Origin of the sequence: Paenibacillus sp. JDR-2 (assembly GCF_000023585.1) — a bacterium.
Classification (GTDB): Bacteria; Bacillota; Bacilli; order Paenibacillales; family Paenibacillaceae; genus Pristimantibacillus.
In genome coordinates this window covers 2,415,686-2,473,356 of record NC_012914.1, presented here as the reverse complement: position 1 = coordinate 2,473,356, position 57,671 = coordinate 2,415,686, and the positions used below count along the sequence as shown (strand labels likewise).

The following is a 57,671-nucleotide window of genomic DNA, read 5'->3' as shown; positions in this document are numbered from 1 at the left end:
TTTCGCGGTGTTATCGATAAGAAAATCATGACCCGCATAAATATTGCCCATCCCGTAAGCAGCACCGTTAATAATGACATCGTTCTCCGAACCAAAGGCGTAATTCAGGAAATCCGGATAAGCGCCAATCGTAATCTGCTGGGTAAGCCGTCTTGTTACGCCGTGAACCACCGCTTCTGCCGTCAGGTTGAGCTTATAGCTGGTCTGATCGCCAACGCTTACCTGCTCCGTTGTTACATCCGTAATTTTTCCGTTGGCTCCCGGCAGGTCGGTACTTGTCTCGAGCCGTTGCAGCTCATCAATACCGGACTGCATCAGCTGAGAGAGTTCTTCCGGCGCGATGTCTTCCCTGCCGTTATATTTCGTGACAAGATAAGAAGCAGCTTCATTTAACGTTTTCTCTGCCAGATGAAGGCTTTGCACATCATTTTCACGTGTCTCTGCCCGTGTTGCCCCGCCTAGTGTCGAACTGACGACAGCCGTTCCCAGTATGGTCAGCAGCAGGATCATAAACAGAACCAATACCAGAGCGTAACCTCGCTCTTTCTCGCTTCCCATACACCCTTCCCCCTAAAACCCGAATTTACTTTCCAGAGTCAGCTGCTGATTACGCCCGTTATGATTCTGCTCAAGCACCAGCCGGATTTCAATGAGACCGCTGCTGCATTCCGTTACATTCGTCTTGCATTTAAGCTCAATGGATGAGGCATCAGATGAAGATGGATCCGTCTGACTCGGCATATCCACATCCGATCCGGTATCCACCGTTCTGCTGCCGATATGAAGCTGTTTATCCCGGATAAAAATCTGCTGTTCTTCCCTGGTTCCTACATCGCGTACCAGCGTAATGCCGTCTGCATTCGTCGAAATCAGATCCGGCCCGTAAGCATACAGCTCCGTAATAATAGAGGACATCAGGAGATCCGCATCATCCCGCAAAGCATTCTCCGTTTCGATCCGGTTATAGGTATTCATGCCAAAGGTAACGACGGAAAAAATAATTCCCGCGGCGATCGACAGCAACGTCATGGCCGCTATCAGCTCCACTAGCGTCAGTCCGCGCTCTTCGCTCCGCCACTTCTTAACGAACTCTCTCACTGGCGATATATCCCTCCACTTCCGCCGCATTACGTGCGCTAGCTGATCCGTTAGCCTTCTCTACCCGCACCAGAACGGGCAGCAGCTCCTCTGCCATGTTTTTCTTGTCCACATCGTGAAGCATCCCGTTATGCATATCTCTCTGATAGATTACGGAAATGGTATACTGCACACCGTTAATATTGGGATTCAGAATCTGCTGCAAGACAGCCGAATCTTCGGACAGCTGGCTCACTGGGGCATCGCATCCGGTTAATGGACAGTTGATAGCCGTGTTTGAGGTATTCGAGAAGTAAGTCTGGATGGGTTCAAAGCGCTGCTTCTCCATATAAAACAACGTATTGCGGGCCAGATTGACCATAACCGTCTTGCTCTGATTGCCTTTCGCATAGGTAAGTGCATTCGTGAAGAAGGAAGTCAGCACCAGGCTTACAACGGATAAAATAACTAGGGCAGCCAGTACTTCAACCAAGGTTAAACCGGATTCCTTATTGCCGTTCCGAATCCATTTCATATCATCAGCACCTACGATCTACCTACTTTTTTCTGAGGATAAAACTATTTCCATTTTACTATAATCTAGCTTTTTTTACCATGAAGAGTGATACTAATTTCATAGATCCAAGGTAAATGAATTAAGCCTAAAGAACTATACGTAAACGAAACAAAAAAGAGCAACGATGCCGCGCAGCATCATTGCTCTTCTATATCGCTGTCTTTATTTTACGATCGCAATCGCAAGACCGTCATACCCCGGGAGAACGGTGCTCATAAGGCGTTCGTCGCTTGCAATTTGCTGATTAAAGCTGCGGACGGCTTTTACGGACGGACCTTCCTTGGCCGAATCCGTCGTGCGGCCCCGCAGCAGAATGTTATCGCCGATTATGACCGCACCCGGATTGGAGAGCGCAATGGCATGCTCCAGATAAACCGGGTAACCTTCCTTGTCGGCATCAATAAAGAAGAAATCGAATGTTCTTCCTTCTTCCTGCAGCTTCACGAGGCTTTCCCGGGCATCCCCGATTATATATTCAACGGCATCGCCAAGACCCGCTTCCGTCATATGCACCTTGGCTGCTTCCGCGTATTCCGCCTTGAGCTCTAATGAAGTAAGCAATCCTCCATCGGCTAGACCCCGGGCAATGCAGATCCCGCTGTATCCGCCAAGCGCTCCAATCTCAAGCGCCTTCTTCGCCCCATTCATCTTGGCGAGCATCGTCAGAAGCCTGCCGTATCCGTCAGCAATCGATATATCGGGCATGCCGCGGTCGGCAATCCCTTTTTTTGTACGGACAAGGTCCTGATCTTCGCCATATAGCCCGTCAACATATTGTTCGTCTGTCAATTTACTCTCAACCTCTCTATTTTTACAATTTGTAAAACCTACCCTCTTTGTCCTATACTTGATTGTATGATTTTGACCGTGTGGATACAACTTATGTTTTCACAGGTAAGGGGAGAATTGTAATCATGACAACGATTAATCTGATCGCTACCGCACCGATGGGACTGGAAGCGGTCGTTGCGCGCGAGCTGAAAAATCTCGGCTACACAGACCTTCAGGTGGAGAACGGCCGTGTCCGTTTCACCGGGCAGCCGATCGATATTTGCCGCACAAACCTGTGGCTCCGCTCCGCGGGACGCATTCTCGTAAATATGGGCGAATTCAAAGCAGCAACCTTCGAAGAGCTTTTCGAAGGAACAAAAGCACTGGATTGGCCGGAATGGATTCCGGAAGACGGGGAGTTTCCCGTTAACGGCCGTTCGCAGAAGTCGCAGCTGACCAGCGTTCCTGCCTGCCAAAGTATCGTCAAGAAAGCCGTAGTCGAGAAAATGAAGGACCGCTACGGCACCGAATGGTTCCACGAGGACGGCGGCCGTTATGTTATTGAAGTGACGCTTATGAACGATATGGCGATGCTGACGCTTGATACAACGGGAGCAGGTCTCCACCAGCGCGGCTACCGCAAAGTATCGACCGAAGCGCCAATCCGCGAAACGATGGCTGCAGCCCTTGTTGACCTCAGCCGCTGGACCCCTGAGCGTCCGCTGTATGATCCGTTCTGCGGCTCCGGCACGATTCTCGTGGAGGCTGCCATGATGGCCTGGAATATCGCCCCCGGCCTTCGCCGTTCGTTTGACGCGGAAGGCTGGCCGCTTGTCCCTCACGAGCTGTGGGATGAAGCGCGTGAAGAAGCTTTTGACGCCGTGAAGGATGATATCCCTCTGCAAATCGCAGGCTCCGACATTGATCCTTATGCCATAGAAATTGCGGAAGCCGCGGTTAAAAAGGCAGGTTTTGGCAAAGAAATTAAGTTAAAGGTTATGCCGGTGGCAAAGATCAAGCCTGAAGGCGATTATGGCGTCATTATTACGAACCCTCCATATGGCGAACGCTTAGGCGACGACAAGGATGCGGAAATGGCATTGATGCAATTCGGACGTTCCGCGCTTTATTTGCCGACATGGTCTTTCTTTGCCATCAGCCCGTCTGCAAGCGTCGAGCATTATTTCGGCAAGCCAGCGGATAAGAAGCGCAAGCTGTTTAACGGCCGCATCCAATGCAATTACTACCAGTTCTTCGGCCCGCTGCCTCCCCGGAAATAAGAGAAAGGATTTTTACGTTTATGTTAAGTTATACCGAAAAACCGAACGCCGTACGCCGCTTGATGCGATTCTCGCTGGAATGGATGAATCGCATTAAAGGCGTCGACGTTATCCTATTTTTTATCGTCATGTTGTTAAAGCAGCTGTGGTTCAACAAGTTAATCCATGTTCCGAATATGGATATGGACGGCTATGATACCGTTGTTGCCATCGGCACGCTGGCTCTAGTCACCTTCTGGACGTTCTGGCTGCCGACCCGCGGCCGTATTATTGCCCTGATTGCGCTGAATTTGCTGTTATCGTTTATCATGTACGCAGACTTAATCTACTACCGTTACTTCCAGGACTTTATCTCTGTACCCGTGCTTCTGCAGGCGAATCAAGTAGATTCGCTTGGCGAGAGCATCGGGACGTTAATGCATGCGAAAGACTTTTTGCTTGGAGTAGATTGGCTGCTGATCATTCCGTTTGGAGTCTATGTGATCTGGAAAGGCCGTTCGGATCTCCGCAGAGATTCCCATGGCTATGGATACGGCTATTCTTCCCAGCGGAAAACGCCGTTTTGGCGTAAAGCCGTTATTCGAATAGCCGTTAGCGCCGCGATTTTCGCAATCGGGATGTCGATGTCGATCGGCAATGTTAACGAAGCGAAAAAAACATGGGCGCTTGGTCTGTTCGACGGCAACTGGTGGAACGTCTCGCTGTATAATGTCACCGGTATCGTTGGTTTCCACGGTTATGATGTCTACCGGTATGCGAAGCTGCATTGGATCGACTCCGAGCAAGCTTCAGCCGAAGAAACGGCGGAGGCGATGGCGTGGACGGAAGCCCGCGGCGATAAGCGCCAATCGCTTGAATCGGATCCTACGTTTGGCGAATACAAAGGCAGCAATGTCATCGTGGTACAGATGGAAGCCTTCCAGAACTTTATGATCGGCAAATCGGTCGGAGGCCAGGAAATTACGCCGAATCTGAATAAGCTGGTGAAGGAAAGCGCGTATTTCAGCCAGTTCTACCACCAGACGGCCCAAGGCCGGACTTCGGACGCCGATTTCTTAAGCAACTGCTCGCTGCAGCCAATGATGAGCGGCTCCGTCTTTATCCAGTATCCGAATCATCAGTACAACTGCATGACAAGTACTCTTAAGGACAACGGTTATGCAACCGCCGCATTCCATGCTTACGAAGGCGGCTTCTGGAACCGGAACACGATGTACGCCAATATGGGCTACGATACGTTCTATAGCAAAAAGAATTACGAAATGGACGAGCCGGTAGGCTGGTCGTTAGGCGACAATTCGTTCTTCCGGCAGTCCGTGGATCTTATGGCGAAGGAGCAGCAGCCGTTCTATTCATTCCTGATTACGTTATCCAGCCATTACCCGTTCACGATGCCGGAATCGGAACGGAAGCTGAATGTCGGCGAACTGGACGGCACGATTATGGGCGACTATTTGCAGGCCGTTCATTACGTGGACGCATCCATTGGCACCTTCATCGACCGGCTCAAGGCTGAAGGGCTTTGGAACAATACGATCGTTGCCTTCTATGGCGACCATGACAATTCGATCCGGGATTGGAGCTTGTTCGAGACCTTCCTTGGACAGCCGCTGAACGACCTGCAGCGGGAAATGATTCTGAAGCAGGTACCGTTTATCGTCCATTTGCCTGACGGCAAATACGCCGGCACGCATGCGAACGTAGGCGGACAGCTTGATGTGACGCCAACGATCCTGCATTTGCTTGGCATCTCGACGGCTGACATGACGCTGCTTGGCCAGCCGCTCCTGACAAGCCAGCCGCAAAGCAAGCTGGTCGTGCAAAGGAACGGCGCCTTCACCGATGGCACCGTCTACTACATGCCTTCCGGCGATGCCGTTGCCGAGAATGGAAAGTGCTGGAACATCGCCGCGAATAAGCTTGGCGATGTGCAGAAATGCCTCGGTGCGGTCGAAGACGCGCGCACCGAGCTGTCCATGTCCGATCAAATCGTGCAGCATGATTTGATCGCATCCTTCCGCGCAGCCGCCGTAGAGGCAAGCGCGGACGGCGGCGCGGCAACCGCCGTGAATACAAGCGGCGCGGGCAAGTAACGCCGCTCACGCAGTAAAAAGGCTGTCCCCTCAGGTCGATCGACCATGAGGGGACAGCCTTTTTTTATCCCTTATTCCTTCGCGTGCGCCTTCAGCCAATCCAGCACCTCGTCGATGGTTTTCACCGGCACGATGTTTAGCGCCGGCGCCGCCTCCTTCGCTTCCTCAAGCGATGCGGCGGGCACGAAGAACACTTCGGCATCGGTGCGGCTGACGGCATAGGCCTTCTGCGGGATGCCGCCAACAAGGCCAATCGAGCCGTCCGGCTCGATGGTGCCGGTGCCGGCTACACGTACGCCATGCGTTACTCCGCCCGGTGTCAGCTGATCAATAAGCGCAAGCGTCAGCATGGCGCCATGCGAAGGTCCGCCGATATGCGCAATGTAATGATGGTAAGCAATCTGGCGCGGGATATCCGCATGCCAGTCATTTTCTGCTCCGATGCCAAATACGGCGCGTCTCGGCAAGTCTCCCGACGCCTCCGCTTCACCCGTCGGAACCTGAACTTTAATCGTCTCTTTGCCCCGCAGGAGCGTTACTTCAACAGGATCGCCCGGTTTAACCTGGTTCGCCATATAATCCGTCAGCTCGGTCATATTGCGGATCGTCTTGCCGTTTAACGCGATAATGACATCGCCCGCCTTAATCAAGGACTTGGACGGAGCGTTATCCGCAACGGCAAGCACGCGGGCGCCGGTGAGCTCAATCCCCTTGCCAATCCCCGCTTTGCCCATTGCGATAGCTCCCGCGACGTCATCTGCACCTTGCTTCATCTGCACAACTTCCGTGTAAGACTCGGTTAACGGCGGTTCATTCTTGCTCCTCTTCTCAAAGCTGTACATCGGCAGAAGCTTGGCATACAGCCAATCCGCAGGCACGGCAATTCGTTCAAAGACAAGCACGCCGCTGATGCTGCCTGCCGGCTTGCCTCCGTCTACATGCGCGTACCGGTTCATGCCCATCGTTAGACCCGGATAGGTGACATTATAAGACGTAGGAAAAGCCAAGCAGGCAAATAGCGCAGCCATCAGGACAAGCCCCATCAGGCTCCGCCAAGGCCATCTAAGCCTATCGCCTCTGCCCGCAAGCCTTCGGTATACGGTATCGCTCCAGATTAGATCAATAAACAGCAGAATCAGACCAATCGCGAGTACGCCAAGGCCGATCAAGAGATCATCCGGTTTTACGAGCAAGAATACAACTCCCACCACACTTACCGCAAGAAGCAGCGTGCGGACGGTAAGCAGGAGCCATCTTCTTTTTCTGCCGCTTAATCTGCCCTGCTCCGTCCATAACCGCCTGATCCCGATCAGTGCCCCGATCCCCCATAACAATGGGATAACGGCAAGGCCATACAGCAGATCGTCAATCATATCGATCCAGAGCATGCCGGAGGAGGTCTGCAGCGGCGCGGGCAGCCAGATCAGCTCTGCGGCGAGGATAAAGAGCATGACCGCAATGATTCCGGCCAAATAATAACGAGCATGACGAGCCATCTGTATGTACCTTCCCCCTCAATTGATAAAAAGACCCAACATCTGATGTTGAGTCTTTTCAAATCCAATCGTATCTATTCCTGCTCTTAGTGGTCGCCGCTGTTGCCTTTGGACGGGTTCGTTACCGCAAAGCCTTCTTCCGGCACGTAGAAGTAATCAACACGTACGCCGTCGAGGAATTCGTTGTCCTTCTCCAGGATAACGTCGATCTCTTTATCCGTCGATACGACAACGTCCTTCTCGTTAGGCTCGTCAATCGCCATGCCGTAATGCGCATGGTCGCCATGAGAATGCGTTACGTATACGCGAAGCTTCTTGCCTTCGTTCTCAGGCTTGTCCAATTCCAATTTCAGTACTTTCGCAGCGTTGCGCGTAATTTTGACATTCATTCTATTCCACTCCTAAAAAGAATTGTGAATTCGTAAGCATATACCAACCCAATGGTTAACATTACCTGATCCTATTATACTTCTTCTCCATTCTCCGGGCAAACCATTCGGCTAGCAGCATCGTCACCGCGATATCGTCAATCGGGACAAAAGGAAGCGCGTCGGGCAGCACCCAATATAGAATAACCGGCACAAGAAATAATAATTTATCGGTAAGGGCCACTTCTCTGGAGATTATCAGCTTATAGATCCGGACAAATGTGCTCTTCCAATGCCGGAGCGAGAACCATTTGCGCATGAGGCACACCACCTTCATCAGCTTTTGCCGATCATTATAGCACAGGTGTGCCCCGGAATCATCTTTATGTCCGTCAGCGGTGCAGCCGCAGAAATTCCGTCAACAAAGGGCCGATCTTCGAGTAAATGCCGTTAAACGCTCCGGGAGGCAGCGGATTCACGCCATTACCCGCTTCAACCGTAAAGCCCGGCCTGCGAAATCGTTGAATGAACCAGTCCTTATACCCGGCATCGCTGCCCGTAAGCTTTACCGGCTTGTAGCCGCTTGCCTCGCCAAGACGGTCCGCAAGGCCTTCAGCGTGCTCCGGCTCGTATTCCCGGTAATTCCAATAGATCTCCTCGCCTTGCGTATGTAAAGCAAGCACGGAGTCGAATTGCAGCGATTGCGTTAGACGGGCAAGTGCCTGAGCCTCGGGCTCGCTTAACGGAAACGGACCCGGAAAATCGCGTGGACCCGGCCCTTCCATTCCTCTGCGAAGCCTTTCCTCTTCCCAGTGGGCAGGAAACTGGTCATTCAGGTCCACGCCGCGTATATTCGCTTTCCATTGATCGAACTGCTCGGAGCCTTTATTCCACAGCAATAACTGCTGCCGGAACGGATTCGCCTCGTCAATGCCTTCGAGCGCAAGCTGAACGCCGTCGGGATTCACCATCGGAACGATCCATACTTCCGACTCCCGGTACAGCTGACAAGCCTGTTCCCCGAACAGTGAACCATTCTGCGCGCATGCCACGGCCCATTCTTCAACGAACCGCATGAGCAGCGGAGTGGTAATCCATTCATTCGCATGGAAGGAACCGTTCATATGGATACGCCGCGTGCCTTCCCCGCATTTGAGCGCCACAATGGGTCTGCCAAGCACGCTATGCCCTATGACGTATCCCCGGACAAAAGGATAAGTACGCATCAATCTGTCGCAATCCGCCACCGTGTCCCGGTACCCGTATTGCCCGTTTACGAGCTCTTCCATGCCGCTACTCCCCCTTGTTATCGAACATTGGCTGTAACCTTTTATCATGCTATTCATGCGAATTGCAGCACATGCCAACGCCGGGGCTTATAATCCGCGCATATCAAATATCGTCATGTCGCTTGCGTACTCCTATATAGAACGGGTATTGCCGCTGCAATAAGGATCATTCCCATAAAAGCAGGAGCGGCGTGGCCAAACATCACATAGATTTGACCTCCAACGATTGGGCCGATCATTCTTGCTAATGCCTGAATGGATTGGCTGCCGCCTTGAATCCTTCCTTGTTCGCTGGAATCGGCTGATTTGGAGAGCATTCCGTTGAAGGAAGGGCCAAAGATCGAATCGCCAAACCCGAATATAAACATGCCGGCGATAAGCAGTGGATAAAAGGAGAACACGGCCGATGCAGCAATAAAACTGTAGCCGATCATCTCCGAGACCATTCCGAGAATGGCGATCTGTTTATCATGGAGCCTTTTCAAAAGCCTGGGCATGATGAAGCCTTGCGACAGGATGTCCTGGATCCCCATTATGGAAAACATGAGTCCGATTACGGCAGGCTTCCAGTTGAAAGCATCCATTGTGAATTGCGAGAAGACGGCTTGCAAGGATCCGCTCGGAATCCAAAGCAAGAACGCGGAGACAAGCAGCCTTTTTAAGGTTTTCATGGAAAGCAGGTTTGCAAGCTGCATGAATGGATTCAGCCTGACGAAGGTAATCTGCTTCAATCGATGATGTTTGTTGAGACTCTCCGGCATAAACAGGTATCCGTACACCACGTTCCACAACGTAATTGCGGCTCCGAAATACAGGGGGGCGGAATAACCAAGCTTGGCAATCAACCCGCCTAGAGCAGGGCCAATAACGGTTCCGACGCCAACAACGGCGCTCACCCATCCGAAATATTTGGTTCTCTGCTCCGGAGGGATGATGTCAGCAAAATAGGCGAAGATCGTGCCGATGCTCCCGCCCGTTATTCCTTCTATGATGCGTCCGGCAAAGAGTATCCACAGGGCTCCTCCCAAGCCAAATACGAAATAACCGATTGCGGAACCGAGCAGACAGATTAAGAGCAGCGGACGGCGTCCGTATTTGTCGCTCAAAGCGCCTAGCGCGGGGGCCGCAAAAAACACGCAGACGGCATAAACGGAAGTTAGAAGCGTAACAAAGATCGCTTGTTCACTCGGATTGCTAGTATAAGGTTGCACTAAAAATGGGACAACAGGCGTTATAATACTAAACCCTAGCCCGCAAAGAAATACAGAGATAAGGCCAAATATCAAGGCGTGCTTGTCAACGGTTGGTTCTGAGTTTGGTTCATGCTGCGATTTCTGTATATTCACTTGAATTCTCCTTGATCATTATTTCTTCCTAGGAAGCAAAAACATCGTAACGCGATTTTGCTTCCTTGTCAACAAAATTGATTGTAATAAAAAAACAGCCCTTGCTCAATAGAGCTGGGCTGCGTGCGTATCGCGTTCCTCATTATTCATTTTCCGACTTCATATCCAAGCCTTGTTTCTTTATCTCCGCATCCAAATGATTGCTATACTTTTCTACGAACCTGAGAACTCCTTCGAATTGTTCTTCGGTGATCTGATCGAATACGGCTTTATCCCGTTCTTGAAACTCTTTATGAAGATCATAGTGGATTTTATCAATGGCTTTCCCTTGCTCCGTAAGCCTGAAATAGATTTCTTTCTTATTTTCCGGCTTCTGATAGCTTTGGATTAAGCCCTTATGAATGAGCTTCTTCGTCATTTTGCTTATAGCGCCGCTTGTCATATAAAAGGATTCCGCAAGTTTTGTGACGTTGGAATCCGCGTTCCTTCCTATATATTCGATGCAATGCACTTCAGAAGACTTATACCCCTTAAGACTGACTTCCATCTTCGTTTTATTTAGCCAAACCAGCTTGTTATATAAGTCCCTGAAACCCGTTATGACCTGGTCTTCCTTGTTCATGGCTTGTCCTCCCATCCCCGCTAGAGTAATTATGTATAAATGAAATTGTTAAAGGCTGCCCTTATCGCTTTCGCCTTGGAACGCGAATCAGGACAGCCGTTATTTGTTATCCGATCTGAGGCACCTGCCATACGACAGGAGTCAGCTCAATTTGCTCCCCAAGCCATTGCTGGGCAATCGACTTAAACATTTGCGGTTCCCCGCTGCAGAAAAATTGATGGACCGGCAAGATTTCTCCGCGAGACAGCATCCCTTGATCCTGCAGGATATCGCTTACTTCTCGCGCAGTCTCGTCGGCCGAGCTGATCAGGTTAATGTCGGGACCAACAACCTCCTGAATAACATCAGCGAGAAACGGATAGTGGGTGCAGCCCAGAATCAAGCTGTCCATCGGGAATTTGCGAAGGTGGCCTATCGAGCTGCGGATGGTTTCATAGGTTTGTAAAGAACGGAAATTTCCCTTCTCTACAAGCGGAACAAAAAGAGGGCAAGCCTCGCTAATGACATGCACATCAGGAGAAATTTCGAGTAGAGCATGCTCGTAAGCGCCGCTTTTTATCGTACCTTCCGTGCCGATTACTCCGATACAGCCCGTAATCGTCCGGCCAAGCGCCGCTCTTGCTCCTGGCTTAATGACGCCAACCACGGGGATATCCACGATTGCGCGTATTTCTTCCAAAGCAAATGCGGTTGCGGTGTTGCAAGCTATAACAATCATTTTAGGACGAAATTGAATTAAATAATCTACGATTTCACGCGTAAAACGAGTCACAATCTTCGGGTCGCGAGGACCGTAAGGAGCTCTGGCGGTATCGCCAAAATAAACGATTTTTTCACGCGGCAGCTGGCGCATGACCTCTCTGGCAACGGTAAGGCCGCCTACGCCTGAGTCTAGTATCGCAATCGGTTGCTGCACAAACACACCGCTTTCTTGAACTTTTGATGTAAAAGAGACCTTGAAGCTTCAATACTATATGAAACGAGGCACAAAAATGTACCTCCATCATCTTATCTCAATTCCATATAAGGTTCAAGGAAATCGCAGGGGATGTCGCGGGTGATTGCAGCAACCGATTCCGGTACGTCCGGGGACTTAATTAGTTGATGGTTTGAAGCTCTTTTGCGTCTTCGAAAATTTCTTCCGCGGCATCTTCAAAACTATCCGTTGCTTCATCCGTTACTTCCTCTACCGATTCTGCCAGCTCGGCGCGGCGTTGTTTCACGCTGGATACAGCGGCTCCCGCTGCCGCTCTTGCCGTATCAGCCAGCTCAGTCGCCTGATTGCCGATTTGCTTCGCGATTCTAACCGTTGTATCGGATACTTGACCTGCCGCCCTAACGGTATTCTCCTGAACTCTTCTTGCGCCTTCCGAGATGTCATGACGCAGCTCCTTGCCCGCTTTAGGCGCGAACAATAATGCCGTCACCGAACCAATGATACCTCCTGCGATTGCGCCAAACAGAAACCCTTTTGTTTGTTTACTTGATGCCATGAAAAATCGCTCCCTTCAAATTAGAGCTATTCGCCCTGCCCGTTGTTGGAGGGTTCATAACGTTTACGGTTAGTCTGCCATTGCTGCCAGAAAGCCATACCAAGCTCCATCCATTCAAGCATGGAACTCGCCTGCCGCTCTGCCGCCGCACTCTCCGCATGTTTGACTGCGGATTGCGAAACAACGCTGGACACGCGATGAATCGCCGTTGTCGTATGTCCGATCGTATCCCCGATCTGTCCGACCGCTTCAAACAGCCGGTTCGCCTGCTGCAGTTGAAGATGCGCGGTGTTGACCGTCTGCTGGGCCGTATCCGCAAAAGCTCCCATTTTACCGGAAGTCTGCCGGATATCCGCCTGCATCGCCTCCGCCTGAAGCTGCAGCTGCGACAGCCTGGTAAGCGCAGTACGAACGCCGATCAAGAGGCCCGCAGCAAGAATTACAAATGTGATGGCAGCAATCAGCGCACTCCATTCCATAACCGTCATGACCATTCCCTCCTTTTGCTTTAAGCGGGCGAATGCCCATTTCGTATTGCCATTATAAGCAGCATGGGCTTGACCTGACACAAAGAAGGACAATAAAAAAAGCTAACGGTCCGTTAAGAACCGTTAGCCAGATGTTTAATTCCGATGGTATAGCTGCATCTTCCCCCGCCTTTGGCAAGGCATTCCGTCCGCTCCACCTTCGTCTGGAGCAAGGACTCGAACAAGGAAAGCTCGCAGCTGCAAGCCTGCTCGTATTTACCCGCGACTTGCGCAATCGGACAGTTATATTCATGGAGAACGTATTGACCGTTATCCTTATCTTCTACCTTAGCCATGTAGCCGCCGGCATTCTGAATCGCTTCCAGCTCCGTTACTTTCTCCGACAGGCTTTTGCCGGTCATCCTTGGTTCGTACCGGTCCAGCAGCTTCTGCTGGCGTCCCTCGAACATGCGGGTAATTAGCCCTGCCGTCTCGGGGTCTTCCGCCAGTTCCTCAAGCAAATCAAGCGCAAGAAGATTATAATTTTTCGGGAAGCGGTCATCGGCAAGCCTCGTCAGCTCGTAAGCGTGTACCGGCCGCCCCATCCCCTGCTTAACGGAGACGATGCCGATGCTGCCCTCACGCTCGAGTGCGTACATATGCCGCCTTACTGCCATTTCGGTTATTCCAAGCTCTCCAGACAACTGTCCCGCACTTAATCGGCCGTTTGTCTTCAGCAAGAACAATATCCGGCCCCGTGTTGTTCCTTCCACGCTGCGGGATTCCGTTTCCATCGCGCGTTGCTTCTCCAGCATCAACCCATCACCACCTTTGCAGGCATTGTTAGGGTCATTGTAACGTATTTCAATCTTTTCGTAAATCGGATTCGCCTTGCAGCTCGCGCTCCAAATACTGCTGTACAGACTCGCCGAACAAACGAAGCTGCTCCGGAATATCCCTCGTCAGGGCATGCAGCTCGGCTCTAGGCCAGCTGTAATAATCCTGAACAAGCGGTTTGCGGAGCTTGACCAGCTCGATAAGCAGAGGCTGCATCGCTTCCGGGAAAGCGCCCGCTTCTCCGGTAATTTCCACAATATCCTCGTAACTGCTGGCATCCCTTAAAATAAAACCGTCAATCAGGTAACTGCCGACATCCGTAACGGTCTCAATCGCGAGGTGTAAAGCCCGCTCCTGTGCCAGACCTTCAAGCAGCGTACCCTGCCAGCTTGCAGCCAATGCTTCAAGCGCCGTTGCGATATCCGGAATAGCCTTTAATCTAACTGCAATTTGTTCTTTATTTACATAATACATGTCTTTATTCGCCCGCTTTCAGCCTTGCTTTCTTCTTTTTTCCTTTTTTCTTTAACCATGCCACCATCACAACGCTGCTGATGAGGATCACGATCAAATAAGTCATAATCTCAAAGACGTCTCCCATGAACGGTTCGCGCTCCCCTGTCCAATTAGCTTACGAAGTCAACGGCAACAGCAGCTTCGCGAACTTCGTTAATATGCTCGATGACCTTTTGATGTACGGGATGAACCTGATACGCTTCAAGCGCTTCCATCGACTCGAATCTCGTGATCAGAGCAATGTCGTAAGAGCGTGCCGAATGGATAACGTCAAGTCCAACTTCGATCGATTTCAGCTCGTCGATTTTGCCTTCCATATCCCGCAATACTTGAGCCGTGCGTTCTACATTTTCACTGCTTCCGTCCTTCAGCTTGAACAATACGATATGCGTAATCATAAATGGTCATGCTCCCTTCAACTTGTCGAATGACAAATATCCTTTTGTCACATAATAACCCAAGCAGTCGCATTACGGCAACATTAGCCTGAGAAAGGATCGGTACGTTATGCGCTATCCCGTTATGTTTGTGGCTACCTTCATAGGTCTTGCCCTATGTGTTTATAATTCAACCGGTTACGACCCGCATAATTTCGTGTTTTTCATGTTTAGCCCTCCGGCATGGATCGTGGACATGTTCGTCGACATCCATAAAGTAAACGTTCTTCTTATGTATGTACTCACCGTCGCAACATGGGCTCTTCTTGGGTTTATTGCCGACAGATTGATTGAACGCGGCAGAAGCCGCGACCGCGATAGAGCATAAATACAAATCGAAAGAGGAGCCCTGAGGCTCCTCTTTCCTTATCATTATGCCGCGTCTACAATAAGCTTTGCTTTCATATCCGCATGACCTGCGCCGCATGGGACGGAGCAATGCATTACGTATTCGCCTGGCTTGTCAAATTCCAGGTTTGTCTCGAGATTATCGCCTTCGAGATCAACGTTCAGATCTTCAATCTTCAAACCATGGATACCGCTTTTATTTTGCAGCTTAAGGATAACTTTGTCGCCAACCTTCACATGGTATTCCTCTTGACCGTAAGTAAAGTCGCTGTTCGCTTCAACTTTAACGAGTACCGTACCTTCAGGAAGTGAAGCAGATTCGTCTACCGGTTTGGCTGGGAGGCCGAATGTCAGCAAGTATACCCCGAGAAGAGATGCCGCTGATAATAGTACGAACATGATCCATTTGTGCATTGCTACGTGCTCCCCTTTGCGATCTTATTGTCTTAGTGTTTAATTCTTATATTACATAAGATCGTCCGAAGTTCTCAACATTAAACTGCAGAATCAGGAAAAGTTTTTTCCCGAATATGACAAAATAATGAACTTTTTGTGACTTTAACTTTTAAAGTATTGCTTAATTGCCTGCTCCGATTCTGCTTTCAAATAGCTCCAAGGCAGATAACAGCGCTCTGTGCTGCCGCGGCATATGTAGATCGTCTCCAGACCATCCTTCAACCTGCGCTCCTCCATCAGCTTGATGCCGGCCTTCCTGAACTGCATGCGCAGCGCGGCCTGCTCCAGCAATACCCGATCCTGTATGCCGCGGAGCAGCGATTCATACAGCCTCGGAAGCTTAATGGCGCCTGTCCCCATTACTCTTATATCATGATCCAATACAAGCATCACGATTCCAAGCAGGATATAGCGCTGCACAAGCGTTGTTTCGTCCTCTGCCGAATAGGCCGGAGCCTCGCGCTCGCGCACCTGTACATCAGCGTACCGGATAGCCATTTGCTATCGCCCCCTATTAATCGAACACCTGTTCTCATTATAGCGAACACCACTTGTACAACGCAACCCTAATGTTACTTCTCTTTATCCTTCAGCACTTCAATTATTTTGCGTATGCGGTCGGGAAGCGGAAGACCAATCCGGCCGTAGTTTTCTATAATAGAAATGATCTCATTCGCTATATAGAAATAGATAGCTGCCCCCATGGTTATATTATCCAGCTCAAGCAAAATATCAATCCGATGCGCAAGAAGAATGACGAGCAGCATCATTCCTTTGCGTGCCAGCCCCCAGGCACCGAAGAAGCTGTTCAAACCTCTCCCTTCCTTAATTGATGCGGTTAAGCCTGACACGTAATCAATGCCCATGGCAACTACCAATAGAGTTAATGATTCCATCCATCCGCCGAATGCAAACGTAATCACAGAGCCGATAATCCCGCTAACCGAGCACACCATGACTAACTGCATCTCTCGTCACCCCTTTCTGCAAGTAATCTATCTATTTTATGCAGAAAAAATAAGGGTTGCTTGTTCGAATGGTGCACATTCTATCAAACGGGCTATTTGGCATTATAGCGGTCAAGCGCCGCCTTCTGTATCGCGATCGCCCGGTCAATATTCAGCGCTTTGAGCTGGGCGACATAATCATCGAACGAATCGAGAGGATCAATTCCCAGAATAATGCGCAAGGACATTTCATCCACGAGTGTCGTGGCATCCTGCATAATGGCGGAGAACTCCGCGCTTTCCCTCTCGGTCTTCTGTACCGGCGGCAGCATATACTCCTCCGCGTCGGTATCCGCCCATATATTCACCGCCTCCTTCTGCTCCGGAAGCATATAATACTGCTCCATGTAAGCTACGTCTTGAACGAACGGGCCAAAATAACTCGCTCTGCTGTACATGGCAATCGCTTGGGACGGAGCAAGCTTGTCCGGGTTATGGAGGATTAGATCCGTATATGTCGGATTACCGCCTTGCATCGTATAGCTGACGCCTTCTAATCCGAAGTTGAAGAGCAAATGCCCCTCATCTCCATAGCCGTAATCAAGCATCCGAACCGCCTCTTCGGCATGGCTGCTTTTCGTAGATATCGCGACACCGCCGCTGCTCATATAAGGATTCACTCTTTGTCCGAACATCGGCCGATCCCCTTGATGAAGGACCGGATACGGCGCGGCTACGAATTCTGCGCCAGGATCCTTCTCCTTCACCAGCGGCAGCCACGTCCCGATCCCGGATCCAGCATTCCATATGCTCGCGCCGCTTCTTCCGTTCAGCATGCTGGAATCGATCGTTCTTGTATCCACGGTTGCAATGTTGCGGTCAATCAGCCCTTCCGCATACCATTCGTGAAACAAGGCCAGGAACTGCTTGTATCCCGGCTCGATCGGACCAAACTTGACCTGCCCGCCATTCAGGTAGAACCCTTTCTTCACGCCAAATGCCCCGACAAAAGCGCCATTTTCCACGCCAAACAGTGGACTAGGCGTACTAAGGAACGTAAGCGGCGCCTGTACGCCTTTTTTCTCCTTGAATGCCATCAGCACCGTATGCCAATCGTCAATCGTCACCGGAACCGACAAGCCCAGCTCCTCCAGCCAGTCCTTGCGGATAATCGGACCCTGGTATGTCCGCAGGCGAGAATCCCCCTGAATGAAGGGGAACACGTAATAGCTGCCGTCTGCCGTCTTGATCTGCTTGTCAATGTCCGGATGCTCGCTTAAGTACCGCTTCAAATTCGGGGCGTATTTATCAATCAGATCATTCAGCCTCAGGATATAGCCGTCTTTTATCGCTTTCTCCGGCCCGCCGGGGAAGGTCGCCCACTCATATTCGATCATATCCGGCAGCTCGCCCGATGCCAGCATAACATTCAAAGCCTGCTTCGCCTGGTTGGCGGGAGGCTGAATGAACCTCAGATTCACGCCCGTACGCTTCTGCCATTCCTGGAAAAAGGGGACGTCCTGAAACCGCGGCTTGACACTTGCGGCATTGCCGTTTAATTCCGCCCAATAAGTCAATGTCTCGCCTGAAGCCGGCGATTGCTTGTCCTCCTTCTCCTCGGCCGTTGCATTTTGTCCGTTATTGCCCGTTTGCTTGCAGCCGGCAAGACTGCTTAGCGAAAAGGCGATGATCAGGAGGAGGGTAATTATGCGAAAGTTCTTCATTCTGATATCCCCCTAGTTCATTTCCTTATATTTTCCAGGTGTTATGCCTTCGTACTTCTTGAATACCCGGATAAACGTTGCGGCATCGTTATAACCAACCGCCTTGGATACCTCATTGACGGATTCCTGAAGCTCCGTCATCCGCCGCTTAGCCTCTGCAATCCGGTATTTATGCAAATAGTCCAGCAGCCCCTCACCTGTCTGCGTCTTAAACAGCTTGGATAAATAGCTGCCCTTCAAATCGAAATGCTCGCCTATCGTATTGACGTTCATATTTGAATCGCCGTAATTTTCCCCAATGTATCCGGCCACGCGGGCCGACAAATCGCGGATGGACTCGGCACGCTCATGCGTCATATTGGATTCGAGCCTTGTAGATGCGAAAGCGCATACATCCCTTAACAAAGCATGAAGCTCCTGCCGCATCTCCTGAACCGTGTCGCAAGCCATAATGCTGTTCATCCAATTCGGATTATCGTTCAGGACGCTGCCCTTGCCGTCGCCAAGCTCGTTAATGGCCTTCACCATCGTCCCGACCAGATTAAACATAAAGCATTTGGCGAGCGTCAGATTCATCATCGGCTGCCTGAAGTTGCGTTCCGTGATCTCATTCATAAAAGCGGAAGCCTGTTCAAAATCGCCGCTCTTGATCAGATTAATCAATTGCTGCTCCGCCTGAAGCGGATAGTAATAACCGAACTGAACGGCATCGGAAGGCGTCTTGCGGATATCGTCATAGGCTATGATGCCTTTTTTGCCAAGCACCATTTTGTATTCCATCGCATCTACCGCTTCGCTGTAAGCGGCTGCAATGCCCGGCAAGGCGCTGTGCTTGCCGCTGATCGCCACCGTAAGATCCATATCGTAACGCTTCAGGAAGCGCTGCGCTTCCGTCGCGATCTCATGCAGATCCTTCTTGTATTGCTCTTCATCCCCGCTGCCGCAGGACAAATTCACGAGACAGACCATCATGTCGTCCATTTCCGCCACGTAGCCCGCATGATCGTAACGCCCCGCAAGCTCCTCCACGACATTGCTGATAATGAATTGAAGGAATCTTCTCCGTTCATTGTCATCAATGCCCGGCAGCTTCTCGTAAAGGCTTTCATCATTTTCGATAACAAATAAAATAACCGCGTAATCGTCCGAGATTTGCTCCATGCGGTACGTCTTGAAGGCTTCCTCGTAAGGAATTGGCGAATCCAGACGCCCCTTCAGCAGCCTGCTGAGCATATTCGACCGCAGCACGTTGTGATGCATCTGGAGCTGCATGGCGATGTTGTCCTTCTCGCTTCTCGTCCGGCTGACCGCCCGCTGAATGAAATTCAGCTCATTCCATTCCGTATGCTCTTCTTCGTTATTTTTGTCGGTTAACGACTCTACAAGCTTCTGAATCGGGGAATAGTTGCGGCGCATAAAGAACCAGGTAAGCACGCCTGCTCCCATAACGCTGATCAGAACGCTCACCAGCGTCAGCTTCCGGACATATTCAGCCTTCTGCCAATAAATGCTGCTAGGGATCACCAGCGCGTACTTCAGATCCGATACGGACGATTGCAGGTAAAAGATTTCCGAATCTCCCGATTTCATCGAGGTCGGCATTTCTTCACCGCCGCTCCTCACCTTCTGCAGGATTACCTCTTCGCCCTGCTTCTTCGGCAGATTGGACAGCAGCACCTCGTTATTCCGGTTCAGAATAAGAACGTACCCTCCGCTGAAGCCGGAGATGCTCTTGATGGCATTCTGGAATCTGGCTAAATCCGACATGACCACTACCGTGCCGGCTTGCCTGCCGTTCAGATCTTTAGGCAAATGAGTAATATAAGCGATAGAAGACTGCGTAGCCCCCGCATCCATAAGCGGCAGCAGCGTAAACTGGTTATGCTCCGAGGTCTCAACGGCAGCCAGCCAATCTTCATAACTCATCCGGCCGGTGTCGTGAAGAGTGGCAAAGGCCGTCTTCATATCGCGGACATTGCCGGATCGCAGCACCGCATGCTCCCGCTCCCAGGTGACGTAAAATTCATCTATCGAGGCATAAGAGGTCTGATAGGTTTGAAATTCCTTCACGAGCTGATAAGCGTCGAATTGCGCATCCGCTTCCGTTCTGCTCGAATACATCAAGGTCTGAAGCCTTGCATTCCAGGTCAGCTCCATGGTCAGGCGCTTCATCTGGTCCACCTGATTATCGATAGTATAGCCAACCTGCTTGAGCAGCGAATCATTGGCACGGTGAATCTCGCTTCGAAGCGCCGCGCTCGATTGCGAATATACGATTAAGCTGATTAGTATCGGTACGAATAATACCGCGCAATAGGAAATCAGCCAGGTTACGATAATGCTCTTCCGTTTCTGCCATATGGATCGAATATTCAAACCAAGATCTCCTCGCCTGTGCGTAAATGTTAGGATTGCTCATGTTGTTTGCCAGCTTTAGATCCCTATTATACGCATACAAAAGGCGCCAGAGGAAGTTGCAATATGTGCAAAACGATTGACGATAGCTCTACTGAAGCCCGAAAACCGCACAAATAGCCCGTTGGAATAATCCAATCGGGCTATCTGTGCGGTTAGCGATAATCAGTATTAGAACATGCGCTGCTTCCAGCCGTTCAGCTTCGCAATCGCCTCAACGAAGAAATAATCTCCGTAAATGAGAGACACGTCCACATTTTGCCCAGCCGGTTTATGGCCGGTGCCATGCTTCAGAATCGCTTCATGCGAAGGTTCGGACCATGTGCCGTAATTCGAAGAAAGCGACTCCAGAATCCGCTCTGCCGCTTCGCGGTAGATACGGCCTTCCTTCTCGGTCAGCAGAGCTGCCAATTCGATCAGTCCCGAAGCGGCAATCGCTCCGGCCGACGTATCGCGAGGCTCTTCCTCCATCTGCTCCGACGCGCGGAAATCCCAATGCGGAACATGATCCTCCGGCAGATTCGCGATAAAATAATGAGCAACGCGCTGAGCCGCGCGCAAATATTCGATTTTGCCGGTATAACGGTAGGTATTCGCCATTCCGTACAAAGCCCAGGAAGCGCCGCGGCTCCAGCCGGAATTAGGCGCTGCCCCTTGCCCGCCGCGCACTTGATCGAATTCGCCCGTCTCCGGATCGAAGCAGACGATATGGTTCACCGAGCCGTCCTCGCGGATAAAATAGTTCAACACTGTATCCGCGTGCGCGCTGGCAATATGCGCAAAGCGCGAATCGCCGCTCTCGGCCGATGCCCAGTATAAAAGCGACAGATTCATGCAGGTATCGATTATAGACCAGCCATGCATGTCGCCATTCCAGGCGCGGAGGAACCGGCCGTTCGGATTAAAGCGTCCCGCCATAAAGTTCGCGGCGAACAAGCCGCGGCGCTGCGCGTCTTTGTCACCGGTGATCCGGTATTTCGCAACCGCCGTCGGCAGGAAGTGGAAGCCTACGTCATGGTCGAAGGAGTTGGGCTGAAGCAGTTGCGCTTCCAGCCGCTCATCCCAATTCCAGGCTGCCGCCTTATATTTCTCGTCGCCGGTCGCTTCGTTCATCAGCCACAGGATACCCGGCCAGAAGCCCGAAGTCCACCAGTCGATTCTTTGATCATCGTAAATGCCGTCTGCTTTGGCTACATGCGGGGATTTCTCCCCGATTTGAACGATCATGCGGCCTACCTTCTCTTCAAGATTCTTCCAGATGCGCGAAAGATCCAACTTGCTTTGAGCCGAACTTGCTTGCATGTTCCCTGCCTCCCGGATTATTCTCTTGGACTATGAAATAAATCAGCCTTTAACCGAGCCTACCATAACGCCTTTGACGAAAAAGCGCTGTACAAACGGATAGACGCATAGAATCGGAACCGTAGCTACCATAATGGTCGCGTATTTAATCGTTTCGCCAATCTGGAACCGATCACCTGCCGAAGCGCCCGATGCCATGCTGTCCGTCGAGTTCGCAATCAGAATTTCGCGCAGCACCAGCTGCAGCGGAAACAACTCGCGGCTTCGGATAAAGATCGATGCGTAGAACCAGCCGTTCCATTTGTCTACCGCGTAATACAGAATCATAACCGCGATAACCGGCATCGAGAGAGGAATGATAATCCGGAACAAAATCGTAAAGTGGTTGGCTCCATCGATTTTGGCCGATTCCTCAAGCGCCTCCGGAATCCCTTTAAACGCGGTACGCATAATGATCAGGTTAAACGTGCTGATCGCAAACGGAACAATCGTTGCCCACAACGTGTTCAAGAGGCCTACGCCTTTTACAACGAGATAGAGCGGAATCAGACCGCCGCTGAAAAACATCGTTAACAGAATCATGCCCATGAACAAATTGTTCCACATGACATCCCTGCGGGATAAGACATACGCCCCCAGCGCGGTCATAATCAGGTTGAGAACCGTACCGCATACCAGAATAAACAGCGTATTTTTGTAACCGGTCGTAATGCCCGGATTTTTGAACACGCTCGTATACGCATCAAAGCTTAATCCAAGCGGATGCCACAAGATGCCTTTATTAGCTACAAGCTGCCCCGCGTCGCTGAAGGAAGCGAACAAAACATAGAGCAGCGGATATAACGTCGACACGATGAGGAGGATCAGGACGGCGTATATAACGACATCGAACACTCTCTCGGATAAAGTCGCCTTCATTTGCACTCTTTCTCACCTCACCATAAGCTGCTTTTATTAACCTTGCGGCTGATATAATTGGCGGTTACTAGCAAGGCAAGGTTAACTACGGAGTTGAACAATCCGACTGCCGAGCTGTAGCTCCATCCAAATTCCAATAAACCTTTCCGGTAGACGAAGGACGAGATGACATCCGCCGTATTGTAAGTAACCGGATTGTACAACAGAATAATTTTCTCAAAGCCAACATTCAGCATATTGCCCATCCGGAGGATGAACATGATCGTAATCGTCGGCAGGATGCCCGGAAGCGTTATAAAGAATATCTGCTTTATCCGGCTTGCGCCGTCTATTCTTGCCGCTTCGTACTGCTCCTGGTCGATACTCATCAGCGCCGCGATGTAAATAATCGATTCCCAGCCGATCCGCTGCCAGATCTCCGACAAAATGTAAATCGGACGGAACAGCTCCGGCTTCTGCAGCATCGCTTGACCGTCATACCCAATCAGCATAAACAATCTATTGATAATGCCGTCAGCGTTCGTAAAGTCCGTAATGATCCCGCAAATGACTACGAGAGAGATGAAGTAAGGCATATACGTAATCGTTTGGGCTACCCGTTTGAATGTCTTGTTGCGAACCTCGTTAATAAGCAGCGCCAATATAATCGGTGCGGGGAACTCGAAGATTAACGAATACAAGCTGATGACAAGCGTATTCTTAAGGATCCTTGTAAAGTAATAGCTGCCAAAGAAATCATGGAAGTGCTTGAGGCCAACCCAATCGCTGTGCAGGATGCCTTTCATCGGAGAGTATTCCTTGAAGGCAATTAACGCCCCGTACATGGGAATATAATGAAAAATAAGGTAATACGCGATGACGGGAAGCATCATCAGATAAAGCAGTTTATTTAGCTTAAAATCGCGTATAAAGCGGTTTTTCCCCACATGCCTCACTCCTTATTGAGGGAGAAGGAGGGCTTTCAAAGCCCTCTCCTCTCTTGTATCTATTACCGGCTGTTGTAACGGTCAAGCGCCGCTTGCTGAATTTCGATCGCGCGATCCAGATTGAGCGATTTCATTTTGTCTACGTACTTGTCGAACGCATCGGACGGTTCTGTGCCCAGGATGATCTTCAGGGACATTTCGTCTACCAGCGTGTTGATATCGTTCATGATTGCCGCGTACTCGGAAGCTTCGTCCGGCGATGGCGTGATCGGAGGCAGCTGGTATTTCGCCGCGTCCGTTTTTTGCCAAGTGGTTACCGCGTCGCGCTGGGACTGAAGAGCAAAGAATTGCTCGGCATAACGCTTGTCCTGAACGAACGGACCGTTGTAGCTGCCGCGTGTATAAAGCGAGATCGCTTGTGCCGGAGCCAGCTTGTCCGGGTTCTTCAACAAAAGATCGGTGTAAGTAGGATAGCCGTCCTTCATGTTGTAGCTGACGCCTTCCGTACCAAAGTTGAAGAATAAGCCGCCTTCTTCGCTATAACCGTAATCAAGCATCTTCACGGCGAGCTCAGGGTCTTTCGCTTGCGTCGTAATCGCTACCGTACCTTCGGATGCATAAGCGGTGTTATGCTGGCCGAATTTTGGCGTGTCGCCTTTCTTCAGGACCGGATAAGGAGCGCCGACCAGAACGGCTTTTGGATCCTTGGCTTCAACAAGCGGCTGCCACTTGCCGATACCGCCTCCGGCATTGCCGATCGAAGCGCCTGTTGAGCCGGATGCAATGTTGCCGTCAACCGATTTGGTGTCCGCCGTTGCGATGTTCTTGTCAATCAGACCTTTCGAATACCAGTCGCGGAACAGCTCCAGGTATTGTTTGTAGCCTTCTTGCTCCGGACCAAACACGACCTTTCCGTCTTCCTGATAGAAGCCGCGGGTTACGCCAAACGCGCCCATAAAGGCACCGTTGCCGCCGTCGTTAAAGAAGCGTGGCTTACTGTTGAACGTAAGTGGTGCCGCCGCGCCTTTCTTCTCTTTAAATGCGGTAAGCGCCGCCGTCCAATCGTCGATCGTTTCCGGCACCGGCAGGCCAAGCTCATCCAGCCAGTCCTTGCGGATAATCGGACCTTGGAAGACGCGCAGGTATTCGTCGCCGCGGATGAACGGGAATGCGTAGTAGCTGCCGCTGTCCGTTTTCACCATTTTGTCGATGTCCGGATTTTCCTGCAGATACTTCTTCAGGTTAGGCGCGTATTTATCGATTAGATCATTCAGCTTCACGATGTAACCGTCCTGGATCGCTTTCTCGGGACCGCCCGGGAAGTCGCCGATAAAGTTGTACTCCACCATATCCGGCAGCTTGCCGGATGCGAGCATCACGTTAAACGCTTCCTTGACTTGACCGGTTGGCGGCTCCGTAAATTCGAGCGGCACGCCGGTTTTCTTCTGCCATTCCTGGAAGAACGGAATATCCTTGTGGGATTCCTTCACGCCGATCAGCTGACCGTTAATTTCCCCCCAATACGAGAGCGTCTTATCTGTCTTAATCGGATACGTTGTTGCTTCCGCCGGCTGTTCCGCCGAGCTGTTTCCGTTACTGCCCGTGTTCGCGCTGCCGCTGTTCTTATCATTATTGGAAGAACATGCTGCAAGCATTGTTCCCAGCAAAGCGATGCTGAGTGAACCTGCTACCCATTTTTTCATGACCCTACCTCCGTTTAATTGTGTAGTGAAAATGGCTACATCCATAGAGTAAAGGAGTGGGGAGAGAGTCGATATGGGCAAAAGATGCAATCAAATGGGGATTTGAGAAGGGGGAATTGAGGATTTCGCCATTTGTATTGATGGAGGGAGTGATGATTTGTACAATGCAATGGGAGATTTAGAGAATGATGGGAGAGATTTGGCCGGAATGCCGGTAATGTGCCTCCTTCGACCGCTGTTGCCATCGTGAAATTTTGAATCAACTCGTTTTTCAACGAGATTTCACGACTGGCAAAGGCGGGCGCTTCGCTTCTCAGGAGATACATTTCCTCTATTCCTCCCTTCTCTCGGGGGAGAGGAAAGGAAATGAAAAAGGATAGAGATTCGGATGGTTTCCGAAATCTCTATCCTTTTTAGTAAGATTAGTACTTTTTCCTCCACAAACCGCCGGGACACGGAACGAAACCGCATTCGGTGTAGAAGGATGCGTGTTTGGAGTCAAAGGTTAAGGTTACGATCTCAAGGCCGGCCTGTTCGGATTGTTCGAGAAGCTTTTTGACCAACGCTTGACCTATACCTTTTCTCTGATGATGCGGATGTATAATGATATCTTCCATATAGCCATGCTGCAAGCCCATTCCCGCAACGTAACCGAAGGCAATAAGCTCATTTTGTTCATCCCGGAGACCTGCCCAAAAGTTGCAGCGCTCAAACAAAGCGGGATAATCGGAATGTCGTCCCTCCCAACCCACGAGTTCTCTTAATGCGGGGACCTCATGCGGTTCAATGGGCAGATTGATAATGATACCCTGATCCATTTGATTAATCCCCCTCCCTCAGCTTGCTAACAATTCGTTTAACTTTTGCTCCAGTTCAACGAGGCCTTTCGCGGGATCCTGACGGCCCGCAATCATATTCTGAAGCTCTTCCGACAGAACGGTGTACAAAGCTGAATATTTGTCCGTATTGGGAGCCAGCTTCACATGATGCGACGATTCCAGGAACAGCTTGCGGTATGGAAGGTTCTGATAATAGGAGTCATTTTGCACCGTACTGTTGGCAGGAACATGTCCCGCTTCCCCCCAGGTCAAGCTGCCGACTTCCGAGAAATAACGGATGAAAGCCATCGCCGCAAGCTGCTTCTCCTTCGTCACATAGGTTGGAATAACCAAGGTATGAGAGCTGCCCCATTGCTTATTCCCGCCGAACAAGGATGGAAGCTCCGTAATTCCACTCTTAAATGACGAATCCTTCAGATGATGTCCGGCTTCCCATATTCCTCCCATCCAGAATACGGACTGGCCGTTGTGGAAAGTATCCCAAGGCGTTTTATCGTTAAGATCGCTTAAACCGCTGGCGAACAGCTTCTGGTAGAACCGGAGCACCTCAAGCGCCTTGTCGTTATTGATCGCCGCATGCTTCAATTCGGGAGTAAGCAGCTCGCCCCCGGCTTCGTAATACATATCCAGAAACGGCTCCTGGAAAAAAGGCGTATTCACTGCAAGCGGCTGAACGCCCGGCAAACGGCCCTCCAGCAAAGTAAGGAAATCCATAAACTCCTGCGGCGTTAGATGGCGTAGTTTGGAGATAACCTCGTCCTCGTCCAAGCCGGCTTTTGCCAGCAAATCCTTGTTGTAATAAAGCATGTGAAAATGCGTATCGATCGGAACCGCATACGTCTCACCGTTGTACACGACGCTATTTCGGTTTGTTTCCTCAATATGACTGAAATCTAATCCGGCAAGCTGCGCCAGCCCGTCGAGCGGAATAATCTGCTTCGCTTTCACGAACGGCGATACCCGGTCCGCATGGGCAACAGCCACATCGGGGCCTTTCCCGAAAGATAATGCCGTGCTTAGCCGAACGTAATATTCGTTGGATTCGAGACGAAGCTGCCGGACGACGATTCCCTGCTGGGACTCGTTAAAGTCCTTGATGATCTGGCCAACGTAGTCCCCTTCTCCTCCGCCAAACGGATTCCAGAACAAAATTTCGACCGGTGCTTTGGCCGTTTTACGGACCGGTGCTTCAGCTTTGTCCGAACCGTCGCATCCGATCAGCAATCCCATGCATGCCACCATAACGAACAACCATGCAGAAAGCTTTTTCCCCACACTTTCACCTTCCGCAGACAAATTTATTGCCCTGTTTCAGAGCTGTCTTTAATCCCTTTATTCTCTTTCACCAAGCTTCTATATTCCGAAGGAGTTGCTCCCGTAATCTTCTTGAATACTTTCGAGAAATATTTCGGATCCTGAATGCCAACCATCTGCCCAACGTCGACAGCTTTCATCTCTCCGGCCAGCAATGCCTTTGCCTTCTCAATCCGTACTCTCGTTACATATTCGAGAAAGCTCTCCCCGACTTCTTTCTTAAACAGATTCGCAAAATAATTTTTGCTCAGATGAACGAAATGACTAATCGACTGCAAGGAAATTTCCTGTTGGTAATGCTGCTGAATAAATTGCGTTGCTTTTATTATACTGTTCCGGTCACTGTTATAAATGCGGATCATATGTTCAAGAAGCTCCGCGAAGGCTTGGAGGAACCAGCGGCGGCTTTGCTCGATCGTCTCAAGCTTCGATAATTGATCGAAATACTGCTTTTTCAAATGGACCACATGCTGCTGATCATGGGATACATCAGGCCATATCGCCGTTAGAATCATAATCAATTCAAGGGAGATAAGCTGCACCAGATCCGGATCCTGCCGTTTGCCGAGCTGATCAAACAAGCTGCCCATATAATCGTGAAGCTCCTTGGACTGCAGTCCGTAGAGCAAGGTATGGATATGGGACTGGCTTACCTTGATTGGCGGACCGTCCGCTTCCCTCACTCCAGCAAGTTCCGAATACGAGATCGCTTTCCCGATTCCCGCGAACATGCTTTGCTTGGCTGCCGCCAAAGCCTCGTCATATGCCTTGCTTAGCTCCGTCCATTCGCCTACTTTTCCGCTTAACCCAATCGTACACACAAGTCCGTAAGCCTGCGATAGATGGGAGATGATGCGTTCCGCCAGCTGCTTGATCCCGCCCGCTTCGGCGGCCTCATGATGGGGAACCGGAAGCAAAACGTTAATTTCCCCTTGTTTATCCGCAAAGACAACAAAGCTTCGATCGCTTCCGATCTGTTCGAACGTTTCATGAATGACCTGCTGCTTCTCAAACAACCCGCAGTCTCTCGTATGAATAAGAGTGTACAGAAGATAGGCAGGCAGATGTAAGCCGTTAAGCTCCGCTTCCTCCGGAATCGAACCGGCTTCAACTTCTTCCGGGCGGCTTCCTTCAATCAGACCAAGCAGCAGCTTTTCCTTGCGTGCCGGTTCAACAATAGACGCTTTTACATTTATTCCTGGATCCGACTCGGCCGTATCCAATGAAGCTTTGACATTCATTAATGCTTTTTCGAAGTCCCTCGGCATCATATCGGACTTGATCATATACTCCGAAACTCCGTAACGAATGGCTTTTTGGGCATATTGGAACTCTTCCAGATTGCTTAAAATAATCACTTTCATCGTAAATCCGCTGCTCCGGACTTCCTCAATGAGCTGAATCCCGTCCATAACCGGCATCTTGATATCCGTGATCAGAATATCGGGAGGATCCCGGCGAATAAGCTCCAGTGCCTCTTTTCCGTTGGCGGCTTCGCCCGTTACTTCCAGTCCTACCTTCTCCCAATCGATCATAGAGCGAATACCGTAGCGTACGATAAACTCATCCTCGACAATCATCACTCGGTACATCTGCCATAATCTCTCCTATTCCAAATACGGAAGCTTGATCGTAATCGTTGTTCCCGCTTCCGGCTCGCTTACAATATCAATGCCATACGCTTTGCCGCTGATGAGCTTAATCCGTTCATCCACATTCGCAAGCCCGATTCCTCCCGTCTTGCCGCCCTGCTCCTGATTTCGGAGAAGACTCCTTGCATAAGCAGGATCCATCCCCTTCCCGTTGTCGGCAATCTGAAAGCGTATACCTCCGTCTGGGCTTCTGGTACAAGAAATATTGATTTGGCCCTCTTGCTCCGAATCGGAAAAAGCATGAAGGATCGCATTTTCGACAATCGGCTGAAGAATCAGCTTAGGGGTCTGCAGTTGACGGACACCGTCTTCCACATAGACCTCCGTTTTGATTTTATAATTAAACCGGAACTTCTGGATCCCCAGATAACATTGCACATGCTCGATTTCCTCTTCAACGGTGACCGTCTCTTTCCCTTTGTCCAAGCTAATCCGCAGCAGACGGGACAGCAGGCTGACCATCTCCGCGGCATTATTCGCCTTCTGGATAAGGGCCGTCCATTTGATAATATCGAGTGTATTATACAGGAAATGAGGATTGATCTGCGCTTGCAATGCTTTCAGTTCCGCTGTTCTTTTCTGATTCTGCTCCTCGTACACCGTCTTCAGCAGCTCATCAATCCGGGCAACCATGTAATTGAAATTATTGCCCAATATGTCAAACTCGTCGCTATGCTTCTTGACCCGGAACCGGACCGTCAAATCCCCAGACATGACCTGTCTCATCAGCCGGATCATCTTCAGAATCGGGTTACTGATCGAGTTTGCAAGAAAAATGGCCGTTATAATGGAGAAAACGATACAAAGCAGCGCAATAATCCAAATCATCCGCAGCAGGCGGTCGGAATCCTGATACAAAATAGACTCGGAGATGACGTTGACGACGATCCAATCATTGGTATGAAGCTTCTTGTAATTAACAATCAGCTTCTTCCCTTGTTCCTTAATAGGAAAGCGGAATTCCTCCAGGCCGGAGTGTACGATTTGATTATAACCTTGTTCCCCGAGTACTTCTTTTACATTTTTCCCGATCATGTCATTATCGCCGTAAGAAACGATCTGGCCCTGACCGTCAATAACGAAGCTTTGAATATCCCGGTTGTTGTTGGTTGAGCTCGAACCAAGCTCCTTCAGCACCTCGCCGCGAATATCAAGTACCGCTATAATCCCTACCGGACTATCATCCGAAGTTTTGTAAATCTGTTTGGAAAGCGAAAAGACATGGACGTTTTGCGTGTTCAAGCTGTCTACATACGTGTTAAGCCGGGTCGGAAACCATCTGAAATTGCTTCCGTCCTCAAGCGTGGACAAGAAACCGCTTACCTCTTCGGGCGTGCGGTTCTTCCATCTGTAAATTCCTTTTATATAATGATCCTTGGAAATAAACGATATGGATTGAATGTCCTGATTAATCGCAATAATCGTGGAAAGCTTTGTCGTCAGCGACAAGCTGTCGATATCGTAAGGCTTAGCCGCGCTAGTCTTATCCAGATCCCGCAGCATCCGGATAATCTCGCCGTTATTCACGACCTGCATCATCAGGTCTTTATAAATGCCCAGACGGGTATCGATGTTATCCGCCGTCTGCTTGAGCAGCTGCTCCGAATACTCCGTTACCTTCTCGTTGATTGTCGATTTGGAGAGAGAATACGAGATCGTACCCATCACGATTAACGGTGTCAGGGAAAATAGAAATAAGAGCAGCATCCATTTGTAGCGTATGCTGCTCTTCCATATATTCATCGAGGGCAAAAACCTTGCCCAGCCGGATTGTTTTCTCATTGTACCTCGCTGCTCCTGCCGGACATGCCGTTTTTATTGGCAATCGTCTTTCCGATCATTTCATTAGCCCTTCACACCCGACATAGCCACCCCTTGCACAATATGGCGCTGTAGAATGGCAAAGACCAGAATCGTTGGGATAGCCGCAATGCCGCTTGCCGTCATAATCATATTTAAGGACATATTATTATTCGATAAAAACGTAGGCAGTCCTGCCGACAATATCATATTTTCTTCCGAGGTAATCGTCAGATAAGGCCAAAGGAAATTATTCCAGGATAAAATCAGAAAGAATATGCCAACCGATACCATCGCCGATTTCGTCAGCGGCAGGCAGATGTTCCACCAGATCCGGAAGGTTCCGCTTCCGTCAATTTGAGCGGCTTCGATATAATCCTTCGGAACGCCGTCCATAAATTGCTTGAGAAGAAGAATGCCAATCGGATTCGTAAGACCGGGGAGAATAATAGCCCACTTATTATCAATCAGATTCAGATGCAGCGTCGTTTCGTATAACGGAATCAGAATCGCTTCCGTCGGAATAAGAAGTCCCGAGGTAATGAGGACAAATAAAAAGCCTTTGCTCTTAAATGGCATTTTGGAGAAAGAATACGCAGCCAGAGAGCTGAGCAGTATGGATAGCAGCGTTGTAATGACGCCGATAACCGTGCTATTCCAGGTCCATCTGAGAATCTCGGAGCCGGTAATCACCTTCTTGTAATTGCTGAACGTCAAATCCGCGAAATGCACCCAGTCGGACATGGCATAAACATTCGTACCGTCCGGCTTCAAGGAGACAAGCAGCATCCAGATGAGCGGGAACACGAAAAGAACCGCCAGTACCGTTGCAATGATGTTAAGAGCCCACTTGTTCATGTTAATCCCCTCAATCCTTTCGATCCGTTAGTTTAAATTGAATGACCGCAATGAGCAGCATGATGACGCAAAATACGATGGACTGCGCGGAAGCAAGACCAAACATATCTTTCTTGAAGCCCGTCACGTAAATATAACGGATCATCGTGTTCGTGGAGTCCCCCGGACCGCCGCCGCTCATAATCTGAACCTGACCGAATAATTTCAGGCAGTTGATGACCTGATAGAAGATTTGAATCTTCGTGACTCTCGACAATCCCGGTACTGTAATATGCCAGAATTTGCTCCAAGCTCCAGCCCCGTCGATCGTAGCTGCTTCATAATGATCCTGGGGAATTTCCTGAAGACCCGCCAGGAACAGCACCATAACGAATCCAACCGTCCACCAGTCCGTCGCAATCGTAATCGCCCACCATACAAACCGGTGATCCGTCAACCAATTGATGTCCTGAGGCAAGCCAAGAAGTCCCAGCAGGCCGTTGACAGGACCGTTCTTTGGATCAAACAGCTTCAGCCAAATAAAGCTGATTACCGATACCGACAAAACGTAAGGAAGGAAATAAACGGAACGAATCAGGGTTCTCAGCCATATCCGTTGATTAATAATGAGCGCTAGGACTAGTCCCAATACGAGAACCGTCGGAACGCAAATGATTACAAAATAAAACGAGTTCCATAGATATTTGTAGAAATCGCTATTTTCGAAAATCCGCTTATAATTGTCGAGCGCCACGTACCGCTGCATCCCTTGAATATTCCAGACATGCAGGCTGATCCAGGTGCCGCGCAGGACGGGCCACAAATAGAATAGGGCGAACGGGATCAAAAAAGGAACAATATACAGTATCGCTTTTAGCTCGGCTTTTGCCCGGTTGCCCGATACTCTTTTCTTGCGCAGTTCAATCGGTTTGTTATCCATATGTGTTTCTCCCTGCTTCTCTACGTCATTCAATTATCAAGAGTCGGCTAGGCAGTAGTAACGCCGTTCCTGCCCAGCCCACCCTTAAAGAGCTGTATTAGTTAGCCAAAATCTCGTTAATCTGCTTCTCCAAATCCTTCAAGCCGTCTTCTGCCGATTCGTTATGGAAAATGATATTTTGCAGCGATTCCGCAATCGTCGTAATGATCGTCGTATAGTTATCCGTTTGCGGCGCGAATTTGACGGTCTTCTGCGCTTCGATAAAGAACTGACGATAAGGCAGCTTATTGTATTCTTCGCTTGCCGTTACCTTGCTGTTCGCAGGCACGTGACCCGCATTCCCCCAAGTCTGGCCGCCCACTTCGGAGAAATATTTCATAAACTTGGCAGCAGCTTCTTGTTTCTCCGCAGAGACATACGACGGAATAACAAGCGTATGCGAGCTGCCCCAATGCGTCTGGCTACCGAAGATCGCAGGCAATGGCATAGCGCCGATATGTTTGGAAGCATCTCCAAGCAGTACTCCTGCTTCCCATACCCCGCCAAACCAGAAGGCGGCTTTGCCGTTGCTAAACGTATCCCAAGGATTCTTATCGTTAATGTCCGCATATTGGTTTGTATAAATATCATCATAGAATTTCAATACGCTTAGCGCCTTGTCATTGTTAATAGCCGCTTTCTTCAAATCCGGCGAGAGAATATCGCCACCGGCTTCATAGTACATATTCAGGAAAGGCTCTTGGAAATACGGCGTGTTAACCGCCATCGCCTGCACATCCGGAACGGCTGTTTTAATTTGAGCTAACGTATTCAAATAACCTTCGGGACTCACATTATCAAGCTTAGGCGTTTCATCCTCATTTAAGAGATTCGCTTTTTTGAGGATGTCCTTATTGTAGTAGAGCATGTGGAAGTGAGTGTCGAGCGGTACCGCGTACGGCTTGCCGTCATAAGTGACGCTTGTCATATTCGATTCGCTGATCTGCCCAAGGTCAAATCCGACTTTGGTTGCAAGCTCGTCAACGGGCACAATTTGCTTCGCTTTCACAAATGGAGAAATGCGGTCAACGTGGGCTACGGCTACATCCGGCCCCTTAGAAGAAGAAAGCGCCGTGCCTAACTTCGCGTAATATTCGTTCGATTCCAGACGAAGCTGCTTCACGATCACCTCTTGCTGCGAATCGTTATATCCTTTAATAATCTGATCGACGAAATCCCCTTCGCCGCCGCCGAACATATTCCAGAACGTAATTTCTACCGGACTATTGCCGCCTGCGTTTCCGGCATTCGTTTTGTTATCCGTGTTACCGCCCCCGTTGGACGAAGAACATCCCGTTACCGCTAGCGCAAGCGCCATCCCGGCGGTCAGCATCATTCCGGCTTTCTTCTTTGCTCTCATGTTTCGACTACCCCTCTCTTATTGGAGAAAGCGCTTCACGAAAATGTAAGTGCTTTCTTTAATCCATACTTTATCGTGTTTGCTTCCCCAGCCAAACCGATAAAACGCTCTATTTAGGGATACAAAAATAAGATCTCCCCTCCTTCAGACGAATAAGAGGTAGACGATCTTACGATTGGTGTCAAAATGAAAGAAAAAGCAACGATTCCCGCTCTTCGAGCAGAAGTCGTTGCTTTCTTTTACCATATAAATGCAGATCTATCCGTTCATAAAGGAGATTAACTCTTCCAAATCATAAATAACGCCATCAGCTTCAACATCAGAAGAAAAGTAAGAGTTATACTTCCATACGGCTTTCATGCCAACCGCACGGCTGCCTCTTACGTCGCTGTCCGGATGGTCGCCAACAAATAGCGCATCCTCCGCCTTCACGCCAAGCTTGTAGAGCGCCCGCTCAAAAATAGCCGGATCCGGCTTGCGAAGCCCTTCCCATTCCGAGATAAGAACCTCGTCGAAATAAGGATCGATATCTAATGCTTTGAAATTATCGTATTGAAACCGGCCGTAACCGTTTGAAATAAGGGCGATCTTAGTTCCACAGCTTTTTAAAGAGGATAACATCTGAATGAGATGAGGGAACCCGACACAATGCTTTTGAAACGACTTCAAATAATCCTCTAACAGCTCTTCCCAGCGTAAACCTTGAATTTGGAATTCAGCCAACAGCTGCTGATAGACCTTATCCTTCCATACATATCCATGCTGATCAAGCTCGATGAACCGTCTCGTGAAAACATCCTTCGGCACCTTCTGAAACGCCGGATAACGTTCATATTGATCATCGATAAATAAAACCAATGAGGCATCACGGTCGAGCAATGTTCCGTCCAGATCAAAGAGTACGGCTTTAAACCGCATGTTAACCCTCCTGAATTCTTATTTCATGATGAGCTTAAACAGCTGCCTGCTGCCGCCTTCCGGTCCATTCGGAACAGGCTCCTCTTGAGGCGCAAACCCAAACTTCCCGTACAGCCTTCTTGCCGGAAGTCCGCCCTTCACATCCTCGCCAAACGTAACAACCGATACCTCTGCCGGGGATTGAAAATATTCGAGGACATGCTTCATAAGCGCGGAGGCCACCCCTTTGTTTCTTGCTTGTTCAGATACCGCCAGCCAGCCGATTTTATAGGAGGGAGCATTTTTCGTTGAGATGAGGGTCCCTCCACGCAACTTCTCCCCCGGCAAGCCATCATTTTCCCGTATGCAAAATGCCCTGCCTTCGCGGATATTCCGTTCAAGCGTTTGAACAAACAAGGGGTCATCCACCATCGGTCCAAACAGCTCTTCCACTTCAGCAGCCAATACCAACCACTGCTTTATGTCTTTATTCGTTGCATTTACGACTATCACAATCCATGCTCCTATTCCTTATTTTCGCTTTGGATCAAATGAGAACAAAGAGTAATGGGAAACTTCAATACCTTCCGGGCCTGTACACTGCTCTACCACTACTGTTCCTTTGTTATCGAACTCTATAGCTTTGCAGGTTAACTGCAAACCGGCGCCATTGCTATACGTGTCGCGTGTCGTATCCATTCTGACCTTGACATCGCCATCATCGGCGATCAAATCATAGATGACATAACCCCCATCGATAAATGGCGGGATCGCAAGAAAATAATCAAATTTATGATCATGAAAGCGATTAATGAAGCGCTGCATTCGTACTACATCTTCTTTTCCGAAGGTTTTCAGTATATCATTCCCCTACGGAATCTGAGACTTTGTTTCTTCAACTGAGGATGAACATGCCGATAAACTCAAAATAATAAGTAAAATGACTGAAAGAGATTTAATGATATATTTGACTCCTTTATATCTGAGTTGCTAATTTACATCCCCTAGATAACAATTGCTTTTATCCTTATTTTTAATTCGGCTCCCTAATTCGCTCGGATAAAATCGGATTTCATCCAGCCTGCTTACCTCTACCCATTCAACTCCTACTTGATGGTCATCCGGGATCGACACATGCTCGAAAGTTGGATTTGGGGAGACCAGATTACATTCGAAATAAAACTCAACCTGATGCATGCCTGAATCGCCGTCAATATAGTTCCTGCCGATATATTCACGTAAATTCTCGGAATGCTCCTGTCCGCCGCCGGGACACAAGTAAAAAAGCCCCTCGTCATCTTTATTAACCGTCAATAATATTTTCTCGTCCTGAATAATAATCGCTTTTGCCGAGTTTCGAATAGGCCTCATCTTTGTTCTCGCTCCTCTATTTATCTGATTCCAATACGGTGATCTCTTTAGCTGTAAATTCTCTTTTGCCTTTTTTCACATTTTGAGGTTTCACCGGGACAATACGGACAATATCCTCCGTAGTCAACTCCGACAGCTGGATAGGCTCGCCTTGTTCATTTGAAATGACTGTATTCTCATCTATATGTACACGGCATAAATATCCGATATCATCAACTTGGGTCTTACCCTTGTTCACTTCATCCGAGCAATTAACCATTAATTCATTGGCCTCAATTGTATCTATATGATCCTCAAACACCTTGATCTTCCCGAAAGCGGCCATCAAGCAACACGCAAAAACAATCAGCATAATCTTATAAATCTTCTGCAAGGAGATCCCACCTTCTCATCAGGGCCTCTACATACTACCACATTTTGGAACAACATAAAGGTAAGAATTACCTTTAACAAGGAGATAGTAAAATGCAGTGGATTTTCTTAATCGGTGAAAATTTAAATATTGATAGGATTCGAAATATCGACCATGAGGGAGCAATTCGCACAGACCTGATAGACTCCACCGAATTTATTGTTAGTTTTGGAAGAGATTATATTATTTATCAATACATCGAGGATCTTCTTGATGAATACGAAAAATATGATCCAGAGAGTCTTCCAAAAATCCCTTATAAAAATCCCACATTTATCATGATGAGATACAGAGAAGAGGAAACATTAAAGAAAATATTACGCCAGGAAAACTTTCTTAGAAACATCTAAATAGATGACGACCACGGAAATATCATGCCAATAGAGGAGTTTATACTTCTATAAATTTCCTTTATATTAGACGTGAGGGGGTTATCAAAATGTACTATTCCTTTGGTCATTATCTATTTACATCATCTGATTTAATTTTTTTCTTTATGTTATTTGCCATTGGTTTCTTTACATTGTACTTACTAACAAGACATCGCGAGGCAGCCGTTTCAAAATTCCTGTTTTCAAATAAAGGACTTTTTTATTGGTTATTTTTTACAATTACTTTTATATATCCCCTTTATATAATTGGACATGCCAAAACTACAATAGTAAAATTTTCGGTCTATATTTTACTGGCCGATATCTACTTCATACAGTTATTTTATCTCATCAGATATAAAAGGAATCAAAAAATAACTATCCTCCACTATGCTCTTCAAATATTACTTCTCTTTGGTCTAGTCTCCTTGATCTACCTTTATTTCCATCGTTGGTAATACAAAAAGAGAAAGCGCAACTAACACGCTTTCTCTTTTTTCGTCCTCCCCCAAATATAGCCATTAAGGGGAGGCCAATTGTGGGCTTGTGTTATTTAAGGGTTGAGGGGGATGGAGGGTTTGTATCTCTGGAGGAGCGCAGCGTACGCCTTTGCTTATACTTTGCAACATTTAAACATTGTTCAAGCAAAGTATAAGCAACAGCGGCCGGAAGAGATACAAACCCGTAATCCCTTGCCTTTAAAACTAAACCGCCTCAATCGCCTTCCCCGTAAACTGGCTATTATACAAGTCCGCATAGAACCCGCCCTGCTCCAGAAGCTCCTCATGCGTACCCTGCTCGATAATCGAGCCTTGGTTCATGACGAGAATCAGGTCTGCGTCGCGGATCGTTGACAGACGGTGCGCGATAACGAAGCTTGTTCGGCCTTCCATTAGATGACCCATTGCCTTCTGGATGTAGACTTCTGTACGGGTATCGACGCTGGAAGTTGCTTCGTCCAGAATCAGAATGGACGGATCTGCCAGAATTGCCCGGGCAATAGTGAGAAGCTGCTTTTGACCTTGCGAGATATTGGACGCCTCTTCGTTTAGAATCGTGTCGTATCCGTCCGGCAAAGTCCGGATAAAGTGGTCGGCATGTGCCGCTCTAGCTGCGTTGACGACATCCTCCTCCGTCGCTCCTTCCCGTCCGTACGCGATATTGTCGCGGATCGTACCGTTAAAGAGCCATGTATCCTGAAGCACCATTCCGAACATGCCGCGCAGATTGCTGCGCTTCAAATCCGTAATATTGACGCCGTCAATCGTGATTTTCCCGTCATTCAGCTCGTAGAACCGCATAAGCAGGTTTACAAGAGTGGTTTTGCCCGCACCCGTTGGACCTACGATCGCTACGGTCTGACCAGGCAACACATTGATGTTCATGTTATCGATCAACGTTTTATCCGCTGTATAACCGAATTTCACATGATCAAAGTGCACGGAACCGCTCGGACGGGTGATGGTTTTCGTCGTACTCGCTTCCGGTACTTCCTCTTCCTCATCCAACAGCTCGAAGACGCGTTCAGCGGAAGCGATTGTCGATTGAATAACGTTCGAGATATTCGCGAGCTGCGTAATCGGCCAAGTGAACTGTCTGGTGTATTGAATAAATGCCAGGATATCCCCAACTTCAATCGCACGTTTTGTAACAAGGATACCGCCAACGATGCTGACAAACACGTAACCGATATTTCCGATAAAGCTCATAATCGGCATAATAATACCGGAGATGAATTGGGCACGCCAGCCGGCATCATACAGCTGTTCATTCATCTTCTCGAACTTCTCCAGCGATTCGCGCTCGCGGCCAAAAGCTTTAACGATCTTGTGGCCGGTATACATCTCTTCCACATGCCCGTTTAATTTGCCAAGCTCCGCTTGCTGCTTCACAAAATATTTCTGCGAGCGTTTCGCAATAACCGCTGTCGCCACCAAGCTGATCGGAATCGTCAGGAAGACGATCAAGGTCATCAGCGGGCTGATGGTGAGCATCATGATGATAATGCCAACCAGCGTAATAACCGATGTAATCAGCTGGGTTAAGCTTTGCTGCAAGGTATTGGCGATATTGTCCACGTCGTTAACGACCCGGCTCAATATTTCGCCGTTGGATTTGGAGTCAAAATATTTCAGCGGGAGCCGGTTGAACTTCGCGTTCACCTGCTTGCGCAGATCGTACACGGTATTCTGGGCTACTCCAGCCATCAAATACTGCTGAATATAACTGAACACCGAGCTGATGATATAGAGAATGACGAGAATAAGCAGAATCTGATTAATCGCGTCAAAATCGATTCCCGCCCCGCCATTTTGTTTTCCGAAAAAGCCCTCCGCCAGCTTCGTCATTGCATGACCCATAATTTTAGGGCTTACGATACTGAATAGCGTACTCAAAATCGCGGTAAGCAGCACCAGCAGAAGCTTGGTTTGATGCGGCTTCAAATAAGCCATTAAACGGAACAGTGTTCCTTTGAAGTTTTTCGCCTTTTGGACCGGCATCCCAAATCCGCCGGGACCACCCATGCCCGGTCCTCTGCCAGGTCCGCCTGGACGGCCGTTTCCTTTTTGCTGGCTCATGCAATCTCCTCCTCTGACAGCTGCGAAGATACAATTTCCTTGTAAACCTCGCAAGTTTGCATAAGCTCCTTATGATTGCCGATCCCCGCAATACGTCCTTCATCAAGAACGATAATCCGGTCCGCATCCATAACCGTGCTTACGCGCTGGGCAACAAGCATTACCGTCGAGTTGCCTACCTCAGACTTCAGTGCCGCACGAAGCTTGGCATCCGTCTTGAAGTCCAGCGCCGAGAAGCTGTCGTCGAACACATAAATTTCAGGCCTTCTCACCAATGCCCGCGCAATAGACAAGCGCTGCTTCTGACCGCCCGATACGTTATTGCCGCCTTGCGCAATCATCGAATCGTAGCCCTGATCCATCCCTCCGATAAATTCGGAGGCCTGAGCAATAGCCGCGGCATGAGCGACTTCCTCATCCGTTGCATTCTCCTGTCCGTAACGGATATTTTCCGCTACCGTTCCCGTGAAGAGAACCGCTTTTTGAGGAACAAAGCCGATTTTATGACGGAGATCCTCTTGGGACATATCTCTAATATCCATGCCGTCAATGATAATCTGACCCGCATCCACATCATAGAAACGCGGAATCAAGCTGACCAGCGTGGATTTACCCGCACCGGTACCGCCAATAAGGGCCGTAATTTCGCCAGGTCCAGCCTGGAACGAAATATCCGACAACGCCGGCTGTTCCGCGCCCGGATAGCTGAATGTCACTCCGCGGAATTCCAAATAGCCTTCTTTGCCGCTGTTTTTCTTCGTTACATCTTTGTCGGAGAGCGTTGGCGCCATTTGGAGCACTTCATTGATACGGACAGCCGATGCTTGCGCACGAGGAATCATGATAAGCATCATCGACATCATCAGAAGCGAGAACATAATTTGCATGCCGTATTGGATAAAAGCCATCAGGGAACCAATTTGCATATTTCCATGATCAATCCGGATTCCGCCGATCGCAATAATAACGATGGTCGAAATGTTCATGATCAACATCATAAGCGGCATAAGAACAGCCATAATTTTGTTTACGCGCACCGCTGTATCGGTCAGATCGGCGTTCGCTGCGTCAAATTTTTTATTCTCATGGTTGATCCGGTCAAACGAACGGATAACCCGGATCCCCGTAAGGCCTTCGCGCAGTACCAGATTCAATTTATCAATTTTCACTTGCATCGCTTTGAACAGCGGAATCCCTTTACGCACGACTAGGAAGATAGCGCCTGCCAGTACCGGAATAACGACTACAAATACAAGCGACAGCTTGGCATCCTTCGAGATGGCCATAATAATACCGCCGATACACATCATTGGCGCGGTAATCATCATCCGCAAGATCATAATAAGCACTTGCTGTACCTGCGTAATATCGTTTGTTGTCCGGGTAATCAGCGAAGCTGTACCAATCTTGTCGAACTCCTGCAACGAGAAGTTCTCAACATGCTTGAACACTCTGCTGCGGACATCCCGCCCGAATCCCATGGCGGACTTCGAAGAGAAATAGCTGGCCAATACGGAACAAATCCCGCCCGCAGCCGCAACTAGCAGCATAAAGCCGCCGATTTTCCAAATATAAGACTTGTCGCCTACAGATACGCCTTTATCTACGATATCCGCCATCAAGGTTGGCAGATATAGATCCGATAAGGTCTGCAGAAAGACAAAGACTAAGACACCAATGACAAAAAGCCGAAACGGCTTCAAATAGCGGAATAATTTCAACATTTATTAACATCATCTCCACCTGAATCATTCAGATTCATTTGTTCGAAATACGTAGTTGTCTTCCTGAGCAAACGAATTAATTGCTCCGTATCATCGTCGCCCAAAAAATCAACAAGACCGTTCATCCGCTGCATAAAACCCTGCAACGCCTTCTTGGCGGTCAGTTCGCCTTCTTCGGTCAGGGACACGCGGACCGCTCTTCTGTCTCTCGGATCCTCTTTGCGGACAACAAGCCCCATCTCTTCAAGCCGGTTAAGCAGCTGCGTAACCGTTGGCGACGTCACCTTTAGAAACTTGCTTAAATCGGATACTTTGACCCCTTCATCTTCCCCATTGCCCATACGCTTGATTACAACAAGCAGCCGCAGCTCGCTATGCTTCTGCTTTAAATCCATCGGCTGATGGTTCCAGTTCATCTTGTTGAACAGCATAAATACTTCAATTAGTCTTCGTGCTGCGGTCTCTTCTCCACCGCCGGCCATTTGATCACCTCATTCTTTAAATATGTAAGTCACTAATTATTTTAGTACTATTAATAATAGGCTACCTAATTATATTTCACGCCGCTTCACTCGTCAATAACAGGAGACTTTTCTGATGAGACTTTTATGAGAGCGTTTCTAAAGAGATTCTCATTTATTTCTCATAAAGGTGGCTTTCTTTACAATTCATTGATCTTTCGCTCTAATTGTAAAATTTTGTGCTGTTTCGGATGTGTTATAGTAATTTCAACGAAAGATGGAATCTATATTCGAATGAACTTCCAAACGAAAGGAAACCATACTACCATGAAAAACACATTTAAATCCCTCAAAAAAATAATGACATTCAGCCTGGTTGCAACAATTGCTGCATCAGCCTTCACTCTTGCCACTACAACAAATCATGCAAACGCTGCTACAGAAAAAACGTTGTCTTTGATTAGCGAAGGTAAAAATTACTTAGGCGTACCTTACAAATACGGTGCCCCAGTCGGTATTACATACGCCTTTGACTGCTCGTCCTTTACGAAATTCATGTTTGCAGGCCTTGAAGTTAACCTGCCCCGCACTGCAGCCGAACAAGCAACTGTTGGCAAAAAAGTTCCAAAGACGGAACTGAGCACGGGTGATCTAGTGTTCTTCCGCACGAACGGCATTAGCATCAGCCACGTGGCCATTTATGCCGGTTCGAAAAAAATCCTTCACAGCTCCACAAGCCAAGGCGTTACCGTATCCGACATGTCCAGCTCTTACTGGTCCAGCAAATACGTAACTGCACGCCGTGTCGTTAACTAACTCCATAAATGCACAATGGTTGAGCTAACAAGCTCAGCCATTTTTTTTTTGCATGGCGGCGAAGGAATACTTCCCTCCCGCATGGAATTTCGAGCAGTAATGGAGGTGGCACCGTGGAAATCAGAATTTTAACCGAAGCAGATGCGGAAGCTTACCGTGTACTTCGTCTGCAATCCCTGCTTGAAAGTCCCGAAGCGTTCCTAACCACTTACGAGATCCAGGTCGTAAGATCATTAGACGAGATCGCAAGTCAACTGAAGCCGGATGAAGGACGTTTCACTTTAGGTGCTTTTCATGCAGGCAAGCTAGTTGGCATGGATACTTTTGTCAGAGAAAGCAAACCGGAAATTTTTCATAAAGGGAATGTCTATGCGATGTATGTCGCTCCGGAGGCACGCGGTCATGGGACTGGCAAGCGGCTGGTTACGGAGCTGATCCATAAAGCCTCGAATATGGATGGGCTCGAGCAGATTAATTTGACCGTCATTTCGGAAAATGCGGCGGCCAAAGCGCTATATGCCAGCTGCGGTTTCGAGGTGTTTGGCATTGAGCGGAATGCCATGAAAGCGCAGGATCGATATTGGGATGAAGAAGATATGGTGCTGAGGCTGAAGCAGCGCAATAAATAGCAGCAAAAAGAAAGAGGATGTCCACCAGGGACAACCTCTTTCTTCTATTATATAGTGTATTATTTGCTCAAAGTTTCGGTTAGAACCAGAAACTTCGATCTGATATTATTTGCTCAAAGTTTCGGTTAGAACCAGAAACTTCGATCTGATATTATTTGCTCAAAGTTTCGGTTAGAACCAGAAACTTCGATCTGATATTATTTGCTCAAAGTTTCGGTTAGAATAGGAACGATCTGCGACTTACGCGAGACAACGCCTTTCAGAAGCGCCTTGTTGCCTTCCAAAGTTACGTTGTAAGCTTGCTCAACAGCATTAGCTTTTGCACCCAGAGTAAGAGCAACGGAATCGCTGTTCAGGATGTCGGTAACGACAAATACGAACAGGTCCAGACCTTTTTTCGCGATGGTTTCGTTGATTGCCGCTTCCAGTTCCGCTTGGCGAACCAGAACGTCGTTTGTATCAACCGCGTTAACTTGAGCGATTTCCACTTTTGCGCTGCCCATCGAGAATTCTTTCGCGTCAAGCGACAGAAGCTGCTCGATTGTTTTGTCGCGGAGATCCGCGCCGGCTTTCAGCATTTCCAGACCGTAAACTTCAGCGTCAACGCCAGCGATTTCAGCCAGCTCGCGAGCAGCCGCTACGTCTTGCTCGGTGCAAGTAGGCGATTTGAACAGAAGAGAGTCAGAGATAATAGCGGACAACATCAGGCCAGCGATTTCTTTGCGGATCGCAACGCCGTTTTCTTTGTACAGCTTGTTGAGGATTGTAGCCGTGCAGCCTACAGGCTCAGCACGGAAGTACAGCGGAGCTGCCGTTTCGAAGTTAGCGATACGGTGATGGTCGATAACTTCAACGACGCGAACTTGATCAATATCGGAAACGCTTTGCTGGCGCTCGTTATGGTCAACCAGAATTACGTTGTTTACTTCGCCTGCTACAGTCTCAACAAAACGCGGAGTTTCAGTCTTGAAGTAGTCCAGAGCATATTGCGTTTCGCCGTTAACGTCGCCAAGGCGTACGGCTTCAACGTCAAAACCAAGTTTCGATTTCAGTTCAGCGTAGGCAATCGCTGAGCAGATTGTGTCTGTATCCGGATTTTTGTGCCCGAAGATCAATGTTTTTTCCATTGCGTGCATTCTCCTTATTTCCCAATTATAGAAACCCAAATCTGATTATATCGCATAATGCTTCTAACTCCTACTTCTTTACGCCGATTCATTCAAAATGTCCGCATTGCCCAGCGCCGTCTTCCAGCCTTTAAAGCTTGCCTAATCGCGGAAATCGGTGTTATAGTACGTCAATATATAGATGAAACCGCAAATAGGGATAGGAGAGGTAAGCTTATGCCATACAAAATTGCTTTCTTTGACATCGACGGCACATTATTGGATGAAGAAAAACAAATCCCGCAGGATACGATTGACGCGATTCGCGACCTGCAAGCAAGCGGCGTACCCGCTGTTATCGCAACGGGCAGAGCGCCATACTTTTTCGCTCCAATTGCCGAGCAGCTTGGTATTGATTCTTATGTCAGCCTGAATGGCGCGTACGTCGTATATAAAGGAGAAGCAATCTACCGGCGCCCTATTCCGCGCGAAGACGTGGAAACTCTGGTCAGCCATGCTTCCGCTCACAATCATACCCTCGTGTTCGAAGGACATGATTCGTTCTACCGCAATACGGAATCCCACCCGCATGTGTTTAATTCCGTAGCATCGCTGCGCGTTGCGCAGCCGGGCTTTGATCCGGACTTCTGGCAGAAGGAAGACGTCTATCAGATCTTCCTGCATTGCACCGCCGAAGAAGAGCATCTATACGGAGAGGCTAATCCGGGACTTCGTTTTATCCGCTGGCACGACACGGCGATGGACGTGCTTACGATTGACGGCTCCAAGGCGCAAGGGATCAAAGCCCTGCTCAAGCTGCTCAACATCGCTCCGGAAGAAGCCGTTGCGTTCGGCGACGGTCTAAACGATAAAGAAATGCTCGAGGTTGTTGGCCTTGGCATTGCGATGGGCAACTCCCATAAAGAGCTGATGCCATTCGCGAATTACATTACGACGCATGTAAGCGACAGCGGCATCCGCAACGGTCTCGTACATGCCGGTCTTATTAAATAAATGATTAGCCAAGCCCGCCACTGCGCGGGCTTTTATTTTTGGCGCCGCATGATGGCGGAATCTGCCGCCGCCTGACGAAACCGCGTATCGTATTCGCATTTTTATTCCACACTAACACAGGTACATAAGCCGTTTCCGGAACCTTGCTCCACGCCCTTTCCCCGCGTTTTCACAATCCCATAACTTGACAACACTAAATATATTATTTATATTAATTTACAAAAAGTAACTAAGCGAAGGAGGGCTACATCATGTCCACAAGCATCCATCCAGATACCGTTCTTGGCGCTGTAAAGCTCAAGATCAGCAATCTTGCACAATCTCTCAGCTTCTACACCGAGGTTATCGGCCTCCGAATTCTGGAGCAGACGAGCACGACTGCCGCATTAACCGCTGATGGCAAGACAGCTCTCATTCTGCTTGAGCAAATACCTAATGCTGTAATAGCGCCGGAGCGCAGAGGAACAACCGGGCTGTACCACTATGCCCTGCTGCTTCCGAGCCGCAAGGAGCTTGGCATCGTTCTGAAGCGGCTGATCGCTCGCCGCATCCCGCTTGGTCAGGCCGATCACCTGGTCAGCGAAGCGTTGTACCTGTCCGATCCCGACAATAACGGCATCGAGATTTATGCCGACCGTCCAAGATCCGAATGGAAGCGCGACGCTAACGGCGATTACGTTATGGCAACGGATCCTATAGACTGGGAAGGTCTATTGCAGGAAGCCGGCGAAGAAGATATAACGAAAGGTCTGCCGCCTGAAACCATCATGGGCCATGTTCATCTACATACGGTGGGCATTCCGGAATCAAGAGCATTCTATAACGGTCTGCTAGGCTTCGATATTGTCGGCGATTATACCCAGATGCGGGCATTATTCGTATCGGCCGGAGGCTACCATCACCATATTGGACTTAATGTATGGGCTGGTATCGGAGCTCCCGCTCCCTCCCCTCAATCAACCGGCCTCGACTATTTTACGATCGTGTATCCGGATTCCGGCGAACTGTCGTCGACCCTGGAACGGCTTCTTGCCGCAGGCATTTCCGTTGAACAGCAGGACGGCGCTGCCTTTGTCACCGATCCGTCCAGCGTACGCATTAAACTTACCACGAAACTTATCCAACAAAACAACCATTAAGGAGCTGCTAAGATGACCGACATTATTTTTCACGGACATTCCTGTGTTCAAATTACTTCCGGCGATAACTCGCTTGTAATCGATCCATTCCTCAGAGGCAACGAACTGGCAGTAACCAAGCCGGAAGACATCAAGGTCAACTCGGTTCTTCTAACGCATGCCCATATGGATCATATCCTGGATGCGGAGCCTATCTCACGCGCGAATAATGCTCCTGTTGTTGCAAACGTCGAGCTTGCCACTTACATGTCCTGGAAAGGTCTTGAGACGATTGGCATGAACATCGGCGGGACCGTTGATCTTGGCTTTGCCAAAGCGAAAATGATTCAAGCCTTCCACAGCTCGGGCATTACAATCGCTGAGGAGCAGCGCATTATTTACGGAGGCATGCCGGGCGGCTACATTATTACGGTGGACGGCAAGACGATCCTCCATGCCGGCGATACTGCTTTGTATGGCGATATGAAAATGATCGGCGACCGTCATAACATTGACGTTTCCCTCATCCCGATTGGCGACCATTTCACGATGGGTCCTGAAGATGCCCTTCAAGCGGCCGAATGGTTCGGCGCCAAGCTGACGATCCCGGTTCACTACAATTCCTTCCCGATTATCCGCCAGGATGCGGAAGCCTTTGTTCAAGCCTTGGAAGCAAAAGGCTTAAAAGGCCAGCTCCTCGAGCCCGGCCAGAAGCTGTCCATCTAACACGCAAGCTGCCTTCCCTTATAGGGTCGGCAGCTTTTTTTATTTGCGGTTAATGAAATTCTTGCTAAAAACGACGATAATAAGTAGACAACAAGTTAACAAGGAGAATTTATGAACGGAATCCGATTATTGCTGGCTGATGACGAGCCGCATATTATACAGTTTCTTGAGCTGGGACTGCTGAACGAAGGCTTTGACATCCGTACCGCGCAGGACGGCGCAGCCGCTTTGCAGGTGGCCAAGGAATTTCAGCCCCATGTCCTTATTCTAGACGTGATGATGCCGGAGTTGAACGGTTTTGAAGTATGCCAAGCGGTCAAAGACACAGGCGCAAACGTTGCTGTCATCATGCTTACCGCGAAGGATGACATCGAAGACCGGGTGAAAGGCTTGACGCTTGGCGCGGATGATTATGTCGTGAAGCCCTTTAGCTTCGAAGAGCTGCTCGCCCGGATCAAAGCCCGGCTCCGCAACCAGTTCCCAAGCTTGCTTGGCGAGGCGACATACGGTCCCTTCCGCGTTAACGACGTGAAAAAGGAACTGATCTACCAGGATCAGGTCCTGGAGCTCTCCCCCACCGAATATGAGCTGCTGAAATATATCGTGCAGAACAACGGCATTGTGCTCAGCAAAGCGCAAATACTGGACAGCGTATGGGGCTACCGGTTTGGCGGGGAAGAAAATATCGTCGAGGTGTATATCCGCTCCCTGCGGGACAAGCTTGGCGACAAGGAGCACCGGCTTATCCGTACGCTGCGGGGTGTCGGTTACAGGATGGATCTGTCATGAGACGATCGTTCTTGGCCCCCCGCTCCCTCCGATTTCAGCTTCTTCAGCGTTCTCTGTTTGTCATGGCGGCTCTGCTGCTTATGATTGGCATTTTGCAATATGTCTTGATGAAGGATTTCCAATATAAAAATAAAGCCGAAGCGTTGGATGCTCAATTAATCTCGCTTCCCCATGATTGGTTTGGCGGTGAGCGGTTCGGCGGCGGGAACGGCGCCGGCAGTCCGCCCGGCAGCTCGCCGCCTATGCAGCTTCCCATACCGGCACCTTTTTATTATCAGCCGGGCTTGTCGCTTGCCTCGATTAATCTTGATGGCGAATTTACCGATCTGTCGCGGGATGACGAGCTTAACGCGCCTCAATTATCGGCCGGGCAATATAAAGAGCTGCTTAAACAGCCTAATCAGCATGGTACTTACCGGATCTTGACGGACAAAAAAGGCACGCAGCAGCTGGTCGTCTTTCATGTCACGGGGCCTCCCGGACATCCAGACGGCATCATACAGGCGGGAACCGATACCGCTTCTCTGAAGCAAATACTGATGACTCAGCTTGCGATCTTTATCGGATTGTCCGTGCTTGCGCTGGCTGCCGGCTTATGGTTCTATATTCCCCTGCTGCGCCGCACGCTTCGGCCATTGTCGAGCGTCGTGCAGAAGGTCAGCCAGACGGACGCCGCCAATCTGAACGAAAGACTGCCCGTGAATCAAGGGCAGCTGGAAATCGACCAGCTTGCCGTTGCCTTCAACGGGATGCTGGAGCGTCTTGACCTTTCCTTTGAAGCCGAGCGGGAGACAACGGAACGAATGAGACGGTTTATCGCGGACGCATCGCATGAATTGCGAACGCCGCTTACGTCTATTCATGGCTTTATCGAAGTCTTGCTGCGCGGGGCCGCTTCCAATCCGGACCAGCTTCGTTCCGCCCTAACCAGCATGCAGCTGGAATCCAAACGGATCAACAAGCTGGTTGAGGATTTGCTCCTGCTCGCCAAGCTTGACCTGGCCCCTTCGCCCGAACGGATCGAGATCCGGCTGGACAAGCTTCTGCAAGAAATGGAGCCCCAGCTTCGTCTACTAGGCGGCACTCGCAACGTCAGCCTGCAAATCAATCCGGGCATACAGGTGTCCGGGCATCCCGACCAGCTTAAGCAAGCGGTGCTGAATCTGTTCCTGAATGCCGTTCAGCATACCGATCCGGATGCCGGCAGCTTGTCCCTTAAGCTATATACGGAAGCGGCTGAAGCGGTTATAACCGTGTCCGACAATGGCTCAGGCATAGCGCCGGAGCATCTGCCCCATCTATTCGAGCGATTCTACCGGAGCGAATCCTCGCGAACGCGCAAAAGCGGCGGTACAGGCCTTGGCCTTGCCATTACCCAGTCCCTTATCGCGAAGCATAACGGCACCATACATGTGGACAGTAGCGAATGGTCAGGCAGCTCGTTTCAGATCAGACTGCCGCTTCATAGATGAAAAAGGCTATCCCGTCATATTAAATGGCGGGATAGCCTTTTTGCCGTGCGCATGAAGACATTCAGCATTCTTTCAGCCAGCGTTAAGATTAGCATCAGACTCAGCCTATACAATAAGTTTTGTTAAGAGAATGTAAACGAGGGCAAACGCGACAGTGAAACGAGGTGTAATAGTGAGCAAGATCAAATTCAGGAATGAGCTGAAATTTTTCATCAACCATCTGCAATATTTCACGATTCGCCAGCGGTTAAGGAATCTGATGCAGCCCGACGAGCACGCTGGTTCAACCGGTGAATACCATATCCGAAGCTTGTATTTCGACGATTTTAGCAATACCGCCTTAAACGACAAGCTGGGCGGCTTCCGGGACAGGAAGAAGTACCGGATCCGCATCTACAACGGCCAGGACAAAGTCATTCATTTCGAGAAAAAGCTTAAGCGGATGGACTACATCGCCAAGTTGAAGGAGCCGCTTACCAGAGAGATGTACAACCGCATCATGGCAGGTGATTACGAGGTTCTGAACGTACCGGACAAGCCGCTTCTTATGGAGATCTACAACGAAATGCACGACAATCTGCTGCGTCCGAAAGTCATCGTCGATTACGTGCGCGAGCCTTATGTCTGCCACAACGGCAACGTGCGGATTACGTTCGACAAGGATCTGCGGACCGGGCTGCATGCGGTGGATATTTTTGATCCCGAGCTGGCGCCCGTTAAAGCGATTGATGAAGATCTCATCATCCTGGAAGTGAAATTTGACGAGTACATCCCGGGCTACATTCAGACTGCGCTGCAGCTTGAAGGCCTGAACCGGCAATCGGCGTCCAAGTACGTGATCTGCCGTAAATTTCTGAAATATAACTCGTGGGAGGATTATTAAACCAATGGATACAACAACAAACGCAACCGATACAACCAATACGTTTTCCGACCTTTTCAAAAGCTCGGTCCTCGACAACTTCAATTCAAGCATCGATATTTCGAAAATGCTGATTACGCTCGCTATCTCTTTCTTAATCGGTCTGTTTATTTACACGCTTTACAAGAGAATCTTTAGCGGAGTTTTATACTCCAAGAGCTTTAACGTCTCCCTGATCGGGATGACTATCATTACGTCCGTCGTTATTCTGGCGGTCAATTCGAACCTCGTTCTGTCCCTCGGCATGGTTGGCGCGCTCTCGATCGTTCGTTTCCGTACGCCAATTAAAGACCCGACCGACCTGATCTTCCTGTTCTGGGCAGCAGCTGCGGGTATCGTAACCGGCGCAGGCTTCTTCACCCTTGCCGTAGTTGGTTCCGTTATTATCGGACTTGTCCTCTTCCTGTTCGTAAAAGGCGGCAAGGTGGAAAATCCGTACCTTCTGGTTGTTCAATGCGCGAACGATGAGAGCGAAAAAGCCGTGCAACAACAAGTCGGCAAGATGGTTAAACGTTATAACGTGAAGCAAAAAACCGTATCCGCAGGCAATATCGAAGTTACGCTGGAAGTCCGTCTGAACGATCAGGAAGGACGTTTTGTAAACGAACTGTCGCAGATTGCCGGCGTTCGCAATGCCGTTCTGATCAGCTATAACGGAGATTACGTATCGTAAAAGACAGGATGGTGTTTAAGATGAAAGCGAAGTTTTTACTGACGCTCTTCTCCATCATTCTGATCATCGGGTTAACAGGATGCGGCTCCAAGCCGACAGCTAACAATGAGGGAGAAAGTGCTGAGAACAAAGCTACCACCAAGGAGGAGCAGTTTTTAGACGAAACCGTGTTTCCGAAAAATAAAGTCGTCGACGTAAAAATTACGATCGATGAAGATCAGTTCCAGGACATTATTGATAATGCCAGCGCCGAGGAATATCACACGGCGTCCGTCGATTATAACGGAGAGCATTTCGATAATGTCGGCATTCGCGCCAAGGGCAATCTAAGCCTGCGCAGCGTTGTGCAGATGGAGGATTCCGACAGGTACAGCTTCAAGATCTCTTTTGACGAATACGTGAACCAAACGCTTGGCGGCATCAGCAAAATCAACCTGAACAACAATTACAGCGATGCGTCTTATATGCGTGAATTTCTGACCTACGAGCTGGCGGAACAAATGGGCCTGCCGACTCCTAAGTTTTCGTTCGTTAACGTCTATGTCAATGACAAGCTATGGGGCTTCTACCTGGCGATTGAACAAGTCGGGGACGAATACCTGAACCGCAATTTCGACAACTCTTACGGCGCTTTGTACAAGGGCATTATGGGTACGGGCAGCGATCTGCTCTGGATTGACGACAAGCTTGATTCTTACCCGGGTCTTGCGCAAAAATCCAAATCATCCAATAACGACATTCTGATCGATATGCTGAAAGAGCTGAATAGCGGCACCGATCTGGAGAAATATATCAATGTCGATGATGCCTTGGGGTATATCGCCCTAAACGTAGCTACCAATAATATGGACAGCTACCTGGGCAGCAACAAGCAAAACTATTATCTATATGAAGATGACGGCGTCTTCTCGATTCTGCCATGGGATTATAATATGGCCTTTGGCGGCATGGGAATGATGGGTGGTGGCGGCGGTTCAAGCAGTCTCTTAATCGACGAGCCTACGCAAAGCGCGGTGGCTGACCGGCCGCTAATCGCGAAGCTGCTTGCCGTGGATGAATACAAAGAGAAGTACCATGAAATGCTCCAGAAGATCGTTGACGGTTACTTGTCGGATTCGCAATTCCAGGCAAGAGTAAATGAGCTTAACACGATGATTGCATCATATGTAAAAGCGGATCCTTCCTCGTTCTATACGTACGAGCAGTATGAGGCGGGCGTCAAATCGCTGATCTCGACCAATGCAAGCATGATCAGCAATATCTCGCAGCAGCTTGACGGCACGATTGCCTCCTCGGGCGATGGCTCCGGCAGCGGCGGAGGTTTTGGCGGCGGTGGCGGCATGCGTGGCGGCGGCAACCGTCAGCAAAATGCCGCTGACGCAGGCGGGCAGCAGCAGGGTGCTGCGGGCGGCAATGCGGCGCAGCAAGGCGCCAATGGCGCGGCGAACACCAAGCAAGGCGCGGTTCCGGCTGCCGCACAAGGCGCGAATGGCGCAGAGGCGCAGCAAAGCCAAGGCAGCACCGGCACTGGCAACGCCAACGGCGGCCAACAGCAAGGTGCAGCACAAGGCGGCGATGGCATGGGATTCCCGGGCGGCGACATGGGCGGGCCGCCGGACGGGTTCCAGGGCGGCGGCATGGGTCAGCCACCGGACGGATTCCAAGGCGGCATGGGCGGCGGGGGCTTCCCCGGAATGGGCATGGGCAATCAAACTGCCGAGAAGGATAACTCCCGCGAAGCCATTACGGCCGGTATCGCCATCCTTGTCTTGCTCCTGTCCTGTCTGTTCATTAAATATTTCAACCGCAGAAGACTATAAGACATAAAAAAGGAGCAGGGAATCCCCCCTGCTCCTTTACATGTTCCCCAAAAAAATAATTGATAAAGAATAGAGGCAATGTATCTCCTGGAGGAGCGTAGCGTTCGCCTTTGTCATGTATTTTACCACCTATAAATATTGTTAAAGGTAAAATACTGGCAACAGCGGCCGGAAGGAGATACATTCCGTTATTCCTAATCAAACAAATAACTATCTGCTTCGTATGATTGCCACAATTAACCACACAAACAGAATCGAAGCAATCCCAAACCCGATCTCAATCGCCGGTATATCCCACAGCAGCGTGCTCTGATGCCCCATCGACGAGCCTATAATGAGGCCAACCATAATAATGCTGAACGACAATAGCACAATACTGAGGCTTAGCCGGTTGCTGATTTGATCAAGCTTTTTCAGCACGGCATTTAACTCGGGAATGGCAAGATCTAGCCCCAGCCTGCCCCTTCGCATCATATTGAGCACGCTCCGGAGACTAAGCGGAACATCCGAGAGCAGCTCCAGATAATCCGGGATATCATCCACCCATTTGCGCGCGATCCGCCGCGGATCCAGCTTCTCGATAACCAGCTTCCGGCCAAACGGCTCTGCGACGTCAAACACGCTGAAGTCCGGGTCAAGCGCTGTCACTACGCCTTCCAGGGTGAGGAACGTTTTGCCGAGCAGCGTAAGCTCGGACGGAATTCGTATCCCATGGCGGAAAGCAAGCGCGAACAGCTCATTCACCGATTCCCCGATCTTGACCTGGCTAAGGGGAACTTTGTAATACTTATCCCTCATTTCGTCCACGTCAGCACGGAGTGCCTTCCTGTCCGTATCATCGGGAATAAAGCCCATCCCGTTAATCGCCCGGATAATCGTACTTGTGCTTTGATTGCGCAGGCCGATTACAAAGGTGGCAAAATGCTGCTTCATGTCAGGCGTAAGTCTTCCGACCATCCCAAAATCAAGAAAAGCCAGGTTCCCGTCAGGCAGAGCCAGCACATTGCCCGGATGCGGATCCCCATGAAAAAAACCGTCCACCAGCACCTGGTGAAAGATGGCTTTGGAATACCTCTCCGCAAGCTTTTTGTGATCATATCCTCCTTGTTCTAGACGCTCGCGGTCCGACAGCTTGATGCCTTCCACATAATCCATCGTCAGAACGAGCTTGCTTGTATACTCCCAATACACAGCAGGAATAATGATGCCGTCAAATCTGCTGCTTTGGGCGGCGAACCGTTCCGCATTGCGTGCCTCCAGCCCGTAATCGAGCTCGGCGCGAAGCGCTCTGGCAATTTCGTCGATCATGTCGCGAAGCCTGTAGCTGCGCGCCCATTCGAGACGATGCTCCGCGACTCTTGCAAGCTCCGACAAGATATCGAGATCCGTCTCGATGACCTTTTGTATATGGGGGCGCTGCACTTTGACCGCTACCACTGTGCCGTCAACCAGCTTGGCCCGGTACACCTGCCCGATTGACGCGGAAGCCAGCGGCTCTTCGCTGAACTCGGCAAATAACTGCTCAAGCGGCGAGCCTAGTTCATCTTCAATAATATGTACGGCTTCCAAATATGAAAAAGGCTGAACATGATCCTGCAGCTGCTCCAGCTCCGCGATAATGCCGGCAGGAATCAGGTCTGGCCTTATGCTCGCCATTTGACCCAGCTTAACGAAGGTTGGTCCAAGCTCCTCCAGAAACATGCGAAGCCGCTCGCCAACTCCGCGTTTGCGAATGCCTTGCCTCTCACCGCCGCGCAGCACCAGTCCCGTATCCGGCAGTCCCAAATCTTTGGCGATATACCCGAAGCCGTTGCGGACAAAAGCAATCGCGATCTCCCGATAACGCTGCAAATGACGGAATTTTGATCTTACGCTCATACATCCGCCTCAGATCAGTCCACAGGTATTTCTTTATGCTCCAGCGCCGCCACCCGCTGCTCCAACTGCTCGTACCGCTCTCTTGTTACGTATTTTTCTCCAATAACGGATTGGACGCGTTCACGAATCATCTCTTCAATTTTATTGCGTGTTTCTTCGCCTTTCTTGAGCAGCTCATCGACGTATACGGACGATTCGGCTTTGGTAATTTCGCCTTTTCGCACCCATTCCTCCGCCAGCTTCTCAACTTGCTCCTTGCTTGTGACCGCAAATCCAAGTCCAAACGATACGGCTCTTCCGAACAAATCCTTCATCTGTATCACATCTCCTACAGTATGGAATATATCCAGTTTATGCAACTTGGCCGGATTACAGTCATTCCCCCTATATAAACCGTTTCGCAAAGGTAAAAAAAGGATTGATTTACGTATAATTCTTTTTGCGAATCGCATAATAACGTTATGAATTAGTCTAATCCTGACCATTTTTTTAGGAGGCGGAATCAATGGCTAACCGCAAATCCTTATTAGTGCCAAATGCACGCGCAGCGCTTGAACAACTAAAGTTCGAGATCGCGCAAGAGCTTGGCATAGAGCTTCCCGCTGACGGCTACTACGGCAATATGACTACTCACGATATGGGCTCCATCGGCGGAACGATTACCAAACGTCTCATCCAGATGGCTGAACAGCAAATCGCTGGCCGCTACTAGAAAAGCTGTACTATACTTACACGACAAGGGCTGACCCTGCAGCATTCGCTGTTTCAACGGGCTTAGCCCTGTTTTTGCGATTTCCTTTGTGCGTGAACTTCCCTTTAGAGCTAAAAATCGGTAAAATGAGAAATGGCTTGTCTTAATGGACTGAACCTATAATTATGATTTTAATGAAGAAAGGATTTTACCATATGATCATTAAACCGAAATCTCGCGGCTTTATTTGTACAACCGCCCATCCGGTTGGATGCGCAGAGCAAGTTAACCGCCAAGTGGAATACGTACAATCTCAACCTAATTTGAAAGGTCCGCGTAATGTGCTTGTTATCGGTGCATCTACGGGTTATGGTCTTGCTTCCCGTATCGTTGCGGCATTTGGCGCAGGCGCAAATACGGTTGGCGTATTTACGAGCAAAGGCGCGGAAGGCAACCGCACGGCAAAGCCAGGCTGGTACAACTCCGCTGCTTTCGAGAAGGCTGCCGCGGAATCCGGCCTGAAATCCTTCAGCCTCACCGGCGACGCATTCTCCGACGAAACCAAAGCAAGAACGATCGATCTGATCCGCACGGAGCTTGGCTCGGTTGATCTGGTCGTCTACAGCGTTGCCGCACCACGCCGCGTTCATCCGAAGACCGGCGAAGTGCTGAACTCGGTGATTAAGCCGATCGGTCAATCCTATTCGAACAAAACCGTTAACTTCCATAACGGGGTTGTGTCCGAAGCTACGATTGAGCCGGCTACGGAAGAAGAAATCAGCCAGACGATTACCGTTATGGGCGGCGAAGACTGGCAAATGTGGATCGACGATCTCCAAGCAGCAGGCGTTCTGGCTGAAGGCGCTACAACAATTGCTTACTCGTACATTGGTCCTGAAATTACGCATGCGGTTTACCGTGACGGCACAATTGGCCGCGCGAAAAATGATCTGGAAGCTACGGCGCACAACCTGACCGAGCAGCTGTCCTCCACTGGCGGACGCGCTTATGTAGCGGTTGCCAAAGCGCTGGTTACGCAGTCCAGCTCCGCCATTCCGGTCGTGCCGCTATACATCTCGGCACTCTTCAAAGTAATGAAGGAAAAAGGCATTCACGAGGGCTGCATCGAGCAAATGTACCGCATGTTCGCTACCCGCCTGTACGTAGATGGCCCAACTCCGGTTGACGAAAAAGGCCTCATCCGCATGGATGACTGGGAAATGCGCGAAGACGTTCAAGCTGCGGTAGACAAGCTGTGGAGCGAGATTACCACGGAAAATGTTTACGAGCTGTCCGATCTTGAAGGCTACCGCCGCGAGTTCTTCCAGCTGTTCGGCTTCGAAACCGACGGTATTGACTACGAAGCGGATACAAATCCGGAAGTTGATGTTCCGAACCTCCGTTAAACGATAAGAGAAAAGCCGCAGCAGGCAAGCCTGCTGCGGCTTTTTATTATGGGACGCTGCAATTTACTATCCATCGCCATCTATAAATTCCCGCCCTTCGCACTTCCCGCTTCTTAACGATGTGCCACATCGTTAAGATCACCCATCCAGCCCTTTTCACCCGCCTTAACGATGCCGCGCATCGTTAAGCTAATCTCTTCAACGAAAAAAAGAGCAGCCCAAAGGCTGCTCCACCGCTTATTCCTTGCTGCCGCCGCTTAATCCGAGCTGAGCAATCAGCTCATAGGATTTCAGCCGCTCCTGATGATCGTAAATCGCGCAGTTAATGATCACTTCATCCGCATCTGTCTGCTCGATAAACGCATTCAGCTTTGCTTCAACCGTCTGCGGACTGCCTTTGATCGCCGTGCGAAGCTGATTGCGCACGGCCGTCAGCTCATACGGATTGGCGAAGCCTTCCAGATCAGCCGGCGGCTGAATCTTTCTTGGCACGCCGCCGCGGATCAGATTGAGGAACTGCTGCTCCAGCGTTGTGCCAAGCCATTCCGCATGCTCGTCCGTGTCGGCTGCGATAGCGTTTACGCCAACCATCGCATACGGCTTATCC

Annotated in this window: 61 protein-coding genes (2 of these 61 running past the window's edge); 16 read left to right on the top strand and 45 right to left on the bottom strand. The window is 49.6% G+C overall.

What is annotated here, in order from left to right:
* From PJDR2_RS10705 to PJDR2_RS10690, 4 genes are all read right to left on the bottom strand, one after another.
* Positions 1-558 carry the start of a hypothetical protein gene (locus tag PJDR2_RS10705; protein ID WP_015843698.1) on the bottom strand. It extends 1,200 nt beyond the left edge of the window, so the window shows 558 of its 1,758 coding nt (coding positions 1-558); its start codon is at positions 556-558; its stop codon lies off the left edge, out of view.
* A 12-nt stretch (positions 559-570) separates the two neighbouring features.
* Entirely contained in the window at positions 571-1,098 is a 528-nt protein-coding gene (locus PJDR2_RS10700) for a PulJ/GspJ family protein (protein WP_015843697.1), read from the bottom strand.
* On the bottom strand, positions 1,082-1,612 hold the full coding sequence (locus PJDR2_RS10695) for a type IV pilus modification PilV family protein (RefSeq protein ID WP_015843696.1): 531 nt from the start codon (positions 1,610-1,612) through the stop codon (positions 1,082-1,084). Before PJDR2_RS10695 ends, PJDR2_RS10700 begins: the two co-directional genes overlap by 17 nt.
* Positions 1,613-1,816: 204 nt before the next feature.
* Positions 1,817-2,443: an O-methyltransferase gene (locus PJDR2_RS10690; RefSeq protein ID WP_015843695.1), complete on the bottom strand. Its 627-nt coding sequence runs from the start codon at positions 2,441-2,443 to the stop codon at positions 1,817-1,819.
* A 125-nt stretch (positions 2,444-2,568) separates the two neighbouring features.
* Here PJDR2_RS10690 and PJDR2_RS10685 point away from each other — a divergent pair, with 125 nt between their 5' ends.
* Together PJDR2_RS10685 and PJDR2_RS10680 are read left to right on the top strand one after the other, a co-directional pair.
* The gene (locus PJDR2_RS10685) at positions 2,569-3,705 is read left to right on the top strand and encodes a THUMP domain-containing class I SAM-dependent RNA methyltransferase (RefSeq protein WP_015843694.1); all 1,137 of its coding nucleotides are present in this window, start codon (positions 2,569-2,571) and stop codon (positions 3,703-3,705) included.
* 20 nt (positions 3,706-3,725) lie between these two features.
* A complete protein-coding gene (locus PJDR2_RS10680; RefSeq protein WP_015843693.1) occupies positions 3,726-5,798 on the top strand; it encodes an LTA synthase family protein in 2,073 nt (690 codons plus the stop codon).
* Positions 5,799-5,869: 71 nt separating this feature from the next.
* Here the strand turns inward: PJDR2_RS10680 and PJDR2_RS10675 are convergent, their stop codons facing one another.
* From PJDR2_RS10675 to PJDR2_RS10620, 13 genes are all read right to left on the bottom strand, one after another.
* Complete coding sequence (locus PJDR2_RS10675) at positions 5,870-7,294, bottom strand: PDZ domain-containing protein (RefSeq protein WP_041613407.1); 1,425 nt, start codon at positions 7,292-7,294, stop codon at positions 5,870-5,872.
* A gap of 86 nt (positions 7,295-7,380) precedes the next feature.
* A complete protein-coding gene (locus PJDR2_RS10670; RefSeq protein ID WP_015843691.1) occupies positions 7,381-7,683 on the bottom strand; it encodes a heme biosynthesis protein HemY in 303 nt (100 codons plus the stop codon).
* A gap of 61 nt (positions 7,684-7,744) precedes the next feature.
* Positions 7,745-7,981 (bottom strand): hypothetical protein, encoded by a 237-nt coding sequence (locus tag PJDR2_RS10665; RefSeq protein WP_015843690.1) that lies wholly within the window; start codon positions 7,979-7,981, stop codon positions 7,745-7,747.
* A 73-nt stretch (positions 7,982-8,054) separates the two neighbouring features.
* Complete coding sequence (locus tag PJDR2_RS10660) at positions 8,055-8,951, bottom strand: M14 family metallocarboxypeptidase (RefSeq protein ID WP_015843689.1); 897 nt, start codon at positions 8,949-8,951, stop codon at positions 8,055-8,057.
* A gap of 113 nt (positions 8,952-9,064) precedes the next feature.
* Positions 9,065-10,297 carry an MFS transporter gene (locus PJDR2_RS10655; protein WP_015843688.1) on the bottom strand — a complete coding sequence of 411 codons (1,233 nt, stop codon included), beginning with the start codon at positions 10,295-10,297 and terminating at the stop codon, positions 9,065-9,067.
* A gap of 142 nt (positions 10,298-10,439) precedes the next feature.
* Positions 10,440-10,919, bottom strand: a complete 480-nt coding sequence (locus tag PJDR2_RS10650) for a MarR family transcriptional regulator (RefSeq protein WP_015843687.1) — start codon at positions 10,917-10,919, stop codon at positions 10,440-10,442.
* A 106-nt stretch (positions 10,920-11,025) separates the two neighbouring features.
* A complete protein-coding gene (racE, locus tag PJDR2_RS10645; protein ID WP_041613406.1) occupies positions 11,026-11,835 on the bottom strand; it encodes a glutamate racemase in 810 nt (269 codons plus the stop codon).
* 181 nt (positions 11,836-12,016) lie between these two features.
* A complete protein-coding gene (locus PJDR2_RS10640) occupies positions 12,017-12,412 on the bottom strand; it encodes a YtxH domain-containing protein (RefSeq protein ID WP_015843685.1) in 396 nt (131 codons plus the stop codon).
* A gap of 26 nt (positions 12,413-12,438) precedes the next feature.
* Positions 12,439-12,900 (bottom strand): DUF948 domain-containing protein, encoded by a 462-nt coding sequence (locus tag PJDR2_RS10635; RefSeq protein ID WP_015843684.1) that lies wholly within the window; start codon positions 12,898-12,900, stop codon positions 12,439-12,441.
* 113 nt (positions 12,901-13,013) lie between these two features.
* Entirely contained in the window at positions 13,014-13,694 is a 681-nt protein-coding gene (locus PJDR2_RS10630; protein WP_015843683.1) for a helix-turn-helix transcriptional regulator, read from the bottom strand.
* Between the two features lie 49 nt (positions 13,695-13,743).
* Positions 13,744-14,190: a DUF86 domain-containing protein gene (locus PJDR2_RS10625; RefSeq protein ID WP_015843682.1), complete on the bottom strand. Its 447-nt coding sequence runs from the start codon at positions 14,188-14,190 to the stop codon at positions 13,744-13,746.
* 4 nt (positions 14,191-14,194) lie between these two features.
* Positions 14,195-14,317, bottom strand: a complete 123-nt coding sequence (locus PJDR2_RS33480) for a hypothetical protein (RefSeq protein WP_015843681.1) — start codon at positions 14,315-14,317, stop codon at positions 14,195-14,197.
* Positions 14,318-14,342: 25 nt separating this feature from the next.
* Complete coding sequence (locus PJDR2_RS10620; RefSeq protein WP_015843680.1) at positions 14,343-14,630, bottom strand: Dabb family protein; 288 nt, start codon at positions 14,628-14,630, stop codon at positions 14,343-14,345.
* A gap of 109 nt (positions 14,631-14,739) precedes the next feature.
* Here PJDR2_RS10620 and PJDR2_RS10615 point away from each other — a divergent pair, with 109 nt between their 5' ends.
* The gene (locus tag PJDR2_RS10615; RefSeq protein WP_015843679.1) at positions 14,740-14,997 is read left to right on the top strand and encodes a hypothetical protein; all 258 of its coding nucleotides are present in this window, start codon (positions 14,740-14,742) and stop codon (positions 14,995-14,997) included.
* Positions 14,998-15,041: 44 nt separating this feature from the next.
* Here the strand turns inward: PJDR2_RS10615 and PJDR2_RS10610 are convergent, their stop codons facing one another.
* The 21 genes from PJDR2_RS10610 to PJDR2_RS10510 all read right to left on the bottom strand — a co-directional run bounded on the left by PJDR2_RS10610 (position 15,042) and on the right by PJDR2_RS10510 (position 36,830).
* On the bottom strand, positions 15,042-15,431 hold the full coding sequence (locus PJDR2_RS10610; protein WP_015843678.1) for a cytochrome c oxidase subunit II: 390 nt from the start codon (positions 15,429-15,431) through the stop codon (positions 15,042-15,044).
* 144 nt (positions 15,432-15,575) lie between these two features.
* Positions 15,576-15,971: a hypothetical protein gene (locus tag PJDR2_RS10605; RefSeq protein WP_015843677.1), complete on the bottom strand. Its 396-nt coding sequence runs from the start codon at positions 15,969-15,971 to the stop codon at positions 15,576-15,578.
* Between the two features lie 74 nt (positions 15,972-16,045).
* Positions 16,046-16,441, bottom strand: coding sequence for a phage holin family protein (locus PJDR2_RS10600; RefSeq protein WP_015843676.1), 396 nt, complete (start codon positions 16,439-16,441; stop codon positions 16,046-16,048).
* 92 nt (positions 16,442-16,533) lie between these two features.
* Entirely contained in the window at positions 16,534-18,144 is a 1,611-nt protein-coding gene (locus PJDR2_RS10595; RefSeq protein WP_015843675.1) for an extracellular solute-binding protein, read from the bottom strand.
* 12 nt (positions 18,145-18,156) lie between these two features.
* A complete protein-coding gene (locus PJDR2_RS10590) occupies positions 18,157-20,520 on the bottom strand; it encodes a helix-turn-helix domain-containing protein (protein WP_015843674.1) in 2,364 nt (787 codons plus the stop codon).
* A 210-nt stretch (positions 20,521-20,730) separates the two neighbouring features.
* Positions 20,731-21,861 carry a glycoside hydrolase family 88 protein gene (locus PJDR2_RS10585; protein ID WP_015843673.1) on the bottom strand — a complete coding sequence of 377 codons (1,131 nt, stop codon included), beginning with the start codon at positions 21,859-21,861 and terminating at the stop codon, positions 20,731-20,733.
* Positions 21,862-21,903: 42 nt separating this feature from the next.
* Positions 21,904-22,785, bottom strand: a complete 882-nt coding sequence (locus PJDR2_RS10580) for a carbohydrate ABC transporter permease (RefSeq protein WP_015843672.1) — start codon at positions 22,783-22,785, stop codon at positions 21,904-21,906.
* Positions 22,786-22,796: 11 nt separating this feature from the next.
* Positions 22,797-23,651 carry an ABC transporter permease gene (locus tag PJDR2_RS10575; protein WP_083778255.1) on the bottom strand — a complete coding sequence of 285 codons (855 nt, stop codon included), beginning with the start codon at positions 23,649-23,651 and terminating at the stop codon, positions 22,797-22,799.
* Positions 23,652-23,767: 116 nt separating this feature from the next.
* A complete protein-coding gene (locus tag PJDR2_RS10570) occupies positions 23,768-25,408 on the bottom strand; it encodes an extracellular solute-binding protein (protein WP_015843670.1) in 1,641 nt (546 codons plus the stop codon).
* Positions 25,409-25,830: 422 nt separating this feature from the next.
* Positions 25,831-26,226, bottom strand: a complete 396-nt coding sequence (locus tag PJDR2_RS10565) for a GNAT family N-acetyltransferase (RefSeq protein ID WP_015843669.1) — start codon at positions 26,224-26,226, stop codon at positions 25,831-25,833.
* An 18-nt stretch (positions 26,227-26,244) separates the two neighbouring features.
* Positions 26,245-27,522: an ABC transporter substrate-binding protein gene (locus tag PJDR2_RS10560; RefSeq protein WP_041613404.1), complete on the bottom strand. Its 1,278-nt coding sequence runs from the start codon at positions 27,520-27,522 to the stop codon at positions 26,245-26,247.
* A gap of 23 nt (positions 27,523-27,545) precedes the next feature.
* Complete coding sequence (locus tag PJDR2_RS10555; RefSeq protein WP_015843667.1) at positions 27,546-29,153, bottom strand: response regulator; 1,608 nt, start codon at positions 29,151-29,153, stop codon at positions 27,546-27,548.
* Positions 29,154-29,168: 15 nt separating this feature from the next.
* Positions 29,169-30,995 (bottom strand): sensor histidine kinase, encoded by a 1,827-nt coding sequence (locus PJDR2_RS31875; RefSeq protein WP_015843666.1) that lies wholly within the window; start codon positions 30,993-30,995, stop codon positions 29,169-29,171.
* Positions 30,996-31,058: 63 nt separating this feature from the next.
* The gene (locus tag PJDR2_RS10545; RefSeq protein ID WP_015843665.1) at positions 31,059-31,871 is read right to left on the bottom strand and encodes a carbohydrate ABC transporter permease; all 813 of its coding nucleotides are present in this window, start codon (positions 31,869-31,871) and stop codon (positions 31,059-31,061) included.
* Between the two features lie 10 nt (positions 31,872-31,881).
* Positions 31,882-32,790, bottom strand: coding sequence for a carbohydrate ABC transporter permease (locus tag PJDR2_RS10540; RefSeq protein ID WP_015843664.1), 909 nt, complete (start codon positions 32,788-32,790; stop codon positions 31,882-31,884).
* Between the two features lie 97 nt (positions 32,791-32,887).
* Positions 32,888-34,189 (bottom strand): ABC transporter substrate-binding protein, encoded by a 1,302-nt coding sequence (locus tag PJDR2_RS10535; RefSeq protein WP_015843663.1) that lies wholly within the window; start codon positions 34,187-34,189, stop codon positions 32,888-32,890.
* A 258-nt stretch (positions 34,190-34,447) separates the two neighbouring features.
* The gene (locus tag PJDR2_RS10530) at positions 34,448-35,107 is read right to left on the bottom strand and encodes an HAD family hydrolase (RefSeq protein ID WP_015843662.1); all 660 of its coding nucleotides are present in this window, start codon (positions 35,105-35,107) and stop codon (positions 34,448-34,450) included.
* An 18-nt stretch (positions 35,108-35,125) separates the two neighbouring features.
* Positions 35,126-35,599 carry a GNAT family N-acetyltransferase gene (locus tag PJDR2_RS10525; RefSeq protein ID WP_015843661.1) on the bottom strand — a complete coding sequence of 158 codons (474 nt, stop codon included), beginning with the start codon at positions 35,597-35,599 and terminating at the stop codon, positions 35,126-35,128.
* 18 nt (positions 35,600-35,617) lie between these two features.
* On the bottom strand, positions 35,618-35,911 hold the full coding sequence (locus PJDR2_RS10520; RefSeq protein ID WP_015843660.1) for a DUF4362 domain-containing protein: 294 nt from the start codon (positions 35,909-35,911) through the stop codon (positions 35,618-35,620).
* A 165-nt stretch (positions 35,912-36,076) separates the two neighbouring features.
* Complete coding sequence (locus PJDR2_RS10515; protein WP_015843659.1) at positions 36,077-36,457, bottom strand: NUDIX hydrolase; 381 nt, start codon at positions 36,455-36,457, stop codon at positions 36,077-36,079.
* Between the two features lie 16 nt (positions 36,458-36,473).
* Positions 36,474-36,830, bottom strand: a complete 357-nt coding sequence (locus PJDR2_RS10510) for a hypothetical protein (RefSeq protein ID WP_015843658.1) — start codon at positions 36,828-36,830, stop codon at positions 36,474-36,476.
* A 92-nt stretch (positions 36,831-36,922) separates the two neighbouring features.
* On the opposite strand from PJDR2_RS10510, the gene PJDR2_RS10505 reads away from it, so the two are divergent.
* The gene (locus tag PJDR2_RS10505) at positions 36,923-37,219 is read left to right on the top strand and encodes a hypothetical protein (RefSeq protein WP_015843657.1); all 297 of its coding nucleotides are present in this window, start codon (positions 36,923-36,925) and stop codon (positions 37,217-37,219) included.
* 725 nt (positions 37,220-37,944) lie between these two features.
* Here PJDR2_RS10505 and PJDR2_RS10495 read toward each other — a convergent pair.
* From PJDR2_RS10495 to PJDR2_RS10485, 3 genes are read right to left on the bottom strand one after another with little or no spacing between them, the layout of a single operon-like run.
* Positions 37,945-39,819 carry an ABC transporter ATP-binding protein gene (locus tag PJDR2_RS10495; protein ID WP_015843655.1) on the bottom strand — a complete coding sequence of 625 codons (1,875 nt, stop codon included), beginning with the start codon at positions 39,817-39,819 and terminating at the stop codon, positions 37,945-37,947.
* Positions 39,816-41,543, bottom strand: a complete 1,728-nt coding sequence (locus PJDR2_RS10490; protein ID WP_015843654.1) for an ABC transporter ATP-binding protein — start codon at positions 41,541-41,543, stop codon at positions 39,816-39,818. Before PJDR2_RS10490 ends, PJDR2_RS10495 begins: the two co-directional genes overlap by 4 nt.
* Positions 41,537-42,025 (bottom strand): MarR family winged helix-turn-helix transcriptional regulator, encoded by a 489-nt coding sequence (locus PJDR2_RS10485; protein WP_015843653.1) that lies wholly within the window; start codon positions 42,023-42,025, stop codon positions 41,537-41,539. The genes PJDR2_RS10490 and PJDR2_RS10485 overlap by 7 nt, the downstream gene beginning before the upstream one ends.
* Positions 42,026-42,331: 306 nt before the next feature.
* Here PJDR2_RS10485 and PJDR2_RS10480 point away from each other — a divergent pair, with 306 nt between their 5' ends.
* Both PJDR2_RS10480 and PJDR2_RS10475 read left to right on the top strand, forming a co-directional pair.
* Entirely contained in the window at positions 42,332-42,820 is a 489-nt protein-coding gene (locus tag PJDR2_RS10480; protein WP_041613403.1) for a C40 family peptidase, read from the top strand.
* Positions 42,821-42,933: 113 nt separating this feature from the next.
* Positions 42,934-43,449 carry a GNAT family N-acetyltransferase gene (locus PJDR2_RS10475; RefSeq protein ID WP_015843651.1) on the top strand — a complete coding sequence of 172 codons (516 nt, stop codon included), beginning with the start codon at positions 42,934-42,936 and terminating at the stop codon, positions 43,447-43,449.
* Positions 43,450-43,646: 197 nt separating this feature from the next.
* Here PJDR2_RS10475 and PJDR2_RS10470 read toward each other — a convergent pair whose 3' ends face one another.
* Positions 43,647-44,576 carry a manganese-dependent inorganic pyrophosphatase gene (locus PJDR2_RS10470; RefSeq protein ID WP_015843650.1) on the bottom strand — a complete coding sequence of 310 codons (930 nt, stop codon included), beginning with the start codon at positions 44,574-44,576 and terminating at the stop codon, positions 43,647-43,649.
* A 216-nt stretch (positions 44,577-44,792) separates the two neighbouring features.
* Between PJDR2_RS10470 and PJDR2_RS10465 the strand changes: the two genes are divergently transcribed.
* From PJDR2_RS10465 to PJDR2_RS10430, 8 genes are all read left to right on the top strand, one after another.
* Positions 44,793-45,569, top strand: a complete 777-nt coding sequence (locus tag PJDR2_RS10465; protein ID WP_015843649.1) for a Cof-type HAD-IIB family hydrolase — start codon at positions 44,793-44,795, stop codon at positions 45,567-45,569.
* 251 nt (positions 45,570-45,820) lie between these two features.
* Positions 45,821-46,708, top strand: a complete 888-nt coding sequence (locus PJDR2_RS10460) for a VOC family protein (RefSeq protein WP_015843648.1) — start codon at positions 45,821-45,823, stop codon at positions 46,706-46,708.
* Between the two features lie 12 nt (positions 46,709-46,720).
* Positions 46,721-47,413 (top strand): metal-dependent hydrolase, encoded by a 693-nt coding sequence (locus tag PJDR2_RS10455; protein WP_015843647.1) that lies wholly within the window; start codon positions 46,721-46,723, stop codon positions 47,411-47,413.
* Between the two features lie 111 nt (positions 47,414-47,524).
* Positions 47,525-48,202 (top strand): response regulator transcription factor, encoded by a 678-nt coding sequence (locus tag PJDR2_RS10450; protein ID WP_015843646.1) that lies wholly within the window; start codon positions 47,525-47,527, stop codon positions 48,200-48,202.
* Positions 48,199-49,674: a sensor histidine kinase gene (locus PJDR2_RS10445; protein ID WP_015843645.1), complete on the top strand. Its 1,476-nt coding sequence runs from the start codon at positions 48,199-48,201 to the stop codon at positions 49,672-49,674. Before PJDR2_RS10450 ends, PJDR2_RS10445 begins: the two co-directional genes overlap by 4 nt.
* Positions 49,675-49,846: 172 nt before the next feature.
* Complete coding sequence (locus tag PJDR2_RS10440) at positions 49,847-50,557, top strand: polyphosphate polymerase domain-containing protein (protein WP_015843644.1); 711 nt, start codon at positions 49,847-49,849, stop codon at positions 50,555-50,557.
* Between the two features lie 4 nt (positions 50,558-50,561).
* Positions 50,562-51,269, top strand: a complete 708-nt coding sequence (locus tag PJDR2_RS10435; RefSeq protein WP_015843643.1) for a DUF4956 domain-containing protein — start codon at positions 50,562-50,564, stop codon at positions 51,267-51,269.
* Positions 51,270-51,289: 20 nt separating this feature from the next.
* Entirely contained in the window at positions 51,290-53,089 is a 1,800-nt protein-coding gene (locus PJDR2_RS10430; protein WP_015843642.1) for a CotH kinase family protein, read from the top strand.
* 210 nt (positions 53,090-53,299) lie between these two features.
* On the opposite strand, the gene PJDR2_RS10425 is transcribed toward PJDR2_RS10430, so the two are convergent.
* Entirely contained in the window at positions 53,300-54,967 is a 1,668-nt protein-coding gene (locus tag PJDR2_RS10425) for an ABC1 kinase family protein (protein WP_015843641.1), read from the bottom strand.
* A 14-nt stretch (positions 54,968-54,981) separates the two neighbouring features.
* Entirely contained in the window at positions 54,982-55,281 is a 300-nt protein-coding gene (locus PJDR2_RS10420) for a phasin family protein (protein ID WP_015843640.1), read from the bottom strand.
* Between the two features lie 191 nt (positions 55,282-55,472).
* Here PJDR2_RS10420 and PJDR2_RS10415 point away from each other — a divergent pair, with 191 nt between their 5' ends.
* Both PJDR2_RS10415 and fabV read left to right on the top strand, forming a co-directional pair.
* On the top strand, positions 55,473-55,679 hold the full coding sequence (locus PJDR2_RS10415; RefSeq protein WP_015843639.1) for an alpha/beta-type small acid-soluble spore protein: 207 nt from the start codon (positions 55,473-55,475) through the stop codon (positions 55,677-55,679).
* Positions 55,680-55,873: 194 nt separating this feature from the next.
* Positions 55,874-57,064 carry an enoyl-ACP reductase FabV gene (gene fabV, locus PJDR2_RS10410; protein WP_015843638.1) on the top strand — a complete coding sequence of 397 codons (1,191 nt, stop codon included), beginning with the start codon at positions 55,874-55,876 and terminating at the stop codon, positions 57,062-57,064.
* 237 nt (positions 57,065-57,301) lie between these two features.
* On the opposite strand, the gene PJDR2_RS10405 is transcribed toward fabV, so the two are convergent.
* Positions 57,302-57,671, bottom strand: partial view of an LLM class flavin-dependent oxidoreductase gene (locus tag PJDR2_RS10405; protein ID WP_015843637.1) — the end only. It continues 653 nt past the right edge of the window; the window shows 370 of its 1,023 coding nt (coding positions 654-1,023); the start codon falls outside the window, past its right edge — the gene reads right to left on this strand; its stop codon occupies positions 57,302-57,304.

Bases quoted from the DNA above. Each gene is read 5' to 3' on its own strand.
- PJDR2_RS10610 (WP_015843678.1), bottom strand. From the start codon at position 15,431: ATGCACAAATGGATCATGTTCGTACTATTATCAGCGGCATCTCTTCTC.
- PJDR2_RS10505 (WP_015843657.1), top strand. From the start codon at position 36,923: ATGCAGTGGATTTTCTTAATCGGTGAAAATTTAAATATTGATAGGATT.
- PJDR2_RS10660 (WP_015843689.1), bottom strand. From the start codon at position 8,951: ATGGAAGAGCTCGTAAACGGGCAATACGGGTACCGGGACACGGTGGCG.
- PJDR2_RS10415 (WP_015843639.1), top strand. From the start codon at position 55,473: ATGGCTAACCGCAAATCCTTATTAGTGCCAAATGCACGCGCAGCGCTT.
- PJDR2_RS10565 (WP_015843669.1), bottom strand. From the start codon at position 26,226: ATGGATCAGGGTATCATTATCAATCTGCCCATTGAACCGCATGAGGTC.
- PJDR2_RS10555 (WP_015843667.1), bottom strand. From the start codon at position 29,153: ATGTACCGAGTGATGATTGTCGAGGATGAGTTTATCGTACGCTACGGT.
- PJDR2_RS10685 (WP_015843694.1), top strand. From the start codon at position 2,569: ATGACAACGATTAATCTGATCGCTACCGCACCGATGGGACTGGAAGCG.
- PJDR2_RS10445 (WP_015843645.1), top strand. From the start codon at position 48,199: ATGAGACGATCGTTCTTGGCCCCCCGCTCCCTCCGATTTCAGCTTCTT.
- PJDR2_RS10585 (WP_015843673.1), bottom strand. From the start codon at position 21,861: ATGCAAGCAAGTTCGGCTCAAAGCAAGTTGGATCTTTCGCGCATCTGG.
- PJDR2_RS31875 (WP_015843666.1), bottom strand. From the start codon at position 30,995: ATGAGAAAACAATCCGGCTGGGCAAGGTTTTTGCCCTCGATGAATATA.
- PJDR2_RS10670 (WP_015843691.1), bottom strand. From the start codon at position 7,683: ATGAATGTCAAAATTACGCGCAACGCTGCGAAAGTACTGAAATTGGAA.
- PJDR2_RS10665 (WP_015843690.1), bottom strand. From the start codon at position 7,981: ATGCGCAAATGGTTCTCGCTCCGGCATTGGAAGAGCACATTTGTCCGG.
- PJDR2_RS10630 (WP_015843683.1), bottom strand. From the start codon at position 13,694: ATGCTGGAGAAGCAACGCGCGATGGAAACGGAATCCCGCAGCGTGGAA.
- PJDR2_RS10530 (WP_015843662.1), bottom strand. From the start codon at position 35,107: ATGCGGTTTAAAGCCGTACTCTTTGATCTGGACGGAACATTGCTCGAC.
- PJDR2_RS10625 (WP_015843682.1), bottom strand. From the start codon at position 14,190: ATGTATTATGTAAATAAAGAACAAATTGCAGTTAGATTAAAGGCTATT.
- PJDR2_RS10615 (WP_015843679.1), top strand. From the start codon at position 14,740: ATGCGCTATCCCGTTATGTTTGTGGCTACCTTCATAGGTCTTGCCCTA.
- PJDR2_RS10570 (WP_015843670.1), bottom strand. From the start codon at position 25,408: ATGAAAAAATGGGTAGCAGGTTCACTCAGCATCGCTTTGCTGGGAACA.
- PJDR2_RS10455 (WP_015843647.1), top strand. From the start codon at position 46,721: ATGACCGACATTATTTTTCACGGACATTCCTGTGTTCAAATTACTTCC.
- PJDR2_RS10605 (WP_015843677.1), bottom strand. From the start codon at position 15,971: ATGGCTATCCGGTACGCTGATGTACAGGTGCGCGAGCGCGAGGCTCCG.
- PJDR2_RS10600 (WP_015843676.1), bottom strand. From the start codon at position 16,441: ATGCAGTTAGTCATGGTGTGCTCGGTTAGCGGGATTATCGGCTCTGTG.
- PJDR2_RS10480 (WP_041613403.1), top strand. From the start codon at position 42,332: ATGAAAAACACATTTAAATCCCTCAAAAAAATAATGACATTCAGCCTG.
- PJDR2_RS10595 (WP_015843675.1), bottom strand. From the start codon at position 18,144: ATGAAGAACTTTCGCATAATTACCCTCCTCCTGATCATCGCCTTTTCG.
- fabV (WP_015843638.1), top strand. From the start codon at position 55,874: ATGATCATTAAACCGAAATCTCGCGGCTTTATTTGTACAACCGCCCAT.
- PJDR2_RS10435 (WP_015843643.1), top strand. From the start codon at position 50,562: ATGGATACAACAACAAACGCAACCGATACAACCAATACGTTTTCCGAC.
- PJDR2_RS10540 (WP_015843664.1), bottom strand. From the start codon at position 32,790: ATGGATAACAAACCGATTGAACTGCGCAAGAAAAGAGTATCGGGCAAC.
- PJDR2_RS10425 (WP_015843641.1), bottom strand. From the start codon at position 54,967: ATGAGCGTAAGATCAAAATTCCGTCATTTGCAGCGTTATCGGGAGATC.
- PJDR2_RS10635 (WP_015843684.1), bottom strand. From the start codon at position 12,900: ATGACGGTTATGGAATGGAGTGCGCTGATTGCTGCCATCACATTTGTA.
- PJDR2_RS10545 (WP_015843665.1), bottom strand. From the start codon at position 31,871: ATGAACAAGTGGGCTCTTAACATCATTGCAACGGTACTGGCGGTTCTT.
- PJDR2_RS10485 (WP_015843653.1), bottom strand. From the start codon at position 42,025: ATGGCCGGCGGTGGAGAAGAGACCGCAGCACGAAGACTAATTGAAGTA.
- PJDR2_RS10490 (WP_015843654.1), bottom strand. From the start codon at position 41,543: ATGTTGAAATTATTCCGCTATTTGAAGCCGTTTCGGCTTTTTGTCATT.
- PJDR2_RS10465 (WP_015843649.1), top strand. From the start codon at position 44,793: ATGCCATACAAAATTGCTTTCTTTGACATCGACGGCACATTATTGGAT.
- PJDR2_RS10420 (WP_015843640.1), bottom strand. From the start codon at position 55,281: ATGAAGGATTTGTTCGGAAGAGCCGTATCGTTTGGACTTGGATTTGCG.
- PJDR2_RS10650 (WP_015843687.1), bottom strand. From the start codon at position 10,919: ATGAACAAGGAAGACCAGGTCATAACGGGTTTCAGGGACTTATATAAC.
- PJDR2_RS10695 (WP_015843696.1), bottom strand. From the start codon at position 1,612: ATGAAATGGATTCGGAACGGCAATAAGGAATCCGGTTTAACCTTGGTT.
- PJDR2_RS10680 (WP_015843693.1), top strand. From the start codon at position 3,726: ATGTTAAGTTATACCGAAAAACCGAACGCCGTACGCCGCTTGATGCGA.
- PJDR2_RS10575 (WP_083778255.1), bottom strand. From the start codon at position 23,651: ATGATGCTTCCCGTCATCGCGTATTACCTTATTTTTCATTATATTCCC.
- PJDR2_RS33480 (WP_015843681.1), bottom strand. From the start codon at position 14,317: ATGGGAGACGTCTTTGAGATTATGACTTATTTGATCGTGATCCTCATC.
- PJDR2_RS10495 (WP_015843655.1), bottom strand. From the start codon at position 39,819: ATGAGCCAGCAAAAAGGAAACGGCCGTCCAGGCGGACCTGGCAGAGGA.
- PJDR2_RS10620 (WP_015843680.1), bottom strand. From the start codon at position 14,630: ATGATTACGCATATCGTATTGTTCAAGCTGAAGGACGGAAGCAGTGAA.
- PJDR2_RS10520 (WP_015843660.1), bottom strand. From the start codon at position 35,911: ATGCAGCGCTTCATTAATCGCTTTCATGATCATAAATTTGATTATTTT.
- PJDR2_RS10675 (WP_041613407.1), bottom strand. From the start codon at position 7,294: ATGGCTCGTCATGCTCGTTATTATTTGGCCGGAATCATTGCGGTCATG.
- PJDR2_RS10460 (WP_015843648.1), top strand. From the start codon at position 45,821: ATGTCCACAAGCATCCATCCAGATACCGTTCTTGGCGCTGTAAAGCTC.
- PJDR2_RS10515 (WP_015843659.1), bottom strand. From the start codon at position 36,457: ATGAGGCCTATTCGAAACTCGGCAAAAGCGATTATTATTCAGGACGAG.
- PJDR2_RS10640 (WP_015843685.1), bottom strand. From the start codon at position 12,412: ATGGCATCAAGTAAACAAACAAAAGGGTTTCTGTTTGGCGCAATCGCA.
- PJDR2_RS10450 (WP_015843646.1), top strand. From the start codon at position 47,525: ATGAACGGAATCCGATTATTGCTGGCTGATGACGAGCCGCATATTATA.
- PJDR2_RS10470 (WP_015843650.1), bottom strand. From the start codon at position 44,576: ATGGAAAAAACATTGATCTTCGGGCACAAAAATCCGGATACAGACACA.
- PJDR2_RS10430 (WP_015843642.1), top strand. From the start codon at position 51,290: ATGAAAGCGAAGTTTTTACTGACGCTCTTCTCCATCATTCTGATCATC.
- PJDR2_RS10535 (WP_015843663.1), bottom strand. From the start codon at position 34,189: ATGAGAGCAAAGAAGAAAGCCGGAATGATGCTGACCGCCGGGATGGCG.